The 57671-nt window shown below is 48.8% G+C and carries 56 protein-coding genes (1 of these 56 running past the window's edge); 38 read left to right on the top strand and 18 right to left on the bottom strand.

All coding sequences use genetic code 11. From position 1 onward, the window contains the following. Positions 1-745, top strand: partial view of a DUF885 domain-containing protein gene (locus tag B2Q61_RS13500; RefSeq protein ID WP_290618310.1) — the 3' portion only. Its footprint begins 1001 nt before the window's first position; the window shows 745 of its 1746 coding nt (coding positions 1002-1746); its start codon lies off the left edge, out of view; its stop codon occupies positions 743-745. Positions 746-904: 159 nt separating this feature from the next. On the opposite strand, the gene B2Q61_RS13495 is transcribed toward B2Q61_RS13500, so the two are convergent. Together B2Q61_RS13495 and B2Q61_RS13490 are read right to left on the bottom strand one after the other, a co-directional pair. Then, entirely contained in the window at positions 905-1135 is a 231-nt protein-coding gene (locus B2Q61_RS13495; RefSeq protein ID WP_290618312.1) for a hypothetical protein, read from the bottom strand. A 40-nt stretch (positions 1136-1175) separates the two neighbouring features. Next, entirely contained in the window at positions 1176-1643 is a 468-nt protein-coding gene (locus B2Q61_RS13490; protein ID WP_290618314.1) for an EVE domain-containing protein, read from the bottom strand. 64 nt (positions 1644-1707) lie between these two features. Between B2Q61_RS13490 and tesB the strand changes: the two genes are divergently transcribed. After that, the gene (tesB, locus tag B2Q61_RS13485; RefSeq protein WP_290618316.1) at positions 1708-2577 is read left to right on the top strand and encodes an acyl-CoA thioesterase II; all 870 of its coding nucleotides are present in this window, start codon (positions 1708-1710) and stop codon (positions 2575-2577) included. On the opposite strand, the gene plsB is transcribed toward tesB, so the two are convergent. Then, entirely contained in the window at positions 2574-5018 is a 2445-nt protein-coding gene (gene plsB, locus B2Q61_RS13480; RefSeq protein WP_290618318.1) for a glycerol-3-phosphate 1-O-acyltransferase PlsB, read from the bottom strand. The two genes, tesB and plsB, sit on opposite strands and share 4 nt — an antisense overlap. Before the next feature lie 139 nt (positions 5019-5157). Here plsB and lexA point away from each other — a divergent pair, with 139 nt between their 5' ends. The 5 genes from lexA (at position 5158) to B2Q61_RS13455 (ending at position 10300) form a co-directional block, all read left to right on the top strand. Continuing rightward, on the top strand, positions 5158-5778 hold the full coding sequence (gene lexA / locus B2Q61_RS13475; RefSeq protein ID WP_290618320.1) for a transcriptional repressor LexA: 621 nt from the start codon (positions 5158-5160) through the stop codon (positions 5776-5778). Positions 5779-6177: 399 nt separating this feature from the next. Continuing rightward, positions 6178-7248, top strand: coding sequence for a cytochrome c oxidase subunit II (gene coxB, locus B2Q61_RS13470; RefSeq protein WP_290621894.1), 1071 nt, complete (start codon positions 6178-6180; stop codon positions 7246-7248). A 2-nt stretch (positions 7249-7250) separates the two neighbouring features. After that, positions 7251-8849 carry a cytochrome c oxidase subunit I gene (ctaD, locus tag B2Q61_RS13465; protein ID WP_290618322.1) on the top strand — a complete coding sequence of 533 codons (1599 nt, stop codon included), beginning with the start codon at positions 7251-7253 and terminating at the stop codon, positions 8847-8849. 10 nt (positions 8850-8859) lie between these two features. Continuing rightward, positions 8860-9417, top strand: a complete 558-nt coding sequence (locus B2Q61_RS13460; RefSeq protein WP_290618324.1) for a cytochrome c oxidase assembly protein — start codon at positions 8860-8862, stop codon at positions 9415-9417. Between the two features lies 1 nt (position 9418). Then, entirely contained in the window at positions 9419-10300 is an 882-nt protein-coding gene (locus B2Q61_RS13455) for a cytochrome c oxidase subunit 3 (RefSeq protein WP_290618326.1), read from the top strand. A gap of 9 nt (positions 10301-10309) precedes the next feature. Here the strand turns inward: B2Q61_RS13455 and B2Q61_RS13450 are convergent, their stop codons facing one another. Next, positions 10310-10519 carry a DUF2909 domain-containing protein gene (locus tag B2Q61_RS13450; protein ID WP_290618328.1) on the bottom strand — a complete coding sequence of 70 codons (210 nt, stop codon included), beginning with the start codon at positions 10517-10519 and terminating at the stop codon, positions 10310-10312. A gap of 26 nt (positions 10520-10545) precedes the next feature. Between B2Q61_RS13450 and B2Q61_RS13445 the strand changes: the two genes are divergently transcribed. From B2Q61_RS13445 to B2Q61_RS13425, 5 genes are read left to right on the top strand one after another with little or no spacing between them, the layout of a single operon-like run. Further along, positions 10546-11277: an SURF1 family protein gene (locus B2Q61_RS13445; RefSeq protein WP_290618330.1), complete on the top strand. Its 732-nt coding sequence runs from the start codon at positions 10546-10548 to the stop codon at positions 11275-11277. Beyond that, positions 11264-11779, top strand: coding sequence for a hypothetical protein (locus tag B2Q61_RS13440; protein WP_290618332.1), 516 nt, complete (start codon positions 11264-11266; stop codon positions 11777-11779). Before B2Q61_RS13445 ends, B2Q61_RS13440 begins: the two co-directional genes overlap by 14 nt. Continuing rightward, positions 11776-12771 carry a COX15/CtaA family protein gene (locus B2Q61_RS13435; RefSeq protein ID WP_290618334.1) on the top strand — a complete coding sequence of 332 codons (996 nt, stop codon included), beginning with the start codon at positions 11776-11778 and terminating at the stop codon, positions 12769-12771. Before B2Q61_RS13440 ends, B2Q61_RS13435 begins: the two co-directional genes overlap by 4 nt. Next, positions 12772-13683 carry a heme o synthase gene (gene cyoE / locus B2Q61_RS13430; RefSeq protein ID WP_290618336.1) on the top strand — a complete coding sequence of 304 codons (912 nt, stop codon included), beginning with the start codon at positions 12772-12774 and terminating at the stop codon, positions 13681-13683. It begins immediately after the preceding gene. After that, complete coding sequence (locus B2Q61_RS13425; protein WP_290618338.1) at positions 13673-14314, top strand: SCO family protein; 642 nt, start codon at positions 13673-13675, stop codon at positions 14312-14314. Before cyoE ends, B2Q61_RS13425 begins: the two co-directional genes overlap by 11 nt. Here the strand turns inward: B2Q61_RS13425 and B2Q61_RS13420 are convergent. From B2Q61_RS13420 to nfuA, 3 genes are read right to left on the bottom strand one after another with little or no spacing between them, the layout of a single operon-like run. Next, positions 14311-16542, bottom strand: a complete 2232-nt coding sequence (locus B2Q61_RS13420) for a DUF3857 domain-containing transglutaminase family protein (RefSeq protein WP_290618340.1) — start codon at positions 16540-16542, stop codon at positions 14311-14313. The two genes, B2Q61_RS13425 and B2Q61_RS13420, sit on opposite strands and share 4 nt — an antisense overlap. A 57-nt stretch (positions 16543-16599) precedes the next feature. Then, on the bottom strand, positions 16600-17619 hold the full coding sequence (locus tag B2Q61_RS13415) for a polysaccharide deacetylase family protein (protein WP_290618342.1): 1020 nt from the start codon (positions 17617-17619) through the stop codon (positions 16600-16602). 57 nt (positions 17620-17676) lie between these two features. Continuing rightward, a complete protein-coding gene (nfuA, locus tag B2Q61_RS13410) occupies positions 17677-18255 on the bottom strand; it encodes a Fe-S biogenesis protein NfuA (RefSeq protein ID WP_290618344.1) in 579 nt (192 codons plus the stop codon). Between the two features lie 129 nt (positions 18256-18384). Between nfuA and B2Q61_RS13405 the strand changes: the two genes are divergently transcribed. Further along, positions 18385-20925: a M14 family zinc carboxypeptidase gene (locus B2Q61_RS13405; protein WP_290618346.1), complete on the top strand. Its 2541-nt coding sequence runs from the start codon at positions 18385-18387 to the stop codon at positions 20923-20925. Here the strand turns inward: B2Q61_RS13405 and B2Q61_RS13400 are convergent. Continuing rightward, positions 20913-21638 carry a ComF family protein gene (locus B2Q61_RS13400; RefSeq protein ID WP_290618348.1) on the bottom strand — a complete coding sequence of 242 codons (726 nt, stop codon included), beginning with the start codon at positions 21636-21638 and terminating at the stop codon, positions 20913-20915. The genes B2Q61_RS13405 and B2Q61_RS13400 overlap by 13 nt on opposite strands. A 31-nt stretch (positions 21639-21669) precedes the next feature. Here B2Q61_RS13400 and bioH point away from each other — a divergent pair, with 31 nt between their 5' ends. The 3 genes from bioH (at position 21670) to B2Q61_RS13385 (ending at position 23722) form a co-directional block, all read left to right on the top strand. Next, on the top strand, positions 21670-22434 hold the full coding sequence (gene bioH / locus B2Q61_RS13395) for a pimeloyl-ACP methyl ester esterase BioH (RefSeq protein WP_290618350.1): 765 nt from the start codon (positions 21670-21672) through the stop codon (positions 22432-22434). Between the two features lie 86 nt (positions 22435-22520). Then, positions 22521-22829, top strand: coding sequence for an excinuclease ATPase subunit (locus B2Q61_RS13390; RefSeq protein ID WP_290618352.1), 309 nt, complete (start codon positions 22521-22523; stop codon positions 22827-22829). A gap of 5 nt (positions 22830-22834) precedes the next feature. After that, positions 22835-23722: a putative metalloprotease CJM1_0395 family protein gene (locus B2Q61_RS13385; protein WP_290618354.1), complete on the top strand. Its 888-nt coding sequence runs from the start codon at positions 22835-22837 to the stop codon at positions 23720-23722. Positions 23723-23736: 14 nt separating this feature from the next. Here B2Q61_RS13385 and B2Q61_RS13380 read toward each other — a convergent pair whose 3' ends face one another. Then, entirely contained in the window at positions 23737-26058 is a 2322-nt protein-coding gene (locus B2Q61_RS13380) for a Tex family protein (protein ID WP_290618355.1), read from the bottom strand. Between the two features lie 74 nt (positions 26059-26132). Between B2Q61_RS13380 and greB the strand changes: the two genes are divergently transcribed. The 3 genes from greB (at position 26133) to envZ (ending at position 28874) form a co-directional block, all read left to right on the top strand. Further along, complete coding sequence (greB, locus tag B2Q61_RS13375; protein WP_349678750.1) at positions 26133-26639, top strand: transcription elongation factor GreB; 507 nt, start codon at positions 26133-26135, stop codon at positions 26637-26639. A gap of 202 nt (positions 26640-26841) precedes the next feature. After that, positions 26842-27567, top strand: a complete 726-nt coding sequence (gene ompR, locus B2Q61_RS13370; RefSeq protein WP_141397766.1) for a two-component system response regulator OmpR — start codon at positions 26842-26844, stop codon at positions 27565-27567. Then, entirely contained in the window at positions 27567-28874 is a 1308-nt protein-coding gene (gene envZ, locus B2Q61_RS13365; protein WP_290618356.1) for a two-component system sensor histidine kinase EnvZ, read from the top strand. Before ompR ends, envZ begins: the two co-directional genes overlap by 1 nt. Before the next feature lie 106 nt (positions 28875-28980). Here the strand turns inward: envZ and B2Q61_RS13360 are convergent, their stop codons facing one another. The 4 genes from B2Q61_RS13360 to hslR form a co-directional block, all read right to left on the bottom strand. Beyond that, positions 28981-29544 carry a hypothetical protein gene (locus B2Q61_RS13360; protein ID WP_290618357.1) on the bottom strand — a complete coding sequence of 188 codons (564 nt, stop codon included), beginning with the start codon at positions 29542-29544 and terminating at the stop codon, positions 28981-28983. A gap of 18 nt (positions 29545-29562) precedes the next feature. Beyond that, positions 29563-31812 carry a S8 family serine peptidase gene (locus B2Q61_RS13355; RefSeq protein ID WP_290618358.1) on the bottom strand — a complete coding sequence of 750 codons (2250 nt, stop codon included), beginning with the start codon at positions 31810-31812 and terminating at the stop codon, positions 29563-29565. 293 nt (positions 31813-32105) lie between these two features. Further along, on the bottom strand, positions 32106-32951 hold the full coding sequence (gene hslO, locus B2Q61_RS13350; RefSeq protein WP_290618359.1) for an Hsp33 family molecular chaperone HslO: 846 nt from the start codon (positions 32949-32951) through the stop codon (positions 32106-32108). A gap of 10 nt (positions 32952-32961) precedes the next feature. Continuing rightward, on the bottom strand, positions 32962-33372 hold the full coding sequence (gene hslR, locus B2Q61_RS13345) for a ribosome-associated heat shock protein Hsp15 (protein ID WP_290618360.1): 411 nt from the start codon (positions 33370-33372) through the stop codon (positions 32962-32964). A gap of 168 nt (positions 33373-33540) precedes the next feature. Between hslR and gspC the strand changes: the two genes are divergently transcribed. From gspC to B2Q61_RS13285, 12 genes are read left to right on the top strand one after another with little or no spacing between them, the layout of a single operon-like run. After that, complete coding sequence (gene gspC, locus B2Q61_RS13340) at positions 33541-34476, top strand: type II secretion system protein GspC (protein WP_290618362.1); 936 nt, start codon at positions 33541-33543, stop codon at positions 34474-34476. 30 nt (positions 34477-34506) lie between these two features. Next, on the top strand, positions 34507-36624 hold the full coding sequence (gene gspD / locus B2Q61_RS13335; RefSeq protein WP_290618364.1) for a type II secretion system secretin GspD: 2118 nt from the start codon (positions 34507-34509) through the stop codon (positions 36622-36624). Then, complete coding sequence (gspE, locus tag B2Q61_RS13330; RefSeq protein ID WP_290618366.1) at positions 36624-38135, top strand: type II secretion system ATPase GspE; 1512 nt, start codon at positions 36624-36626, stop codon at positions 38133-38135. Before gspD ends, gspE begins: the two co-directional genes overlap by 1 nt. Beyond that, on the top strand, positions 38135-39355 hold the full coding sequence (gene gspF / locus B2Q61_RS13325; RefSeq protein WP_290618368.1) for a type II secretion system inner membrane protein GspF: 1221 nt from the start codon (positions 38135-38137) through the stop codon (positions 39353-39355). The genes gspE and gspF overlap by 1 nt, the downstream gene beginning before the upstream one ends. Position 39356: 1 nt before the next feature. After that, the gene (gspG, locus tag B2Q61_RS13320; protein WP_290618370.1) at positions 39357-39800 is read left to right on the top strand and encodes a type II secretion system major pseudopilin GspG; all 444 of its coding nucleotides are present in this window, start codon (positions 39357-39359) and stop codon (positions 39798-39800) included. Further along, a complete protein-coding gene (gspH, locus tag B2Q61_RS13315) occupies positions 39800-40387 on the top strand; it encodes a type II secretion system minor pseudopilin GspH (protein ID WP_290618372.1) in 588 nt (195 codons plus the stop codon). The genes gspG and gspH overlap by 1 nt, the downstream gene beginning before the upstream one ends. Beyond that, entirely contained in the window at positions 40387-40755 is a 369-nt protein-coding gene (gspI, locus tag B2Q61_RS13310) for a type II secretion system minor pseudopilin GspI (RefSeq protein WP_290618374.1), read from the top strand. The genes gspH and gspI overlap by 1 nt, the downstream gene beginning before the upstream one ends. Further along, positions 40748-41470, top strand: coding sequence for a type II secretion system minor pseudopilin GspJ (gspJ, locus tag B2Q61_RS13305; RefSeq protein WP_290618376.1), 723 nt, complete (start codon positions 40748-40750; stop codon positions 41468-41470). The genes gspI and gspJ overlap by 8 nt, the downstream gene beginning before the upstream one ends. Then, positions 41470-42456 (top strand): type II secretion system minor pseudopilin GspK, encoded by a 987-nt coding sequence (gene gspK / locus B2Q61_RS13300; RefSeq protein WP_290618378.1) that lies wholly within the window; start codon positions 41470-41472, stop codon positions 42454-42456. Before gspJ ends, gspK begins: the two co-directional genes overlap by 1 nt. After that, entirely contained in the window at positions 42453-43643 is a 1191-nt protein-coding gene (gene gspL / locus B2Q61_RS13295; RefSeq protein ID WP_290618380.1) for a type II secretion system protein GspL, read from the top strand. The genes gspK and gspL overlap by 4 nt, the downstream gene beginning before the upstream one ends. After that, the gene (locus B2Q61_RS13290; protein ID WP_290618382.1) at positions 43640-44110 is read left to right on the top strand and encodes a type II secretion system protein M; all 471 of its coding nucleotides are present in this window, start codon (positions 43640-43642) and stop codon (positions 44108-44110) included. The genes gspL and B2Q61_RS13290 overlap by 4 nt, the downstream gene beginning before the upstream one ends. 1 nt (position 44111) lies before the next feature. Beyond that, the gene (locus tag B2Q61_RS13285; RefSeq protein WP_290618384.1) at positions 44112-44855 is read left to right on the top strand and encodes a type II secretion system protein N; all 744 of its coding nucleotides are present in this window, start codon (positions 44112-44114) and stop codon (positions 44853-44855) included. 23 nt (positions 44856-44878) lie between these two features. Here B2Q61_RS13285 and yrfG read toward each other — a convergent pair whose 3' ends face one another. Next, complete coding sequence (gene yrfG, locus B2Q61_RS13280; RefSeq protein WP_290618386.1) at positions 44879-45568, bottom strand: GMP/IMP nucleotidase; 690 nt, start codon at positions 45566-45568, stop codon at positions 44879-44881. Positions 45569-45627: 59 nt separating this feature from the next. Between yrfG and nudE the strand changes: the two genes are divergently transcribed. The 5 genes from nudE to B2Q61_RS13255 all read left to right on the top strand — a co-directional run bounded on the left by nudE (position 45628) and on the right by B2Q61_RS13255 (position 51949). Then, positions 45628-46215 (top strand): ADP compounds hydrolase NudE, encoded by a 588-nt coding sequence (gene nudE / locus B2Q61_RS13275; RefSeq protein ID WP_290618388.1) that lies wholly within the window; start codon positions 45628-45630, stop codon positions 46213-46215. After that, complete coding sequence (cysQ, locus tag B2Q61_RS13270; protein ID WP_290618390.1) at positions 46193-47023, top strand: 3'(2'),5'-bisphosphate nucleotidase CysQ; 831 nt, start codon at positions 46193-46195, stop codon at positions 47021-47023. Before nudE ends, cysQ begins: the two co-directional genes overlap by 23 nt. A gap of 214 nt (positions 47024-47237) precedes the next feature. Continuing rightward, positions 47238-48836, top strand: coding sequence for a phosphoenolpyruvate carboxykinase (ATP) (pckA, locus tag B2Q61_RS13265; RefSeq protein ID WP_290618392.1), 1599 nt, complete (start codon positions 47238-47240; stop codon positions 48834-48836). 231 nt (positions 48837-49067) lie between these two features. Further along, entirely contained in the window at positions 49068-50687 is a 1620-nt protein-coding gene (locus B2Q61_RS13260) for a methyl-accepting chemotaxis protein (protein WP_290618394.1), read from the top strand. A gap of 119 nt (positions 50688-50806) precedes the next feature. Further along, positions 50807-51949 carry a hypothetical protein gene (locus tag B2Q61_RS13255; protein ID WP_290618396.1) on the top strand — a complete coding sequence of 381 codons (1143 nt, stop codon included), beginning with the start codon at positions 50807-50809 and terminating at the stop codon, positions 51947-51949. Positions 51950-51959: 10 nt separating this feature from the next. On the opposite strand, the gene B2Q61_RS13250 is transcribed toward B2Q61_RS13255, so the two are convergent. The 4 genes from B2Q61_RS13250 to B2Q61_RS13235 form a co-directional block, all read right to left on the bottom strand. Further along, positions 51960-52982 carry a CNNM domain-containing protein gene (locus B2Q61_RS13250; RefSeq protein WP_290618398.1) on the bottom strand — a complete coding sequence of 341 codons (1023 nt, stop codon included), beginning with the start codon at positions 52980-52982 and terminating at the stop codon, positions 51960-51962. A gap of 140 nt (positions 52983-53122) precedes the next feature. Then, positions 53123-54973, bottom strand: a complete 1851-nt coding sequence (locus tag B2Q61_RS13245) for a choice-of-anchor I family protein (RefSeq protein ID WP_290618400.1) — start codon at positions 54971-54973, stop codon at positions 53123-53125. Between the two features lie 105 nt (positions 54974-55078). Then, positions 55079-55315, bottom strand: coding sequence for a YheU family protein (locus B2Q61_RS13240; protein ID WP_290618402.1), 237 nt, complete (start codon positions 55313-55315; stop codon positions 55079-55081). Further along, positions 55312-56325 (bottom strand): hydrolase, encoded by a 1014-nt coding sequence (locus tag B2Q61_RS13235; RefSeq protein ID WP_290618404.1) that lies wholly within the window; start codon positions 56323-56325, stop codon positions 55312-55314. The genes B2Q61_RS13240 and B2Q61_RS13235 overlap by 4 nt, the downstream gene beginning before the upstream one ends. Before the next feature lie 52 nt (positions 56326-56377). On the opposite strand from B2Q61_RS13235, the gene B2Q61_RS13230 reads away from it, so the two are divergent. Together B2Q61_RS13230 and B2Q61_RS13225 are read left to right on the top strand one after the other, a co-directional pair. Continuing rightward, entirely contained in the window at positions 56378-56881 is a 504-nt protein-coding gene (locus B2Q61_RS13230) for a hypothetical protein (protein ID WP_290618406.1), read from the top strand. After that, positions 56881-57671, top strand: a 791-nt coding sequence (locus B2Q61_RS13225) for a GMC family oxidoreductase N-terminal domain-containing protein (RefSeq protein ID WP_290622829.1), incomplete at its 3' end; no start/stop codon positions are given. The genes B2Q61_RS13230 and B2Q61_RS13225, both read left to right, overlap by 1 nt.

The following is a 57671-nucleotide window of genomic DNA, read 5'->3' as shown; positions in this document are numbered from 1 at the left end:
CAAGCAGGCCGATGCCGAGCTACCCCGGCTTTTTAAAACGCTGCCCCGCACGCCTTACGGTGTGGTACCCGTACCGGCTGAAATAGCGCCAAAATATACTACCGGGCGGTATTCAGGCGCTTCACGCGATGATCAGGCAGGATTTTACTGGGTAAATACCTATGCACTGAATCGTCGTCCCTTGTATGAGATGCCAGCACTGACTTTGCATGAAGCGGTACCGGGCCATCATCTGCAAATCTCACTAGCTCGGGAGCAAGCCAGCTTGCCGGACTACCGGCGTAGTTTTTATACCTCAGCATTTGGTGAGGGTTGGGGCTTATATGCGGAATATCTTGGGCTTGAAATGGGCTTTTACGACGACCCATACAGCAATTTTGGTCGCCTGACTTATGAAATGTGGCGGGCAGCAAGATTAGTGGTCGATACCGGTATGCATAGCATGGGCTGGAGTCGGCAGCAGGCTATCGACTTTCTGGCGGCAAACACGGCGTTATCGATGCACAACGTTACCACTGAGATTGACCGTTATATCAGCTGGCCAGCCCAGGCCTTGTCTTATAAATTAGGCGAAATTACGATCCGGCGCTTAAGAGCCGAAGCTGAACAGAAGCTGGCGGATAAATTTGATATCCGTCGTTTTCATGACGTGGTATTAAGTAATGGCAGTGTACCGCTGGCGGTTTTAGAACAGCAGGTTGCTGCTTATATCAGCACACAATTGGCTGAAGAACCGGCTGAATGACTCTGGCTTGGTTGCTGGCTTGGTTGCGATAATAAAAACAGCCGGCATTAGCCGGCTGTTTACTATTAGTGCTGTACAATTAGCGTTATACAATTTGAATAGCTTCTGAATAGCTGAAACGTTAGCTGTTAGTTGGACAATATCAGTAGCAACGTGACACTAATGCCTGAGGATAACAGTAGGCGCAGTATTGATCTGACCTTCGTTATCTATTGCTGCTATTTTATCGCCAGCAAACAACACCGCTATTTTGTGTTTGTCTTGCTTGCGTACAAATCGTAACTCATAGCCGAATCGCTGTAACTCTGCTACGGAAAATTTCTGTGCTAAATTCAGTTCTTCCCAGAAATAATGCATGTCCTTATCCGTCTGGCGCCGCTCTTGAATCATACCTGGCTCCAACTGCAGGGATTTAATTTTTTGGATTCAGTCAGGCCGGTTGGGATAGCGCCATTATGGTTAGCCATTGGGCACACGTAACAGGCATAACAGAAAGTCTGTTGCCTTTACGTACCAATGGCAACTCTATCAGAGTAGCTAAATTCTTTAACTTGTCCAGTCGGATGAGTTGAGACATTTTGCTGACAAACTGTAAATCGACCGCGACCCAACGCGGTTTCTGCCCGGTTGCCTTACTATCAAAATAGCGACTGTGGTTGTCAAACTGGCTGGGATCGGGGTAAGCCGCTTTTACTACCCTGGCGATACCAGCTATACCTATATCCTTGCAACTTGAGTGATATATAAAAACCTGGTCACCGATAGCGACGTTATCCCGTAAAAAGTTTCTGGCCTGATAATTACGGACGCCTTCCCAGACTATCGGCGTGGTGGGGGCTCGGGCAAAGTCATCAATACTGCATTCGTCCGGTTCGGTTTTAAATAACCAGTAGTTCATCTTTGCCAGGCCCCTTGCTTTGCGGCAGAATAGAGATTGCAGAGTGTAGCAAAAGGACCGCTGAATGAGTCAGGTATTAGAGAATTTGTTATCGTTATTAAAACTGGAAACGATTGAGTTAGGGCTTTACCGGGGGCAAAGTCAGGATTTGGGATTTAAAGCGGTTTTTGGCGGTCAGGTAATGGGGCAGGCCTTGTCAGCCGCAAAAGAAACCCTGGCAGAAGAGCGAAAGGTACACTCATTTCACTCATATTTTTTACGGCCCGGTGATGCCAGTAAACCCATCGTGTATGAAGTTGAAACGATTCGTGATGGAAAAAGTTTCAGTACCCGCCGGGTCAGTGCCATTCAGTACGGTAAGCCGATTTTTTACATGACCGCCTCATTTCAGACCGAAGAGCAGGGCTTCAACCATTACGATCCGATGCCCGAGGTCCCTGAGCCCGATGACTTGGTGTCTGATCTGGCATTTTATCAACAGCACGCCTCATTAATCCCAGAAAGCCTGCGCAGCAAATTTATTTGTGAGAAACCGATAGAGATGCGGCCGGTCGATTTTCAAAATCCGTTTCAGCCTCAAGTCAGCGCGCCCAAGCGCTACGTCTGGTTTAAAGCGAATGGCAATATGCCAGATGATATCCGGGTTCATAAATATTTGCTGGCCTATGCATCAGATTTTAATTTTCTGCCAACGGCGTTGCAGCCGCATGGGGCATCCTTTATGGCGGCCAATATGCAAGTGGCGACGATTGATCATGCCATGTGGTTTCACCAGGATTTCCGGTTCGATGACTGGCTGCTCTATGCGGTAGACAGCCCGCGGGCCAGTGGCGGCAGGGGGCTGGTGCGTGGTCAGTTCTTTAACCGCAATGGCGAGCTGGTGGCGTCAACGATGCAGGAAGGTGTTATTCGCCGTTATGCCAGCCCCCGTTAGGGGGCAGTGTGTTGTGGCATAATGCTTTGTAGCGTTTGCAAGATGTCGTTTCTTAGTAAGGTATTCACAGTTTGCGTCAGTTGTTGCAAACGCAAACTGCTGCATACCTGATTGTTACTATTGGTGTGGCTGATACCCGCCTCTTTCAGAGCATTGACCAACGTGGCAAACAACCCTTTGTCATAATATTCCGGTGCAATAATACCGTGCAGGTTAAGCAGTCGCTGTGCCAGTTGATGAGCACGATTTTCCAGGTCTGCACGGTGAATTGGCCCTTGGGCAACGATCAGATTTAACACAATAGCATAGCGTTGCAACGTATCTTCAGCGTTATGTGCCAGCAGGCTTAACATAAAATAGTGTCGGCTTTGCTGGGCGGGGGCGTAATAGTTAACGCCATCAGATTCAATTAAACCTTGCTCTGTCATAAATTGCAGTAATGCCTGGCAGTAGGTACGTAGCGAACTGACATATAAAAACAGCTCGGCTTTGAGCAACGGATACAATTGTTCAATATCACTGAGCAACTGCTCACTGCTGATACTTCGCTGATGCAGCACTGATGATGCCAACAGTGATGGCAGCATAAACAAGTGCAATATGTTATTTTTGTAATAGGTGGCTAACACACTATGTTCAGCGTTCAGGCCGATAAGCTCACCAAAACCGTCTGAGGTACTTTGCACCTTTTGCAAGGTTAGGGCGTGGGTGATCAGGCTGTCTGCATCACCCTGAGGTAAGCTGATATTGGGGTGATAAGGCACATGTCGCTGCAGATCCAGGTAAAAACTAAGTTGCTGCGCCAGCTCATCCCGGGTCAGGATGTGTTTGTCAGTAGCCAGAATGCTTAAGGCGATCAAATTAGTGGCGTTAAGCGCTGCAGCCTGATTAATGTGCTGCATTACCTGATTAGCCAGTTTAGCGACCAATGGGTTTAACCAGTTTGGTTTTTGCACTTCCAGCGGATGAATATGGCTTTTCCAGTCACTGACCTGCTGACTCAGGTACTGATTAAGCTGAATAGGTTCACCGAAGTTGACGTAGCCGTAACCATAATCCCGCAAATTGCGAATGGCTTTAAGCACGCCGCCAATGGACTCTTTTTTCTTACCCGACCCCTGCAGCTCATTTACATAAGTACTGACTTCCATCACATGCTCGTATCCCAGATAAACAGGGACCAGCGTGACAGGGCGTTCTATACCGCGCAGCATTGATTGCACGGTCATTGCCAACATGCCGGTTTTAGGTTGTAACAGCCGGCCTGTGCGGCTGCGGCCGCCTTCTGAGTAGTATTTTACGGCGTAGCCTTTGCTAAACAGCTGACTCAGATATTCCCGGAATACCGCAGAATATAATTTATTGCCACTAAAACTACGCCGGATAAAAAACGCGCCGCCGCGGCGGAAGATGGTGCCTGCCGGCCAGAAATTTAAGTTAATACCAGCCGCAATGTGCGGCGGCACCAAGCCCTGGTGATAAATAACATAACTTAACAGCAGGTAATCCATGTGACTGCGATGACATGGTACATAGACAATTTCATGACCTTTCTGCGCCAGATCACGCAGCATATCAGCATTATTTATTTTGATACCGCTATACAGTTTTTTCCAGAGCCAGCTTAGCACCCGGTCACCCACCCGCAAGGTAGATTCACGATAATCGGCAGCGATCTCCTGCAGCAGTTTGTGGGCCTGCTGGCGCGCGACTTTAAGTGACACTTTTTTTGAACGCGCTTCGTCTTCAATAGCCTGCTTTAAAGCAGGGGAAGCCAGCAACGCATTAAACAGCTGACTGCGATTAACCAGTTTAGGCCCGGTCGCCGCCAGTTTTTGCCGGTAAAAATGAAATCGTGACATGCGAAGCAGTTTGCGTGCCGTATCCGCTTTATCACCAAATTGCGCCGCCATCTGGGTCAGAGATACCGCCCGGCTTAACCGGACCAGAGTGTGGCGGCCGGACACCAGAACAATCACAAACTTAGCGAGCCAATGCGGCGCGTTTGCTTCTCCAAGCAGCCATTTTATACTATTTTCCTTGCCTGGTGCCCGGCCCCATAGTATCGAAACTGGCACCAGCTGTGCATTCAGTTCAGGGTTGACAAGATGAAGCTGAAGTAACTGCTGGCCCTGCTTCAGCGCCTGAGTTTTGCTTCTGCCGCCAACAACACTGTGAGGTTTTTCGAGAAATAACGTGCGGGCCAGTTGTGTCCCATCCAACGTAACCGGCTGCAGTGGGTCGGGCAGGCTAAGATGCTGGCATACCCGGCGCAGCGTAGCCAGATCGCTGGCCGACTCTGTATGGCACACATAAAAAATCGGCCGGGTTTTATCCAGTGCCAGCTCACTGACTGTATTGTCAGGAACAATTTTAAACTTAACCAGCAGTCGCAATGGCCATTTCAATAACGCGGTACACAATGACAACACAGAAAACATACAAATTCCGACCGTGAACACAGACTTACAAGAATATCATGGAAGCCACAACTGGCAAATTTGTCGTGCAGACAAAAACTTGGCAATTGCTAAAAGGCTGTATATACTCACAGTAACCACTGTATAGGTAGCCAGCATTATGAGACCACTTACGCCGCGTCAGGCAGAGATTTTGCAACTTATCAAAGATTATCAGTCCGAGACCGGTATGCCACCCACCCGGGCTGAAATTGCCAGCCAGCTTGGTTTTAAATCAGCCAATGCTGCAGAGGAGCATTTAAAGGCACTGGCCAAGAAAGGTGTATTAACGATGATGCCGGGAACCTCGCGCGGCATAAAGTTACTCGAAGATGACCACGAGCCAGAGCAGTTAGGTTTGCCTTTAATAGGCAAGGTCGCCGCCGGGCAGCCTATTCTGGCGGCAGAGCATGTGCAGAATCATTACAAAGTTGACGCCCATTTATTTAAACCCCATGCCGATTTTCTGTTGAGGGTTCAGGGGATGAGTATGCAAGATATCGGTATTCTGGATGGTGACTTACTGGCCGTTCATAAAACCTCAGATGCTCAGCCTGGTCAGGTTGTGGTCGCCAGGGTTGATGACGATGTTACCGTAAAGCGGTTTCAGCGGGACGGTCATCAGGTATTATTACAGCCCGAGAATAAAGACTTTAATGTGATTAAAGTAGATTTACGCCAGCAGCAATTTGCCATAGAAGGTCTGGCGGTTGGGGTAATTCGTAATGGTAGCTGGTTATAAAAAACTATTAGCTCAATAAGTTAATTGTTAATTAAAGCGCTGGTATGACCTGTTGGTTTTGCCGGCGCTTTTGCTATTTAGGGGTTTACACTGGCGCTGATTTGGATGATTCTTAGACGAAGGGTGCTGAAAAAAATATCAGTTGCCAAGATGGGTTACTGCGGCGGCAGTTAAAATTAAAAAAACTATAACAATAATAAACTAAAGAAACGTCATACATAGGTTCGGGGGCTAGCGGTATTCACCGTATATTCTATCGGTATTCGCCGTGTATTACTGTGTACAGGTTTCTGCGGTTTGCTTTGCAAATGACAGAGGAGAAGTACAGTGGCGAAGACGAGTAGTATACGTTGGACGCTGCCGACCTTGCTTTTAGCCGCATCGGCTAATGCAGCAGCTATGCCTTTAAATATGACCAGAGGCGTAACGGAGATCAGCCAGGAGGTTTACAGCCTGCACATGCTGATTTTCTGGATTTGCTGTGTTATCGGGGCAGTGGTTTTCGGGATAATGTTTGTGTCTATCCTGTTACACCGAAAAGCGCGGGGCGTGCAACCGGCTCAATTTCATGAAAGTACCAAAATAGAAATTCTGTGGACCGCTATTCCGGTCGTAATCTTAATTGGTATGGCTATCCCTGCTTCCAAAACGCTGATCGCCATGGACGACACTTCTGCAGCCGATGTCACGGTTCAGATAACCGGGTCGCAATGGAAGTGGCACTATAAATATCTGGGCAGTGACCTGGAGTATTTCTCCGTTCTTGCCACCCCTCGAGAGCAAATAACCAACCGGTTTGCCAAGGGTGAAAACTATCTGTTGGAAGTAGACAGACCTCTGATTATCCCTACCGGCAAGAAGATACGTTTCCTGATGACCTCAGATGATGTTATTCATTCCTGGTGGGTACCGGCATTTGCGATTAAAAAAGACGCTAACCCCGGGTTTATCAATGAAGCCTGGACCCGGGTAGAAGAGCCAGGAGTTTATCGCGGTCAATGCGCAGAGCTCTGTGGTAAAGATCACGCTTATATGCCGATAGTGGTTATAGCAAAAAGCCCTGACGACTATGCTGCGTGGAAATCGGGCGAAGAAACCCGGATTGCACAAGAAAAAGCGGCCGAGCAGGAGTTACTGGCCATGAATATGGATATGTCAGAGCTAATGGCCAACGGCGAGCGTACTTACATTGCCTACTGCGCAGCTTGTCATCAACCTAATGGTGCTGGCTTACCCGGTATTTTCCCTTCTCTGGCAGGTAGTGAGCTTATCTTAGCTGATAAAACTGCCCACATTGATATCGTATTAAACGGCAAAGCCGGCACTGCAATGCAGGCGTTTGGCCGTCAGTTAAGCTTAAAAGAATTAGCATCTGTCCTGACTTACACCCGCAATGCCTGGGGTAACGACACCGGAGACGCCGTTCAGGCCGCCGACGTTTATAAAGTGCAGCAGGGTGAGGGAGAATAATAATGTCTGTAGTAATTACTGAACCACATGACCATGAAGAGCAGCATGAGCATCATGATCATAAACCGGGCGGCATAAAACGCTGGCTTTACACCACTAACCATAAAGACATCGGTACCATGTACCTGATCTTTGCGCTCATCATGTTTTTTATTGGTGGCACCATGGCCATGATCATCCGTCTGGAGCTATTTCAGCCGGGGATGCAATTTGTCGAGCCTCACTTCTTCAACCAGATGACCACGGTACATGGCCTTATTATGGTATTTGGCGCAGTAATGCCTGCCTTTACCGGGCTGGCCAACTGGATGATTCCAATGATGATTGGCGCCCCGGATATGGCGCTGCCCCGGATGAATAACTGGAGTTTCTGGATCCTGCCATTTGCTTTCCTGATCTTGTTATTGTCGTTATTTATGCCTGGCGGTGGCCCAAGCTTCGGCTGGACATTCTATGCACCATTATCCACCACTTATAGTGGTGACAGCACAGCGTTGTTTGTGTTTTCTGTCCACATAATGGGTATATCGTCCATCATGGGTGCGATCAACGTTATTGTAACCATCTGGAATATGCGGGCACCTGGCATGACCTGGATGAAAATGCCGCTATTTGTCTGGACCTGGTTTATCACAGCATTCTTGTTGATTATGGTTATGCCGGTTCTGGCGGGCGTGGTCACCATGGTGCTGACCGACAAATACTTTGGTACCAGCTTTTTTGATGCCGCCGGCGGGGGCGACCCGGTGCTGTTTCAGCACATATTCTGGTTTTTCGGTCATCCTGAAGTGTACATCATGATTTTACCAGCCTTCGGTATTGTCTCCGCAATTATCCCTACCTTTGCCCGGAAAAAATTGTTTGGTTATGCCTCGATGGTATATGCAACGGCCAGTATCGCTATTCTGTCATTTCTGGTGTGGGCGCATCATATGTTTACAACGGGTATGCCGGTATTCGCTACGTTGTTCTTTATGTATGCCACCATGCTGATTGCTGTGCCAACCGGGGTGAAAGTATTTAACTGGGTGGCGACAATGTGGCGCGGTGCCATGACATTTGAAGTGCCAATGATGTTTGCCCTGGCCTTTATTGTATTGTTTACCATTGGTGGCTTCTCTGGCCTGATGCTGGCAATAACCCCGGCAGATTTCCAGTATCACGATACCTACTTTGTGGTCGCGCATTTCCACTATGTACTGGTGACGGGCGCCATTTTCTCCATCGTGGCAGCAGTTTATTACTGGTTGCCGAAGTGGACCGGCAATATGTATGACGAAAGCCTTGGCCGCTGGCATTTCTGGTGCTCGTTAATTTCGGTAAACCTGTTGTTCTTTCCGATGCATTTTGTTGGCTTAGCCGGTATGCCGCGTCGGATCCCGGACTACGCGCTGCAATTTGCGGACTTTAATGCCTTTATCAGTATTGGTGGTTTCCTGTTCGGTTTATCACAGCTGATTTTTGTCTGGGTATTGATTAAATGTGCCCGTGGCGGTGTGAAAGCAACCGATCAGGTTTGGGAAGGTGCAGAAGGTCTGGAATGGGAAGTACCATCGCCTGCGCCGTATCACACCTTTGAAACACCCCCGGTGATTAAGTAAGGAGTAGACCATGGCGCAAAACAAACCGTTAATTGGCAAGCTGATCCTGGTAGCTCTGGCAATGTTTGGCTTTGGCTTCGCTCTGGTCCCGCTTTACGACGTGTTTTGTGATTTAACCGGTATTAATGGTAAAACCGCGGCAGTTGCTGCAACAGGTGACAATGCTGTTATTGACACCAGCCGGGTTATTACCATTGAATTTCTGGCGCGGCCAAACAAAGACATGCCCTGGGTATTTAAACCTGAAGTTCAGACCATGACGGTACACCCCGGTGAAATTCATATTATGAATTATCTGGCAGAGAATCCGACTGGCCGGCTGATTGTTGGTCAAGCTGTTCCGTCGGTTTCACCAGGCCAGGCAGCGCTGTATTTTAATAAAATTGAATGTTTTTGCTTTAGCCAGCAACAACTGGCTGGCGGTAAAGATATGCTGATGCCACTACAGTTTTACGTCGACCCGGCCCTGCCGGCTCAATTTAATACCATAACCCTGAATTACACCCTGTACGATGTCACTCAGGCCTGGACGGCTCAGCAACCACAACAAGATATTATTGGGGAATAAGATGACAACAAAAACCTATGAAAAATATTATGTTCCCGCTCAGAGTCCGTGGCCAATTGTTGGTGCGGTCGCGCTGTTTTTTATTGCGTTTGGCGCAGGGCATCTGGTAATCGACATCAGTAATCAGCAAAGTGGCTTTGGTGGTTATTTACTGCTGTTAGGCTTCGCCGTGCTGGTATTTATGCTGGTGGGGTGGTTTAGAAATGTGATTGATGAGTCGATGAGTGGCTTATACAGCGCCCAGATGGATCGCTCGTTTCGCCAGGGCATGAGTTGGTTTATCGTCTCTGAAGTGATGTTCTTTATGGCGTTTTTTGGCGCGCTGTTTTATGGACGGATGATTGCGATGCAATGGCTTGGTGGTTCTAGCAACAATGCCATGACATTTGAACTGCTTTGGCCTGACTTCCAACCGGTATGGCCGTTAGTTAAAACGCCAGGTGGTATCGAAACCCAGGCGATGCCCTGGACCGGTTTGCCGTTAATTAACACTGCTATTCTGGTGGTGTCTTCCATTACCTTACATTTTGCCCATACCGGTCTGGAGCAGCAGAAACGTGGCCAGTTAAAGCTGATGTTATTACTGACTTTACTGTTAGGTGCGACTTTCTTAAGTCTGCAGGTTTATGAATATATTCATGCATATCAGGACTTAGGGTTAAGATTGGACTCAGGCTTTTACGGCAATACGTTTTTCTTACTGACCGGCTTTCACGGCCTGCACGTCACCCTAGGCGCTATCATTTTACTGTTCGTCTTTTTCAGGGTGTTAAAGGGGCATTTCACCCCTGAGAAGCACTTTGCCTTCCAGGCTGCTGCCTGGTACTGGCACTTCGTTGATGTGGTGTGGATTTGCCTGTTTGTTATTGTTTATATGCTGTAACCAGAGGTTTCAGTAAGGCCTGGGGTTGGGTGTTATCCAGCCCAGCGCCATCGCCAGTAATATAACTAACAGTACTAATACTGACAAAAATACCCGACGGCCGAGAAAACGCGACATTTGTTTTTGTTCCGGATCATTACGCAACATAACCAATCCGGCCCGGAATAAGTTGAAAACAATAAATAGTAGTAGTGCGATGATAACAAGTTTAAGCAACATCCTTTTCAATCTCCGGTTAGCCAATTATGCGGTTTAAAATATTTGGCCGTTATTTTGGCATTCATAAAGTATGGTTGCTAATTACTGTGACGGCTTTTGCAATATTAAGCAAGCTTGGCTACTGGCAGCTGCAACGGGCAGAAGAAAAAACAATTCAAATCAGTCAGCTCGAACAATTACAGCAACAAGGGCCGCTAAACTGGCAGCAGTTGACCGTGCTGACAGCACACGAAGCTGACGGTGTGCTGTTTGCCGATCAGGGGCGCTGGCTTAAACCCTATGTCTGGTTACTTGATAATCAGATTGTGCAGGGTAAAGTCGGCTATGATGTCATTGTTCCGATGCAAAACACCGATTCAAGCCAATTATTGCTGGTTAATCTCGGCTGGGTGGCTGCGGGTAATGATCGGTCTGTGCTACCTGATTTCACGATTCCACAGCAATTGTCGCTGCACGGCCTAATTCGTAGTGAAGTGGGCGGGTTCAGGCTGGGTGCTAATACTGAAAAAGAGGGCTGGCCGCAGCGTATTCAGCAACCAGAGTTAGAGCAAATGGCAGCACAGTTGCCAGTAAGCACACTGCCGTTTATGTTATTTCAACAAGATGACAGCCCTTTTCTACCCCACTATAAAGCGGTGGTTATGCCACCAGAAAAACATCATGGGTATGCCTTTCAATGGTTTATGCTGGCAATCGCCGTAGTGGCAGTGGCAATTGCTGCTGCGCGGCGCAGCGGGAGTGAAAATGAACAAAAATAAATTTATGCTGCTTTTCGTTTTATGTTGTGTGCTGCCGCTCGCAGGCGCCAAGCTGGTGCTTGAAATGGGGTGGTTTAATCCGGGTTCATCCAGTAAAGGGTCGTGGCTGGAGCAGGAAATATTTCTGCTACCTGATATTACTGGCGAGAAAAAGCATTGGCGAATCGTATTATTAACCGATTCACCTTGTCAGCAGCGCTGTCAAAATGCATTACACACAGTAAAACAGCTTTATATCGGTCTTGGCCGTAAGCAAGAACAGGTTCAGCCGGTGGTAATAGGGTCACTGCAACAACCAGAGCTATATCCTATGTTTGATATCCAACACGCCATGCCCGCGAATATTGAAGCACTTAGGCAACAAATTTTACTGGTTGACCAAAAAGGCCTGGTGCTACTGAGCTATCCGATGCCAGAGCAGGATGAGCAAATGGCACAAATTGCCCGCAATATCCGCTACGACTTATTAAAACTGTTAAATTATGACAGGACCAGTGTATGACCAGACATAAATGGTTGGTATCCGTTACCCTGCTACTGACGATGGTAGTAATTATATATGGTGCTTTTACCCGGTTAACCGATGCCGGACTGGGCTGTCCGGACTGGCCAGGGTGTTATGGATTTTTAAAGGTGCCCGAGAAACCTGAAAGCATCGCGCTGGCGGCGCAGGCATTTCCGGAACGGCCGTTAGAACCACATAAAGCCTGGAATGAGATGATCCACCGCTATCTGGCTGGTACGCTGGGCTTACTTATTGCGGCCATATTTATTTCCAGCTTTTTCAGTAAAGTTCGCCAGCCAAGAACGCTTCCCACCCTGCTGTTACTATTGGTGATCGGTCAGGCGGCTTTGGGTGCCTGGACGGTTACCATGAGCTTATTGCCAATCGTGGTACTGGCGCATTTATTAGGCGGATTTACCCTTTATTGTTTGCTCGCATTATACTGGATGCAGTTATCTCCCGGGTTTAGAAGGGCGGAGCCGGCATTAGCAGCCTTAAAGCCATTGGCAATAGGCGCAACCTTAGTCGTGATGATTCAAATAGGGCTTGGCGGCTGGACTGCGGCCAATTATGCCGCCTTAGCCTGTATTGAGTTACCGGTTTGCGAAGCGGGCTGGCTAAGCCGATTAGCGTTAGATGAAGCTTTTGATTTACACCTTGGCTATAGTGATTATGAATATGGCGTGATGTCTGCAGAAGCGCGGCAGACGGTACATGTGTTTCATCGAATTGGTGCGTTCATCACACTTGGTATTGTTAGCTGGTTTGCGGTACTTTTGTATCAACGGGCGCAGACTAAAGTTATGCAGAATTTCGCGCTAGCCGTTGGTGTAGTATTGCTGTTGCAATTTATACTAGGCTTGTTAAACGTCATGTTGCATCTGCCTCTGGTAAATGCCGTGGCACACAATTTTGTTGGCGCGAATTTACTAATGATTATGGTGGTAGTGCTTTATCAGCTCTACCGTCCTGTTGGCAAGGAGACATAAATGGCGACCATAACAGCAACGCGGCAAAGTATTTCACGCTGGCGCGACTATCTGGAACTCACTAAACCCAAAGTAGTTGCTTTGCTGGTGCTGACCGCCTGGGTAGGCATGATGCTTGCGTCGCCGGGATTGCCGGATATCGCGGTAGTGGTGTTTGCCACCATTGGCATTGGCCTGCTGTCTGGCGCCGCTGCGGCGCTTAATCATGTGGTCGATCAACGAATTGATGCACAGATGGCCCGCACTCATAGCCGGCCTGTAGCCAAAGGCCGGGTAAGCTCTCAACAAGCCATAGCATTTGCCTGTGCTCTGGCCGCAACCGGTTTTGTTTTACTTTATCTGGGGGTAAACCCTCTGACCGCCTGGCTGACGTTGCTTAGTTTGTTTGGTTATGCAGTGGTCTATACCATGTTTTTAAAACGGGCCACGCCACAAAATATTGTAATTGGCGGCCTGGCAGGCGCCATGCCTCCTTTATTGGGCTGGACGGCGGTTTCAGGTGAAATTCATGGCTATGCATTATTGTTAGTGATGATTATTTTTGCCTGGACACCACCGCATTTCTGGGCGCTGGCGATCCATCGCCGGGATGACTACGCCAAAGTAAATATGCCGATGCTACCGGTTACTCACGGTATCGAATACACCAAAAGCGCTATTTTGCTTTACACCGTGCTGTTGTGCCTGGTGTGTTTACTGCCTTATATCGTGGGGATGACCGGTGCAGTATATTTACTCGGCAGCACCTTACTTAATTTACGATTTTTACAGTATGCCTGGAAATTAAAATTTAATGCCGACAGTGCCACAGCTATGGCCACCTTTAAATTTTCCATTGTGCATCTAATGGTGTTGTTTTTAGTGTTGCTGTTGGACCATTATTTTAAGGTGTCTCCTTTTTATGTTTCGTAATCTAATCGTCTTAATGTTGTCTGCTGCTGCACTGGTTGCTGGTGTTATGCTGTATTTACTCTGGCAACATCAGCCATTACCACAGCAAGCCCTGATTTATCCGCAACCGCGTAATCTGTCAGAATTTAGCCTGATAAATCAGGAAAACCAACGTCGTGGCCGCGAAGATCTACTAGGAAAATGGACCCTGGCCTTTGTGGGGTATACCTATTGTCCGGATATTTGCCCGTTAACCTTGGCCAAGTTGGCCGGAGTGCATGCAGAGTTGGCAGCCGAGTTAGAGCAGCCGTTACAAATTTGGTTTATTTCGGTTGACCCGCAGCGCGACACCCCAGGGCAATTAAAACAGTACGTTGACTACTTTAAGCAACCCGCATTAAGCGGTCTAACGGCTGGGCATGATCAGTTATTTCCATTCGTGCGCGAACTGGGGTTAATGTATGCGATGAGCAGCACCACAGCACAGGATTATTTGGTAGACCACAGTGCCTCGGTTGTATTAATTAACCCGCAGGGCCAGGTTGCAGCGATGTTTAAACCCGATATGGCTCCGGGTGAAGTGCCCCTGGTTAATCGTGAGCAACTTCTCGCTGACTTCCCGTTAGTACTGAATCAGCTGCAACAGCGCTAGCGTGGCTCTGCTGGGCTTGCTTGCCGGTGGCGCCCAGAATGAATGCTATTGAGCAATGGCCCATTTTTAACGCACCAATATAAGCCGTAAATGCTGAAGCTTAGTATCCAGGTTAAATAAAACCTGATTTTAGGCTCAGCAAAGTGCTGATGTTTTTGTCCGTTAAATGGCAGCAGCCATAACGCAGCGCAAAGTACCCAAAGCATAAAATACACAGCCAACAGCAATAACATCAGTTTATTGTTGTCATTGACTTCCGAGGCCGCTACATCATTGACGTTATTATGCTGAAATATATTTAGATTTAAGTCATTACGGCTACGGTTTACTGCCGCCACATAAGCCAGTCGCTGCTCTGGTGTAATGTGGTCAGTAAGGCTTTTGTACTGGTAACGCAAAGTCAGTCGTTTAGTGTTCTGGTCAAACAGCAATTCACTCTGATATTGGAAAAACGGATTATTTTCTTCAAGTTGTTTTGGCTCAAATTGCCAGTCGAGATCATTGAGCGTTACCGATATCGTCTGAGTGATATCTACCGGGTGACTTAGTGCGAAGGGCTGGCTGCGACTGGCCGCTATCTCGGGTGACTGCAAATAGCTACTGATGCCATTGCTGTAAAAGCTGGCATTCAGGGTGTTGTCATCGTTATCAAGTTGCCAGAAGTCTGCAATCTGATAAAACTCGTTAACGGTAAAAATCCCCGTAGTCGGATCGTCTGTGTTGGCTATTGGCTGCACTTGGTTCACGGTAGGGTAATAACGGCTGTAAAACTGGACATAACCATCGGCATTCTGACTGACACTATTACTGGCAAACCGCGAGCGCAACCGTTCTGCATCCAGACCACTGTACTGCGTACTCACCTGGTACTCCGCTGCCTGGGTTAATGCGTCTTTAAGTTGAAATGTCTCGTCAATCATTATCTTGGTGTGTTGTGTCGCCGATTTCATTGCAGTTAGCCCAGTTACCCCGTCACTGAGCTCTAATGCATAGCCGTAATCCGGCTGATACAAGCTTTGCAGTGACCCGGCCTGAAAGCTACGGGTTGGGTCGAGCCAGTAAATGCTATTATTAAACTCCAGTTTGACCATAGCATGGTCAAACACCCCGACAGAGGGCAGGCGCTTAGCAATTTTATTATGCAGCTCGGTATTAACCAGAACGGGTACTGCATGTAAGCCAAGTTGTCGGAGTATGCTAACCAGCAATATACTTTTATCTTTGCAATCGCCATAACGCTGTTGCAGTACTTGGCCGGCGGTGGCAGGCTTATGAGAGCTTTCCCCAAGCTCGATCCCCAGATAGCGAATTTCGCGCTGCACAAACTGCAGCGCGGCGACAACTTGCTGCTCAGGTGTTTGAAAATCAGCTTGTAATCTTGCAACCACCGCTAGTACTGCCGGGCTTTTGTCTATAGCCGGTTCAAACAGACTTGAGCCCCAGCTGGCAATGTTCTGCCACTGCTGGCTATTGCTTAATGACAGTATGTTATAAGGCGAGAACCAATCTGGCGTGTCATCTTCGTGCTTAATTGCCGCAACATTATGCTGCATCAGAGAGTAGATGGTGCTGTCCGCTTCGCTGCTGATTTGCAGTGACAGAGCTTGTTTGCTGAACTGATATTGCAACGGGGTTGGTTTCTGCCACATTAAACGCCAATGTTGTTGTTGCAGCGGCACGGTCCAGTTCAGCTGCTGGCTGGTAGCAAAGTTGTCTGCAAAAACCGGATTATCACCGGTTATACTGTAACTGTATTGCACAATGTCGCCAACCCGCAGATCAGGTAACACAATGTTCAGTGCTGTTTCGCCGTGATACAGCAACTTTTCTAAGTCATGTTCAGTTTGAACCAGGTTAATTCGCGCCTGCGGATAACGGTTAACGCTGTTGCCATTACGTATGATATTGAGCTGATGAAGTTGGATGTTCTGATAGGTAGGATCAAAATAAATACTAATTTGACCGGCTTTCTCCAGGCCTTTGCTGCTGGTGACCAGGCTGGCATAATGTTCGAAAGATTGTCGTTCTCCGGTTGCCGGTACACGCAGTTGAGTATCGGCCAGTAAGTAATATATGCCATTACTTATATCCTGTTCCGGGATATCGCTGCTCAGCGCAGGCTGGATGGTGGTAATCCATTCCGGTACCGGGCTCAGAGCAACTTCGGCAACGCTTTGTAACGTAAAAAAAAGGGCTAAGACACTGATATATCGTATTAACTGCGTCACAGAATATCCAACTTCACTGTTATAAACTATTTTTATATCAGTAAGCTGCGCTAAAAACTAGTTATTTAGCCACGGTTGTGAATACCAGTAGAAGTAACCTTTCTTAGTCAGCGATGGGGCAGTGCAATTGTAGCGACTTCGCGCGAGCTTGACCGGCTTACTGGCCGTGACTTCAAAGGTATTTTCGCTTAACCATATTGGCTCAAGTACCTCGGTGCCAGCATAACAGCGTAACTGTTCTGGCAGAAAGTCCTCAACCTTAAGTTGCAATCGCAAGGTTGGCGGATTGTCACTTATTTGCTGATCAGCTGACAAATAGTAGGTAATATCAAAAGCCAAAGTACGTAATTTCTGGCCAAGATTTGCCAGATCGGCATATTGACCCGCTGCCGGATAGCGCGGGACCCGGCTTAGTTTAGTCGACGAGCCAATTGCACCGGATTGCTGACCAATACCAATAAAACCTAATGCCTTAACCAACGCTTCGAGTTCACTATTAAATTCGCCGTAGGGATATGCCAGCCATTTATGGCTCTGACCGGTTTCCGTCAGAATTCTACCTTCTGCATCGAGAATGTTCTGCTTGATGCGGCTATGCCAGTCAGCCATGCTTTCACCCGGTTCAAGCTGTGTCATATGTTCATGATTCATTGAATGATTAGCAACCAGTACGCCGTCGGCCGCCATTTTTCTAACCTGATCCCAGCTAAGGACCGGACCAACCCGATTATCGATACTGCCGGGACTAATAAAGATAGTGTAAGGAAAGCCAAACTCCATTAGGATAGGGTGGGCAGTGGTGTAGTTATTTTCAAAACTATCATCAAAAGTGATGACTACCGAATTATCAGCAATTGGCAGCTTGTTACGTAACTGATTGATGAGCACATCCAGCCCGATGACCTGAAAATTATTATCTTTGAAATACTGCAAATGTTGGCGCAGTTCATTGGCCGTGACGCTGCTTACGCGGGGCGTATCGTCGGCAACATGATGATAAATGAGCATGACCGCAGCTTTAGCCGGGAGTGCGAGAATAAGGCTAACCAGTACAGTAAATAAACAAATGATACGCATAAAAAACCCCGGAAAATAATCTTCACCAGGGTCGTTATATCATAAACCGCTTGCGGCTTAGTAGTAGGAATGCTCACCACGCTGGTGTTCGGTGATATCACGAACCCCGTTTAATTCACCACTAAAGCGGGCTAGCAATTCTTTTTCAATACCCTCTTTCAGGGTTAAATCAACTTGCGAGCAACCATTACATCCACCACCGAATTGCAATACGGCAACGCCATCGTTGGTTAATTCCATAACAGAAACCCGGCCACCGTGATTAGCCAGTTGTGGATTAATCTCAGCATCAATCACATACTGAACCCGTTCCATCAGTGGGGCGTTGTCATTCACCTTGCGAACTTTGGCGTTCGGCGCTTTTAATGTCAGTTGCGAACCCATCTGGTCGGTCACAAAATCAATTTCCGCATCAACTAAAAACGGTTTGCTCTCTGCGTCAACAACGGCATTGAAGCCGCTAAATTCGATTTGAATGTCGGTATCTTCAATGGCATCTGCCGGACAATAAGATACGCCACACTCAGCCTGAGCCGTGCCAGGGTTAACAACAAATACCCGGATGCTGGTACCGGCAGCTTGTTTTTCCAGCAGCTTTGCAAAATGGGCTTGCGCCTGTTCTGAAATAGAAATCATCTTAGTACCTGACTAAATTACTAGGTTAATGTCTATCATACTCTGAGTCTGCTGCTGATGCCAGCCCTGCTTGAGTTTTGCTGTACTTTCTGGCTAACTGGACGCGCAAAAAAATTAAAGGAAACAGGCATGAAACTGAGTGTAATATTTTTTTTAACACTCTGGGCCGCAACGGTGCAGGCGCAGTATTTTAACGAGCCGGTTAATACCAGGCTACCATCACCACAACAGACGTTAGGCCATGCGGTGGGTGACTGGCATGCCCGGCATGATCAGATCCAACGGTATTTTGAGCAGCTGGCCAGCCAGTCAGACAAAGCCATGTTAGAAGTGATTGGTTATAGCCACGAACAACGGCCTTTACTGCAACTGGTTATTTCATCATCAGAAAATTTAGGTCGGCTTGACGAGATCCGGCAGCAACATGTGCAGCAGGCAAAGCAAGATAAAAAGATTACCAGCGATGCACCCGTAATTATCTGGCTGGGTTACGGCGTGCATGGTAATGAACCGAGCGCGGCAAATGCGGCGTTGGTGCTGGCTCACTACCTGACCGCGGTTGAGACAGAAGAGGTTGAGGCCTGGCTAAGCCAGGCGGTTATTTTAATTCAGCCAAGTTTAAATCCAGATGGTAATGATCGGTTTGCCCAATGGGCCAATATGCATAAAGGCAGTAAGCCGGTTGCTGATCCGCAGCACAGAGAACATATTGAACCCTGGCCAAACGGTCGGCCAAACCACTATTGGTTTGATTTGAATCGCGACTGGTTGTTGTTGCAGCATCCGGAAAGTCGCGCCAGGATTGCTCAGTTCCAGCAATGGCTGCCTAATGTCGTTGGTGATTTTCACGAGATGGGCACTAACAGCAGCTATTTTTTCCAGCCTGGGATCCCCAGCCGTAATTACCCCTTAACACCGACACGTAATTTCGAGCTGACTGCAGCAATAGCAGAATTTCATGCAGCCGCTTTTGATGCGCAAGAGCAATTGTATTATAGCGAGGAGAGTTTTGATGATTTCTACATTGGCAAGGGCTCGACATATCCGGATGTAAATGGCAGCGTCGGGATTTTATTTGAGCAAGCCAGCAGCCGCGGTCATTTGCAGGAATCGATTAACGGCTTACTCAGCTTCAGTGACACCATCAAAAATCAGTTTACCGCATCGTTATCCACGATCCGCGGTGCAGTGGCGAAACGGCAGGAATTGTTAGCCTACCAGCAGCAGTTTTATCAGGACGCGATAACACAAGCGAAAGCAGATAAAACCAAGGGTTACATGCTAACCCATGATGGCGACACCAGCCGTCTGAACGGACTGCTCGATCTGCTGCAGCGGCATCATATTGCAGTATATCCTCTGGCCCGGGACTGGCAGGATGAGGACACTAAATATCGCGCAGGACAAAGTTATTTTGTGCCATTGCAGCAAGCTCAGTACCGGTTGCTCAAAGCGGCATTTGCAACTGATAAAGATTTTAAAGATAACACCTTTTATGATGTATCAAGCTGGACGTTGCCTTATGCCTTCAATATTGAATTTAAAGCGGTAACCCGTGAGCCAGGCAGGGCACTTGCCAGCAAACAGTGGCAAATCGGGCCCGTGCTGAGACAGCCTTTAGCTGCGGGAGCTTATGCCTATGCGTTTAGCTGGCAAGACCAGCAGGCCCCCCTGCTTTTGCAGGCTTTGTTGGCCGAGGGGGTAGTGGTAAGGTCAGCGCTTGGCAGTTTCAGCGCGCTGACCCGCGATAGCACGGTGCAGTTCCAACCCGGCAGCATGGTAGTGGCGGCCGGCTTACAGCAAAATAAAGAGTGGTTTAATCGGTTACAACAGTTACAACAGCAATATCCGGTTAAAGTACATGCAATTCGTAGCGGCCTGACAGCTGAAGGAAGCGATCTGGGCAGCCATAACTTTGCGGTGATCACAAAACCTGAAGTCTTGTTGATAGCCGGGCCTGGAGTGAATTCTACCGAAGCCGGTGAAGTATGGTACAACCTGGAACGGTTAGCCGGGATCTCACCCAGTATGGTGGAACCTGAGCGTCTGAGCAGGATTAACTTGAATCGGTATAGCCATATTATTCTGGTGGATGGTAATTACCGGCAGTGGCAGGAAAAGCAGATTAACCAGTTAAAGCAATGGACCGAACAGGGGGGGGTGCTGTGGGGCCACAAAGACGGCGCAGCCTGGCTGGCTAAAGCAGGCTTATTGCAGGCCGGCGTATGGCAAGGTAAAGAAATGCAGCAGCTGATCCCGCAACAAGACTTACGCTATGCTGATCAGGAGGCATTGGGTGCTAAACAACGGATTGCCGGCGCCATTTTCAGTGCGGAACTGGATTTGAGCCATCCGTTGACCTTTGGCGTGCCCCGTGCACGCTTACCCATTTTCAAAAATGATATTATGTTGTTGCAACCGAGCAGCTCAACTTTTGCCAACGTGGCACTCTACAGTCAGAATCCACATTTAGCTGGTTATAGCGCCAGTGAATACGTACCTAAAATCGCACAGGGCGCCGCGATTATTGCTCATAATCTGGGCCGGGGCCGGGTGATTGCGATGACTGACAACCCGGTGTTTCGCGGTTATTTCTATGGCTCCAGCCGTATTCTGGTTAATGCAATGTTTTTGGGGAACAGTTTCAACGCGCCAATTCAGTCTGAATAACCCGGTGCTGGCGTAACCGCCAGAGTCCAGACGCTGATCGTATGCACCCCGGCCCGGCGCAATAGCCGGGTTAGTGCATTCGCGGTGGCACCGGTAGTTATTACATCGTCAATCAGCGCAATATGCTGTGGCAACGCTTGTGGAATTGCTTTTAAAGTGAAGGTGCGCCGCAGGTTGCGCAGACGCTGCCGTCGGTTCAGGCCCCGCTGGCTTGTGCCGGCGCTTTTGCTGAACAGCGTTAGCACCGGCAACTGCAAATGCTCAGCTAATGCCTCAGCCAGGAGCTGCGCTTGATTAAACCCCCGCTGGTGCTGTTTACGCCAATGCAATGGTACATAAGTAAGTGCCTGTGGCATCAGCATGTTGCCGGCTTTAGCTCGGGCGAGCAACAGGCACATTTGCTGTTGTAATAGCTGGCCCGCCGCTAAATCTGTGTGATATTTCCAGCGTGGAATCCAGTGCTGAAACGGCTGTTGATAGTGGGCCAGACAAAGCAGGCGATCAAATTTAGCATCTTTCAGGCCACGTGCTACTGCCGGCAGCCAGAGCAAATTGAAGTGACATTGCTGGTGAGATAACGTTGGCAGCGCCTGCTGACAATAGCTGCATAGTTGGCTGGCAGGGCTTGCTACCGGTAAGCTACACCACATGCATTGACCTGGCAGAATATGATGCCAGCACCAGCGACATAGCTGGCCAATGATATTAATCATAAAATTAACATAAAGGATACCTGAAAACAGCATGGCAGAGATTAGCAATAGTGACAAACCCGTTCTGGTGCTGTTGCACGGTTGGGGTGTTAATCAGGGGGTATGGCACACTTTATTAAACGATATTAGCCCTAAGGTTAGCGTGCTATGTCTCGATATACCGGGATTTGGTTTGGCACAGCAGTTACCCTCGCCTTACGATTTTGATGCCGTGTTGGCAGTACTAGCAACCCAAATACCAGCAAACAGTTTGGTATGCGGCTGGTCACTGGGTGGCTTGCTGGCGATTGCTCTGGCCGAACGCTACCCGTTAAAAGTAAAAGAGCTGGGTCTGATTGCGGCTACACCATGTTTTTTACGTCAAGCAGGCTGGCCGGGAATGAAAGAAGTGGTCATGCAACAGTTTGCACTGTCACTACAGCGTGATTTATCCCTGACCGTCAGTCGTTTTTTAGCGATTCAGGCCATGGGTTCAGCTACTGCTAAAAGTGATGCTGCAGCCCTTAAGCAGGCAATAGCCGCTTATCCGCAAGCCAGTTCGGTGGCACTGAGCGCGGGCTTGGCATTTCTGACCAACCAGGACTTACGGCAGAGCTTTGCGGCGTTGAGCCAGCCGGTTGTCGGGTGCTTCGGAGCGTTGGACTCCCTGGTGCCGCTTGGTGCTATCGCCGAATTACAAAGACTGCAGCCGGGCGGCCAATTTAACGTCTTAACTAAAGCTTCACATGCACCCTTTATTTCCCACCGCGTTGAATTTCTAAACTGGCTGAATGGCTGGCTGACTGCAGCAGGCTGACTATAATAACGAGGTTCGCTAATTAATCATCTTTCTTTTTAGTTCATTTTGGTTAATAATTAAGCATTAATTTGGTGAGGAGTGTGATGATGGAGATTCAATCAGCATTTAATGCCGGTTTGCAGGGATTCCAGCGTGCTTCAGCCGGCGTAACAGAAGCAACGGTTAATATTAACCGGCAGACAACTGCCAACCGCGAGCAGGCAGCTGCTGCTGAAACTGACGTGCGTCAGGCTGAAGCACCGGAACGTAACCGTGCTGCCCAGTCACAGGCACCGTCAGTGGAACAAAGTTTGGTGCAATTGACCAACGAATCACGTAACGCTGAAGCAAATGTGCGTTCAATTCAGGCTGCAGATCAGGCCTTAGGCACCATTATTGACGTCCGGGTGTAGGATCTGTGCAGATTACCTCTTATTATCCTAACGTTAGTATTAACACGGCAAACCCACCTACTGAGTTGGCTCGTCGTGATATGCAACGCCGCGAACTGGTTGAACCCGTTCGGGAAATGGATAAAGGTAAGGCAGAGCGGGCCGTTGTTTCTGATGATAAAGTCCGTAACAACGCTGGCACAGTAAGTAATTATGATGCCAATGGTAAAACCACTGAAACACCCCAGGCAATAGAAGGCCGGCCGGACCAGACTGACGATAATAACCCGCAGCAACAAGGCGAAACCAGTCAGCAGCAAAAGCAGCAACAGCAAGCTGAGCAGCAGGAGATAACTGAATTAAAGACCCGCGATCAGGAAGTTCGTAACCACGAGCAGGCCCACGCCAGTATTGGAGGTCGGTACGCCGGTGCCCCCAGTTACAGTTATGAATTGGGTCCGGACGGGCGTAAATATGCGGTGGCTGGAGAGGTGCAAATTGATATTGCACCGGTGCCGGGTGATCCGCAGGCCACGATTCAGAAAATGCAGCAGGTTAAAGCCGCCGCGCTGGCGCCGGCAGAACCCTCCTCTGCAGATCGGCGTATTGCCGCTGAGGCGGGTCTGCGTTTACTACAGGCACAAACAGAGCTGGTGGCTGAAAAAACCAGTTTGGCACAATCAAGCAATTCCAGTGACGCTGAAACTACTGCAGCAGGCCAACCGAGCGCGGCAATTGATACGTCTCAGATCCGCTATGGTAGCGAGGCTAATGGTGATACCCGCCCGTTGACGGGGCTGGTGTTTCCGGAGTTAGATACCCTGGCGCAAATGCAACGCCGATCTCAGGTTATTAGCCAGTTTTATCAACTGGCTACTGAACCCGCTCAACGGCCGTTACGTCAGCAAGCCTGAGTGTAACCAACACCCTATTTTTTAAATTTTGCCAAGGCATCGGCAAACGCATTGCCCATTGCTGCATTTGCTGGCTCTGGTTTAGCTGTTTTAGCGGCAGGCCGGCTGGCTTTAACATGTTTTGTGCTAGCTGTTTTATTGCCCTGCGCTTCTGACATTTTTGGCTGAGCTTGTTCATCAAGACGCATGGTCAGCGCAATTCGTTTGCGGTTAATATCGACCTCCAACACCTTCACTTTGACAATATCGCCTGCCTTAACGATCTGATGCGGGTCGCTGACGAACTTATCGGTCAGCGATGAGATATGTACCAGACCGTCCTGATGAACGCCCACATCGACAAAAGCGCCGAAATTAGTAACATTGGTGATCACGCCTTCAAGTAACATGCCGGGTTTCAGGTCCTGCAAGGTCTCCACACCGTCTTTAAAGTTGGCGGTTTTAAACTCAGGCCGGGGATCCCGTCCTGGTTTGTCCAGTTCTTTTAAAATATCGTTGATAGTGGGTAAGCCAAAATGCTCATCTACAAAAACCGCCGGGTCAATACTACTCAAAAACTGGCTATTACCCATAATGGCACTAACCGGTTGATTGGCCGTTTTAAGAATTTTCTCTACCAACGGGTAGGCCTCGGGGTGGACCGCCGAGGCATCCAAAGGGTTGTTGCCATGGTTAATTCTCAAAAAGCCGGCAGCTTGCTCGTAAGCTTTGGGGCCGAGTCTTGGCACCTTAAGTAGTTGTTTGCGCTCATTAAATCGGCCATTTTCATCGCGATATTGCACAATGTTCTGCGCCAGAGTTTTATTTAACCCGGCTACCCGGGCCAGTAAAGCGGCTGAGGCGGTGTTGAGGTCAACGCCGACCGCGGTTACACAATCTTCAACCACAGCATCGAGTGAGCGGGTAAGCAGGCTTTGGTTTACATCATGCTGATATTGACCTACGCCAATCGCTTTGGGCTCTATTTTTACCAGTTCGGCTAACGGATCCTGCAGGCGCCGACCAATCGACACGGCTCCACGCAACGACACATCGAGATTTGGAAATTCCAGCGCGGCAAGTTCCGATGCGGAATAAATCGAAGCACCTGCTTCAGATACCATGACTTTGCTCAGCGTGTCATTATCGACGGCTTTGATCACATCGCCGGCCAGCTTGTCGGTTTCACGAGAGGCTGTGCCATTACCAATAGCAATCAGTTCTACTTTATGTTGCTGGCATAGCTGACTGAGGGTACGCACAGATTTATCCCATAGATTTTGTGGCGCATGTGGGAAAATAGTAGTGTGGGTTAGCAGCTTGCCGGTTTCATCAATAACGGTACATTTTACCCCGGTACGTAAGCCCGGGTCCAGGGCCAGAGTCCGGCGCATTCCTGCTGGCGCCGCCATCAGTAAATCCGCCATATTGCGGGCAAATACTTTAATTGCTTCCAGTTCAGCGCGCTCACGAAGCTCGCTCAACAGGTCGTTTTCCAGATGCAAATGCAGTTTAACTTTCCAGGTCCACTGCACTACGGTGCGTAAAAAGGTATCGGCAGGCCGTTGCTGTTGACGAATATTAAAATGATCGGCCACCAATTGCTCACACAGGGCGTGGGCGCTTGCTTCATCGCTGTCGGGCACAAGCTGTAGCTGCAACACACCTTCATTACGACCACGAAACATGGCCAGGGCGCGATGTGAAGGTATGTTTTTCCAGGCTTCAGTATGGGCAAAGTAGTCGCGGAATTTACTACCTTCCTGCTCTTTACCGGCCACTACAGTACTTTTTAGTACGGCATCGCGGCTAAGTCTGGTGCGCAGGCGTGCCAGCAAGGTGGCATCTTCAGCGAAGCGTTCCATTAAAATAAACTTAACGCCATCCAGCACCGCTTTGCTATCAGCGAAACCCGCCTCAGTATTAATATATGCATTGGCTTGCTGCTCAGGATCCTGTTCAGGGTGAGCAAGAATGGCATCGGCCAGCGGGGCCAGGCCAGCTTCAATCGCCATCTGGCCTTTAGTGCGCCGTTTGGCTTTATACGGCAGATACAAGTCTTCCAGTCGGGTTTTGTTATCTGCGGCCAGAATGTCATGTTCTAATTCGTTGCTTAGCTTACCTTGCTCTGCAATGGTTTTTAAAATAACCTGCCGACGCTCTTCCAACTCACGCAGATAATTCAGTCGTTGATCGAGTAAACGTAATTGGGTATCGTCCAGCGCGCCGGTAACTTCTTTGCGGTAACGGGCAATAAAAGGCACAGTCGCGCCTTCATCTAGTAATGCTATGGCGGCGGCAACCTGCTCTGGCCGGGCGGCAATTTCACTGGCTATTTGTTTTACAATCATTGACATAACTATAGAATCCTTCGACTTCGCGGCCCCGGTGGCAGGCGAAGTATGATACGAAATATGAAAAGCAGGGTGAATTGTCTACTTTCAGCATGAAAAAATCCAATCTGATTACACGGGAAGGTTACGATATTCTGGAGCGGGAGCTGCGTTACCTGTGGAAAGAAGAGCGGCCGCGGGTAACCCAACAAGTATCAGAGGCGGCAGCGCTGGGTGATCGCTCTGAAAATGCAGAGTATATATACGGTAAAAAACGCTTACGTGAAATTGACCGCAGGGTACGTTTTTTAACGAAACGCCTCGAGCTGCTGCAGGTAGTGTACCCGTCAGCCAAGCTGCAGGGAAAAGTGTTTTTTGGTGCCTGGGTGCAACTGGAAGATGAGGCTGGCGAACTGAGGTGCTACCGGTTAGTTGGTCCGGACGAGTTTGATTTACGGCTCAATAAGCTAAGCATTGATTCACCCCTGGCCAGAGCGCTGCTAGGCAAAGTGGTTGAGGATGAAATTAAGGTGACTACACCTACCGGTGATCATTGGTATACGATTATTGCGGTCAGCTATCAACCTTTTGCGCCGATTGACTAACTGCAGCTTATAGTTAACCTGTGCTGCCGGTTTGTGGTAAAGCCTTGCGGCAACATTTTCTGGATGTAGTCGCCGTTAAGTTTGTTACCGGAGCCCGAAAGTCAGCAAGACAGACAAATTTTGTAACACAGTTTAACCGCTTGGGTAGTCCCATTGGCGGTTTTTTGGTTTATAGTGAAAAAAAACCACGGAAGCTTGTGAGATGACCAGCCAGGAAACCCTGAAAATTATTGTAGTAGATGATGATTTGCGATTACGCGCGCTACTTGAGCGTTATCTGGTTGAGCAAGGTTATCAGGTGCGAAGTGTCGGTAACTATGAACAAATGCAACGGCTGATGGAACGCGAGCATTTCCATCTGGTGGTGCTGGATTTAATGTTACCTGGTGAAGATGGTCTGTCCATTTGTCGCAAATTACGCCAGCAGAATAATGATGTGCCAATTATTATGTTAACCGCAAAGGGTGATGAAGTTGACCGGATTATCGGCCTGGAAATGGGCGCGGATGATTACTTACCGAAACCCTTTAATCCGCGTGAGTTGCTGGCGCGGATCCGTGCCGTGCTGCGCCGGAAAAGTAAAGATTTACCCGGCGCACCATCGCAGGAAGAAACGGTGATAAGTTTTGGTCCTTTTACTTTTAACTTAGCAACCCGTGAGATGCGCAAAGGTGACCAGCCGCTGCCCCTGACCAGTGGCGAATATGCGGTACTCAAAGTGCTGGTAAGCCATCCTCGTGAGCCGTTATCACGGGATAAACTGATGAATCAGGCCCGGGGCCGTGACTATTCTGCAATGGAGCGCAGTATTGATGTTCAGGTATCGCGTTTAAGAAGGATGTTGGAAGACGACGCCACTAACCCACGCTATATTCAAACCGTCTGGGGGCTGGGCTATGTATTTGTGCCAGATGGCAGCATTGCCTGATGCGGTTGTTACCCCGCAGCGCGTTTGGACAAACCGTATTTTTAATCGGTTTTTTGTTGCTGATTAATCAGCTGGTATCCTATGTATCGGTTGCCCTATATTTTATAAAGCCTACCACACAGCAAATAAACCATCTGATTGCCAAGCAAATTAAGGTAGTGTTTCTTGATGCTGGCCAGAATTCCCCGGTGTTATCTGCAGAGCTGACCCGCCGTTTTAGTGAAGCTACCGGAATTGAGGTATACACCGAAACCGAGGCAATGCGGAACGGTCTGGCAAATGCACGATACTATGGTTATTTTTCAGAGCAAATGTCAGCTGAGCTCGATGGCGAGGCCGAAGTACGTATCGAGCAGGGTAGTGCGTTTGCCTTCTGGGTACGTCCGCCGCAAGCGCCTCAATATTGGGTAAAAGTGCCGTTATCCGGCCTGGACGAAACTAATTTTTCGCCGCTGACTTTCTATTTGTTGTTAATTGGGGTGTTAAGTGTGGGTGGTGCCTGGGTATTTGCCCGTCATTTAAACCGACCGCTTAAATCATTGCAACAAGCCGCACTGCAAGTGGGGCGTGGTGATATTCCGCCACCATTAAATGCTGAAAAAGGGTCTACCGAAATTATTTCAGTGATCCGGGCCTTTAATTATATGGCTGAAGGCATTAAGCGTCTCGAGCAGGACAGAGCATTGTTAATGGCTGGAGTATCGCATGATTTGCGTACACCTCTTACCCGGATCCGGCTGGCATCAGAAATGATGACGGAGCAGGATAGCTGGATCAGGGACGGCATCATAAATGACATTGACGACATGAACGCCATTATCGATCAGTTTATCGATTTTCTGCGCCACCATAAGCAGGAAAGTTTACAAAGCGTCAATTTAAATGAATTAATAGATGAGCTGGTATTGGCTGAGCAGGTGCAGCAACGTCATTTTATTACCGAGCTCGATCCAAAATTACCGGCTGTGATGTTACGTAAAATCGCCATAAAAAGAGTGTTGAATAACCTGTTGGAAAACGCCTTGCGTTACAGCGATGGCGACATTGAGATAAGCACCGGCTATGAGAAAAGCCGCAAACAGCTGTATCTGGAAGTACGGGACCATGGACCGGGCATTCCGGAACACAAAATGGAGGCTATGTTTGCGCCCTTTACCCAGGGAGATGAAGCGCGTGGCAGTGGCGGCTCCGGTTTAGGGCTGGCGATTATCAAGAAAATTGTCGATATGCATCAGGGCAGTGTCAACTTGTTTAATCATGCCCATGGGGGGTTGGTCGTGAGGGTGTATCTTCCAGCAAAAATATAAATGGGCGCAGGGAGCCGTTTCAATTGTTATGATTGTTCAATTTTTTGATTGTTGAAATTAAAAAAGCCCTGAAATACAGGGCTTGTTATTTTAGAGAGACCCATTTTTATTGGTTAGTATTTTTTCTTTCCAGAATATCTAACCGGGCAGTGCGTACCAGCCCTGAGGCATTAATTTGCGCCAACAAGGTTACCAGTTCAACGTCGTTGACAGGTTGTAGGATATACACCCCGGTACTGCTGGCCGCGCGAACAACCTTTAGATTAAATTGCTGCAACAGATCCCGGATATCACTACCAGATTTACCAAGCACGCTGATATTGCCAGTAATGACACCCATTTCCCCGGTCATATTGTTGCGAACTACGGCGTTACGGCGAAACTCGAGCATCTGTTCAACGTCAGTTTCCTGGCCACGGTTAACCAATGACATACTACCGACGAAGTGGCGGCTATCGCCATAGGCCAGAGCCTGAGGCACCGCAACTAATTCTGGTTGTAATTGATACATACCATATTTAGCAGACTGACCATTCTTTATTGTCATGCTTGGCTTTTCCGCAACTTGGGTTTGAATTTCACGTTGCAATTCTTGTTTAAGATCTTGCGCGTAAGCACTATTCATTGCAAGACAAAGGGTAGTGGCTAATAAAGATACTTTGTATTTCATAAATAATTCCCTTGACTATTAATGACCAAATACCCGGATGGCTACGCCTTCCAGTACTGAGCTCTGCACATTGTTTTTATATCCTTCAGGCCAGACAGAGTTCGTCACTGCATAGTCTGCCGCATTAGTATCAATCACGCGAATTGTCCATAAGCCCTTAGCAGGTTCGCCATAAAACGCATTGGACAAAAATACTGAATTTTTAAGAATATAACCTTCGTTGTATCCGGAAGCGAAATCTAAGGATGGATCAGCAATTGCCTGTTTAGACGACAACAACACGCTTGAAGTTCCATTTGGTGAGGTAACTTCGATCGCCAGGTCAATACCCGCAGTAGTTTGGCTTGGGAATGAATCCGAGCGCAGTTCAGCATTAGCAACATCAAATGCAAACTGAACACCTTCGATTGTAATATCTTCTAAAACCTCGATTGTCTGCACAGCACCGGTAGCGTCGTTATCTGCTACCGCCAATGTGAGTGCCGCTTCGCCTGCCTGACTGCCTACAGCAACCCAATCACTGAAAATCTGCGCGGGTAATTCAGAGTGATAAGTTTTTGCCAGCGCTACAGCAGCACCCGCGTTAACCCGGCCAAAGCCATACAAGTTGTTGTGGCTATAACCTGCGGCATTTTCTACCCAACCCGGGTGCGCAATAAATTCGCCTTCACCGACCGTTAGCACGACGGCCTCGTTGTCAGGATCAACCTGAGTACTGGTTTTAACCAGAATATCTTTAATCTCACGATAAGACAGGTTTGGGTTTGCACTGTGGATCAGCGCAATTACGCCAGCAGCATTCGGTGCGGCTGATGAGGTACCGTTAAAGGTACTTGTATAGTTGCAGCTGGCATTTTCTGGATGACCCGGTGAATTAAAAGGTGTAAACGCCGCATCAAATTCTGGCCAGCCACCCGCATCGACACTGGGGAAACTACTATAACCACGTAAACAGGTCATTTGGTCTGTTGTTACCATTGCGGGCGCAAAGTCGCCATACTCACCGGCAGGTGCAGACACGAGTACGTTGGCACCGGCTGTCGAGTAACTGGTGTGCTTGCCGTTAGAATTTACCGCGGCAACAGAAAAATAGAACGGGGTATTCTGAGATGGTTCGAAGTTGCCGTTTAAACACGTCAGTCCCAACTGATTTGCCGCGCTACAGATAGAGCCAGTCCAACTATTGTTACCAGGTCTGCGGAAACTGTTGCCACTGGATTTGGTATTGACCGCACCTAAACCAGATCGAAGCTGGGTAGCAGAAAATTCCTGAACGGCTTCTTCAAAGAAGTCGTAGGAAATTATTGCCGGATAGCTGATACCGTAGCTGCGGTTAAACACGGTGAGTGGTTCACTTTCAGTAATGCCACTGCCTGGAATACCATGGCTCAACGCGGCATTAAGATCAGTCTGAGCGTTCAGATAGTTCATGCCAATCAATTTAGCATCCGGAGCGACGCCACGCCCGCCCATGCCATTCCAACCTTCGGCTGCAATTAAACCGGCGACGCTGGTGCCGTGGTCACCTAACGCATTTGTTGAGGTCGGGTCGGTTACATTTAATGCGCCGGTAGCCATGTTTAGTGACCGGTTAGGCATGATGTTGGCGCTGAGATCCTCATGTGCTAATTCAAGACCAGAATCCACTACTACTGCAATACTGCCTGCACCGGTAACGTTTTGCTGAAACGCGCCAACGACATTCATATCTTCGCCCGGAGCGAGTATAGTTGGATCGACACGAGCATTAATCCAGCTATCAGCCTGTGCTTCACTAAAGTTGGCTTCTGCAATCAAAAACGCTTTAATAGTTTCAAGATTAAGCGAAAACGCTTTCTGACCTGTGTTGTTTAAATGCCATTGCTGATAAGCAAGAGGGTCGGATGTTGGCGCGGCGATTTTTAAATTAGCGCTTGCCGATAAACTGCCGTCAGTGACAGTGTAATGAATGTCCGTTGCTTGGTCTTGTAATGGCAAAAAGCTAAAAGTAGTCCCCTGAATTGTCAGTACGCCGTTGGCTAATGTATACACTCCCTGCCGGGGCGTTACAATCGAACCATTCTCGCGAATCGTGGAAATACGTAACGTATCTCCCGGATTTACATCACTGACAGTAAAACTACCTTCAACTTGTTTCCAGCTTTGAGCTGAGGAAACTACTACGTTAAAAGCCTCGGGTGCAATATTTTTGCTACCACCGCAGGCGGTGACAGATAATGCAACGGCTACTGCAAGGCCGCTTATTCTGTATTGGTTAGTTTTCAACATGTTCTTCCTAGTTGCACAAGCTATTATTATATTTTCCAATCACCTGAGTTACAGCTAATTACGTATGTAAAAATTGTGACGGACACGGAGCTTATAAGGAAAGGAATATCATTAAAAGTGTTTTTTATTGCGGAAAAAGCGCTGTACTTTTTTTTAAAAAAAACCAAAACAGGCTAATTTTAACGAATAACCACGTGTTGATTCGTCTGACCGTACCGGAAAATATAGGGTGGAGTGAGCATAATGGCTGAAGAATTTGGTAAAAATTGCCCCGCATTAGCGGGGCTGTTTTGTTACAACTGATTACATATTTGTTGTAACTCAGCTGCACTAAACAGATACAGCTGATTGCAGTACTCGCAGGTCATTTCCAGTTTACCTTCAGCAATGTGCTCAGCCAGGGCCTCTTTGCCAATACTAAACAACGCCGTTTCGCACTTCTGGCGTGAGCAGCCGCAAACAAATCTGACTTGCTGTGCTGGGAATAGCTCAACCTGGTCCTGATGAAACAGTCGGTATAGCATCTCTTCAGCGGGCAACGTCAGCAATTCGCTGCCGGTAACCGTGTCGGCAAGTACCACTATATCGGCAAAATCGGCCGCTGCCTTTTCTGCTTCAACCGGTAAAACTTGCAGCATTAAGCCTGCGGCACTATTTCTTGCGCCAATGTCAGCAAATATATACAGGCGGGTGGGTAGCTGTTCTGATTGGGCAAAATAGCCTTCTAAGGTACTGGTTAACGTGTCGCCTGTCAGCGGGATGATCCCCTGATAACGTTCGCCCTGGCGGGGAGTTATCGTAACAATCATATAACCCTCGCCAATTAACTCACGAAAACTATCGCCACTCAGTTCGGCTTGCAGTCTTACTACAGCCCGAAAATTCTGATTATTATCACCATTTACCGCGGCAAACTTAACCGGACCATCGCCCTGCAACTGCACCGCAATTTCGCCATCAAATTTTAAAGTTGCGGTTATTAAACTCGTTGCCACTACTAATTCAGCCAACAAGTGTTTCACCGGCAACGGATAGTGATGGTTTTGCAGCATCTTATCTAGGCTATCTGCAACCTGTACCAGCTCGCCTCTGACATGTTTTTGCTGAAACAAAAAGCGGTGTAATGTATCCTGGTTCATAAATTCTCTCTTACTGCTTTGATTTTAAAAGTAATAACTGGCGTCGCATTTTTTTATCTGGTTTCGTGTCCGGATGCGGTGCAAACAGACTGTTGGTCTTGCGCAGTTCTGCTCGGGCCAGACGTTGCTCAGTACTCGCTTCGGTTTCCTGATACAGTGCCTGCGCCAGAGGCGCCGCCAGCCGTCTTTCCGACAACCCCACTACCGTTACTGTTTTTTCATCAGTACCTTGCGCCAGCTTAATGGTGGCGCCAATCTCCACCTGGCGGCTTGCTTTGCAACGCTGGTCATTGTAGTGTACTTTCCCGCCTTCGATCATGCTCTTCGCCAGGGCGCGGGTTTTATAAAAGCGGCAGGCCCAGAGCCATTTGTCCAGCCTGATGCTGTCGTTTTGCTGTGTTTTGGCCTGTGGTGTTGTCATAATTAACCTGTATGCTGAACTGAATGTGCATTATAGTGCCAAACAACGGGTGAAGCGTACCCCCGGGTTTATTTTCACTGTTAGTATTTTGTAAAAATACTGACTTACCCTTGTTGGTATGCTGACAACTGAGTAAGATGAAACCGAATTTATTATAAGAAAGCTGAAATGAATCTGTCCTTGTCGATGCAAGATTTTAACCGCGTCAGCCAGCGTCTGCCGGTCAGTACCTTACGTAAGCTGCTGAACCTGACTCTGGTGCTGTTGCTTGCCTGGCTATTGGCGCGTTTGAGCTGGCAATTGTTGCCAGAGCCCGAGTTTAGCCGCCCCCTAACAGTACAGCAAACGGGGGTTGCAACAACAGGTACTGCTAACACCTCGCTTGAGCAACTGTTAAATTACTCCCTGTTTGGCGAGGTGACGGCCGAACCCGAGCGGGCGGCTCCGGTAGTGACAGAAGCACCAAAAACTCAGCTTAATGTCAAACTTACCGGCGTGGTTGCTCAGACTGATCCAAACAGTGGCAGTGCGATTATCGAAAGTCGGGGTAGCGAAGGTACCTACGCCATTGATGATACGATTGATGGTACTAACGCAGTTTTAAAACAAGTATTAATTGACCGGGTACTCATTCAGCAAGCAGGTCGTTTTGAAACCCTGATGCTCGATGGTATTGAATATACCAAAATGGCGCAGGCCAATGCCGGGCTTGGGCGGGAGGATAACCCCGAGCCCAGTTATGAAAATGAATTGATTGCCTCACCTCAGGCCGAAGCTCCGGCGCTGGAGGCTAGTGATTTAGGCGTGAGTCGGGATGAATTGCTGGCAGAGCCAATGAAGTTTTTTGATTATATCCGGGTGTCACCGCAGCAACGCGATGGTGCCCTGGTGGGTTACAAATTGATGCCAGGTAAAGACCCGGCTTTGTTTACCCAGCTAGGTCTGCAGCAAAATGATTTAGCAATAGAGATTAATGGTATTCCGCTTAATGATATGCAGCAGGCAATGCGGGTGATTAACGAGCTAAGAGATGCCAGTGAAGCAGCAATTAAAATAGAACGTGACGGCGAAATCAGAGATATTCTGGTTAGCCTTTCGCAATAAAATAATTAGATAACAATTGGTTAAATTCTCATGATATCAGGTGGTTTTTTCAGGGGTTCAGGGCGTGCGTTAGCTGGTTTACTGGCAGGTGCTCTGTTAAGTTTTGCGGCAGTAGCTGATACTGAACAAGTGCAGTATTCACCTAATTTTAAAGGCACGGATATCAACGAATTTATCAATATCGTTGGTATGAACCTGAAAAAAACCATTATCGTGGACCCCCAGGTACGGGGTCGGATTAATGTCCGCAGTTATGAAATGCTAAATGAAGAGCAGTACTATCAGTTTTTCTTAAACGTGTTGGAAGTATACAGTTTTGCCGTAGTGGAAATGGAAAGCGGTATATTAAAAGTGGTACGTAATAAAGATGCCAAAACCTCCAATATACCCGTGGTAGGAGACGACGACCCCGGCTACGGTGATGAAATGGTAACCCGGGTAGTGCAGGTTCGGAACGTCTCTGTCCGCGAGCTGGCACCGTTGCTGCGGCAGTTTAGTAACCAGGCCGGTGGTGGCCATGTGGTTAACTACGACCCGTCCAACGTTATTATGATGACCGGACCGGCTGCAGTAGTTAACCGAATTGTTGATATTATTCAACGGGTAGATAAAGCCGGTGATCAGGAGTTAGAGATTCTGAAACTGGAATTTGCTTCAGCCGGTGAAATTGTCCGGATTCTGGAAAGTATCTACAAAAGCCAGGGCCGGGCGGAACAGCCTGATTTTCTGATCCCGAAAATCGTTGCTGACGAGCGCACTAACAGTGTCATTGTCAGTGGTGAGCTACAAGCCCGGCAGCGGGTTATTGAATTGGCAAAGCGGCTGGATGCCGAGCTTAAAACCAGCGGTAACACCCGGGTTTATTATTTAAAATATGCCAAGGCCGAAGAGCTGGTGCCGGTTTTAAAAGGGGTAAGTGAGTCTATTGTTGCTGAAGTGCAGGGGGCTACCGGAGCAGCTGGCGCACAGGGCGCCCGGCGTACCCAGGGCTCTGGCCGGGAAATCAGTATTGAAGCGCATGCCGACAGTAATTCACTGGTGGTTACCGCTCAACCGGATATGATGCGCTCGTTAGAAGATGTTATTCGCCAACTGGATATTCGCCGCGCTCAGGTTTTGGTAGAAGCCATTATTGTAGAAGTATTTGAAGGTGATGGCACCGATTTTGGTGTGCAGTGGCTTAATGCTAACGGTGGCGGTACTAACTTTACCGGCGGTAATACGATTCCGATTATCGGCGTAGCGGCTGGGGCAGCTCAGGCATCGCAAGTTACTCGGGGGCAAACAGTTCAGACCCGTGATCCTGCGACGGGTGAACTAATCACTACCACCACTGCAGATTCTAACCGTGACTACTCAATGCTGGCGAATGTGCTACAAGGGTTAAACGGCGCTATGCTTGGGTTCTATAGTGGCGATTGGGCAGCCATTTTGCAAGCCGTTCGCACCAGCACGAATTCTAATGTGCTGGCCACACCGCACATTACTACGATGGATAACCAGGAAGCCTTCTTTTTAGTTGGCCAGGAAGTACCGGTTATTACCGGTTCAACAACCGGTGCCAACAATACTAACCCGTTCCAGCAGGTGCAGCGTCAGGAAGTGGGTATTAAGCTCAAAGTAACCCCGCAAATTAATGAAGGCAACGCGGTGCAGCTAACCATTGAACAGGAAGTCTCCAGTATTGGCGGCGCTACTGCGGTCGATATCACGATCAATAAACGCGAAATTAAGACCACGGTAATTACGGACGACGGTGCAACTGTCGTACTGGGCGGCTTAATTGACGAAGACGTGCAGGAAAGTGAATCAAAAGTTCCACTTCTGGGTGATATCCCCTTTCTGGGGCATTTGTTTAAATCGACCAGCGTGACCAAACAAAAGCGTAACCTGATGGTGTTTATTAAAGCGACTATTGTGCGCGAAGGCTCGGCTATTTCGGGAATCTCCAAAGCAAAATATAACCATATCCGGGCTGAGCAATTGTTGCGTGATGAAGAAGGTATTCGGCTGATGCCAAATACCAATCAGGTGGTATTACCTGAATGGGATGAGTCACTGGCAATACCGCCCACTTTTGAGCGTTATATGCAGGAGCAACAACAACAACCAGCAGAGCCGCAACCTGCAACCGGAATTCGTGACTGATGGAAGGCCTGGTAGCAGAAGAAGAAGTTAAACCAGTGAGCAGCCGTATCCGGCTGCCGTTTAGTTTTGCCAAGCGTCATGGCGTATTGCTCCAACAACAGCCGAACGGTTGGCTATTGTATGTGCAACCCACCACCCGGCCAGAATCGGTGCTGGAGGTACGGCGTTTACTGGCGGAAGGTTTTACCGTTAAGGCACTGTCGGCTACAGAGTTTGAAACATTACTCGAAGCCAGCTATCAGCGTGATTCCTCTGAAGCGCAACAGCTAATGGAAGATATTGGTAACGAGGTTAATCTGGCCTCGCTGGCCGATGATATCCCGGAAACCGAAGATCTGCTGGAGAATGAAGACGACGCACCCATCATTAAGTTGATCAATGCCATGCTGGGCGAGGCCATTAAGCTCGGTGCTTCGGATATTCATATTGAAACCTTTGAGAAAGCCCTGATTATCCGCTTCAGGGTGGATGGTTTGTTACGGGAGGTATTACGCCCTAATCGGCGATTATCCAGCTTGCTGGTGTCCCGGATTAAAGTCATGTCAAAAATGGATATTGCGGAGAAGCGGGTGCCGCAGGACGGTCGTATCAGTCTTAGGATTGCCGGGCGTGCTGTGGATGTGCGGGTGTCGACCATGCCATCGAGCCATGGTGAGCGAGTAGTATTGCGTTTGCTGGATAAAAACAATTCGCACTTAAACCTGGCCGATTTAGGCATGACGCTGGCTGTGCAACAGGCTTTTTCAAAACTTATTTTAAAACCTCATGGCATTATTCTGGTTACCGGACCGACAGGTTCTGGTAAAAGCACCACTTTGTATGCCGGTTTAACCGAAATAAATACCAAAGATCGTAATATCCTGACAGTTGAAGACCCAATAGAGTACGAACTTGAAGGGGTAGGGCAAACCCAGGTAAATACTAAAGTTAATATGACCTTTGCCCGTGGTTTGAGGGCGATCTTGCGGCAAGACCCCGATGTCGTAATGGTGGGTGAAATCCGCGATCTGGAAACGGCACAAATTGCTGTCCAGGCCAGCTTAACCGGCCATTTAGTATTGTCTACCCTCCATACTAATACGGCGGCCGGTGCCATAACCCGTTTAGAAGACATGGGCGTTGAAGCGTTTTTGTTGTCTTCCAGTTTACTCGGTGTGTTGGCGCAACGGCTGGTGCGTACCCTGTGCAGCCACTGTAAAGAATTGCACGAGCCGGATAAAGAAGAGCGCAATTTACTGGGGATCAGTAAAAAAGAAGACCAGCACATATACCGCGCTAAAGGGTGTGAGCATTGCAATTTCACCGGCTATCGTGGCCGTACCGGCATTCACGAATTGCTGCAGGTTGATGAGTCCATTCGCGAGATGATTCACAACGGCAAAGGTGAGCAGTCTATTGAAAAGTATGCACGGGCGCATAGCCCTAGCATCCGGGTTGATGGCTTTAGCAAAGTTCTGGCTGGCGAAACCACCCTCGAAGAGGTATTGCGGGTTACCCGCGAGGATGTGTAATGGCCGCATTTGAATACCAGGCGCTGGATTTACGCGGCAAGAAAAATAAAGGGGTGCTGGAGGCCGACAACGCCCGCCATGCCCGGCAGCTATTACGTGAGCAAAAACTGCAGCCTCTTAGTGTGGAACTGGCCTCACAACAGGAAAAGCTGGTGGCGTCGGGCCGCAAGTGGTTAAGCCGCAAGATCTCTGCGTCTGAATTGGCGCTGCTGACCCGCCAGTTAGCGACGCTGGTTGAGGCGGCCTTACCCATTGAAAGTGCTTTACTGGCCGTTGCCGAGCAATGTGAAAAACCGCGGTTGCAGAATATGATGATGGCCGTGCGCTCCAAAGTGGTAGAAGGGTATACCCTGGCAGAGGGCCTGGCAGAGTTTCCACACGTATTTGACCATTTGTTTCGCTCGATGGTGGCTGCCGGCGAAAAATCAGGCCACTTAGAACAGGTATTAAATAGGCTGGCCGATTATACCGAACAGCGTCAACACATGCGAAGCCAGGTGTTACAAGCGCTATTGTATCCGATAATTTTAACCTTTTTTGCAGTGCTGGTGATTAGCATTTTATTGGCGGCCGTAGTGCCGAAGATTGTTGGTCAATTTGAACATATGGGCCAATCTCTACCTGGTACTACTTTATTTTTGATTGCTGCCAGTGATTTTATCCGTAATTACGGCATCGTAGTGTTAATCGCGCTAATGCTGGCAGCAGTGTTCTGGCAGCGAGCGCTGCGTAAACCCGAGCTTAAATACCGGTGGGATCGCTTTACCCTCAGGCTTGGTATGTTTGGCAAGGTTAGCCGCGGTTTGAATACTGCCCGTTTCGCCCGTACGCTAAGTATTCTTAATGCCAGCTCAGTACCGCTATTAGAAGCAATGCGGATAAGTGCTGATGTACTGAGTAACAGCTATATGAAAGAAGCCGTAACGGAGGCAACCGGCCGGGTCAGGGAGGGTACCTCGCTGCGAAACGCGCTTGAACAAACCAAGATGTTTCCGCCAATGATGTTGCATATGATTGCCAGCGGAGAAAAAAGCGGCCAGTTGGATAGTATGCTGGAACGGGCAGCCAATGCTCAGGATAAGGAATTTGAGACATTGGTGACGGTGTCGTTAAAAGTTTTTGAACCTGTGCTGGTATCCGTGATGGCGGGTATGGTGCTTTTTATTGTTATGGCAATATTACAACCAATTTTAGCGTTAAATAATATGGTAGGTGGATAACATGTTTAAGCAAACACAAAAAGGTTTTACCTTGTTAGAAGTAATGGTGGTTATTGTTATTCTGGGTATTATAGCCAGTATGGTGGTGCCGAACCTTATGGATAATAAGGATCAGGCCGACCAACAAAAAACAGTAGTGGATATTCAGCAACTCGAAAATGCGCTGGATATGTATCGGCTGCGAAATGGCTTTTATCCAACAACTGAGCAAGGGATGCAGGCTTTGGTAACCGCCGCTACCACGCAGCCAGCACCACGCTCTTTTCCTGATGGAGGTTTTGTTAAGCGCTTACCAAAAGATCCCTGGGATGAAGATTATATTCTGGTAAGTCCGGGCCAGCTTGGCCGGATCGACGTTTATAGTAAAGGCCCGGATCGGGTAGCCGGTACTGATGATGATATTGGTAACTGGAACCTCGACGAAGCAGACCGTAGCAACAATTAATGGCCGCTAAGCCACTAATCCGCTTCCGGCAAGCTGGCTTTACCTTATTAGAGGTAATGCTGGTATTGCTGCTAATTGGTTTACTGGCAACCACGGTGGTGCTTAATTTTAGTGGAGATTCACCAGAGCAACGGCTACAAAAAGAGACGGAGCGTTTTCAGCAGGTCTTTCAGTTTGTAGCTGAAACCGCGATGTTAAAGCAGCAGGAATGGGGCCTGGTGTTGCAGGAAGGAAGCTACAGTTTTGTCTATTTTGACGGCGAAAAATGGCTGCAGGCCGATCAACCCAAAGCCGCTGAGCTTTATGAGCTGGCCGAGGATATTCGGTTGCAATTGGAGCTTGAAGGATTGCCAGGCGCAGAACTGAGCTTGTTAAGCCAGTTGAACTGGCAGGATGATGATGAGTTTACTGACAACGCTAGCGAGCAACCGCCTGTATTACCGCAAGTATTTATTTTATCCTCCGGCGAAATCAGCCCGTTTCGGTTAATGTTTCAGTTGGGTGAGCGACTGGAACAAGTCAGTCAGACTGTTGGCACCGATTTTACTATTCCGCTCACCCGCTCTGATGTCATCACGGTGCGCTGATGAATAGCCGCGGTTTTACCTTGTTGGAATTGCTGGTAGCGATGGCAATATTTGCCACCGCCGGTCTGGCGATTATGCAAGCCAGCTCAAGCCATATCCGGGCGTTAAGCCAGATAGAGGAATTAACCCTTGCCGGCTATGTGGCAAATAATCAGCTGCAACTTGCGATGATAGAGCCAAACTGGCCGCCAAAAGAGCTGGTGCAAGGTGAAGTGGAAATGGCAAACCGGCAGTGGCTGTGGCGCCTGCAGGCCACCAGCGTGCCAGATGCTGACTTACGCCAGCTGGTGGTAAGTGTTAGTTTGGCCGAGCAGCCAGATGATGTCTTATTGCAACTAACAACCTTTATAGGTAAACCCAGTGGTTAAACAAAAAGGGTTTACTTTTATCGAGATGCTGCTGGCAACCGCTATTTTTGCCATGGTGGGGTTGGCTTCTGTCGCGGTATTAACCAGTGTCACTAACAGTGATGAGCTGTCCCAGGAAGCAACCGGCCGTATCCAGCAACTGCAGCGTACGATGCTGATGCTGGAACGTGATTTTATGCAGATCAGTAGCCGTTATGTTCGGTTGGACGGCGAAGCACCGGTAGACTACCGGTTATATGGTGAACAGTACTTGCTTGAAAGTGAAGATCACGGCCTGAGCTTTACCCGTCAGGGCTGGCGTAACCCGGGGTATATTTTGCCACGTAGCGAAGTACAACTGGTCGCGTATCGGCTGGAGCAGGGGGAACTGCAAAGGTTGTTCAGCTTATACCCTGACGCTGTCGCCGGCAGTGAGCCTTTAGTGCAGGTGCTGCAGCAAAACCTGACTGCATTTTCCGTTAGTTACCTACAGGGCGAGGAATGGCTGGAAAAATGGCAGAGCAGTGTTATGCCAAAAGCGGTGAGAATTACCCTTACCCATGAGTACCTTGGCGAAATAGAACGCATTTTCATCCTGCCTGCAGGCATGGTAGAGCCGCGCAGTGTAACCAATCCAAATCCGTCCGGAACCACCCCACAGAACAATGATCGTGACAGGCCGGCAACCCCTAATAATCCGGGGCAACCAGACGAACAAAGACGGGGGCAGCGTTAATGCGTCGCTCAGAGGGCGGAGCCGCGCTTATTACCGTATTAATGATCGTGGCGATTGTCGTTGTTATTGCGGTAAACATGACTGGCCGTTTGCAGTTACAATTACAACGCCAGCACAATTTGCAGCAACAACAGCAGGCATTCTGGTATGCGATGGGCGCTGAACACTTCGCCCGGGTGTTATTAAGCCGCAGTTTAAGTGGTGAGGAAACGGTCAATCTGAAGCAGGACTGGGCACAAAGCGGTGCCAGCTTTGTGGTCACTGATGGCAATATCGGTGGCGAAATTACAGACTTGCAAGCCTGCTTTAATTTAAATGCTTTGCAACAAGCTGGCCAGCGTGGCCCCTCTGGTCGTATAGAGCAGACCGCTGCACAGCGTAGCTTTACCCGGTTAGTGGAATTGGTGGCGACCGACCTATCGATGCCGGCAGAATACTTGATGGCAAGAGTACATGACTGGCTGGATGAGGATAGTTTGCTCAGTACCGCTGGCAGCGCTGAGGAAGATGACTACGCTGCTTTGCAATTTCCCTATTATACCGCTAACTCATTAATGGTGTCGGTCAGTGAGCTACGCCAGATCCTGGACATTACCCCGGCCGATCTGCAAATGTTGTTACCTTTTGTATGTGTGATACCTGAAAATACTCAGTACCAGCTCAATATTAATACCCTGACCGAACAAACGGCAATATTACTGGCGGCGCTTATACCGGAACTTACGGAAGCTGACGCTATTGATCTGATAGCTGAACGGCCAGAGAATGGCTTTAATAGTATTGATGAGCTGCTGGCGTTACCGCAGCTGGCAGGTATTGAAATGGCGGATGACGTCAAAGCCTTATTAGCGGTAAAATCCAGTTACTTTCAGTTGCTCGCCACTACTTCTTATCTGGAAAGTGGTTTCGTGCTAACGTCGATATTCAGAGTAGATGATGAAAATACAGTCAGGGTATTGGCCCGGCGATTTGGAGGCCAGGGGTGAGTGAACAGTTAATTATCCGGTTAGGAAGCCGGGCAGACCAGACGATCAGCTGGCTGGTCTGGGCCAGTCACAATAACGACGTTATTGCTTCTGGTGAAGTCCCTAATGCTGATGGGCTCGGTGATCTTGCTCAACGTGTTGGTAACCGGCCAGTTATTGCTCTGGTGCCAGCATCAGATGTCGTGTTAAAGCAGGTTAATTTGCCCACCCGACCCACCCGGCAAATTTTGCAGGCTTTACCCTACATGCTCGAAGATGAGCAAGCGGAAGATATTGATCAACTTTGGCTGGCGCTGGGTGCGCTGGAGCAGCAGGAAGGGCAGTATCAGCAACATGTCGCTGTAGTGCAGCGCGAGCGAATGGATGGTTGGCTAAGTTGGTTAAAGGATGCGGGTTTTAATGTAGTAAGAATGCTGCCGGATGCCTTGTTGTTGCCGGACACCCCCCTGCCTGCCTGTATTGAACTAAATAACCAATGGCTGATAAAACAGGGACCATGGCAGGCCAGCGCCATCGATAACAGCTGGTGGCCTCAATATCTGGCATTAGCTGCGCTGCCCAATATTGCCAGTTATAGCCCGTGGCCCCGCGACATCATGCAATCTCAGCAAAGCATGGAGCCAGAACTACCATTGGTATTACTGGCCCGCCAGCTGCCACATGTCAGTTTTACCCTGCTGCAAGGGCCATATGCCCCAAAAAGACAAACAAATAAACACTGGCAACAATGGCAAAGCAGTGCCGTGCTTGGAGTAATTTGTCTGGCTACTTACCTAATAGTGCAGGGTTTTGCTATCTGGCAATTGGATAGGCAGTTAACCCAGGTACAGCAACAAAGCCTGAGTGATTACCAACAGGCATTTCCAGCTGAAACCATTGTTAATCTATCCCGGCAGATTGACCAAAAACTGCTCGCTGCTGGCATGGGTGGTGAAACGGTCAATTTTCTAAGTTTGCTGGATGCGTTACAACGGCAATTAGCAGAAGTGGGCGATATGAAAGTAGATAGTTTACGGTTTGATGCGACCCGCACAGAACTGCGATTTTCAGCGAATGCCGGTGGCTTTCAGAATTTTGAGCGCTTAAAAACTGCACTGGAAAGTGCTGGTTATGAAATTGAACAAGGCGCCCTAAGTAATGACGGCGCCCGGGTACAAGGCACTGTGGTAATGCGGAGCAGAACATGAAACAGCAGATACAATCCTGGTGGGCCGGCTTAGCGGCACGCGAGCAACAACTGCTAAGTATCGCAGCTGTAGTGCTGAGTATAGGCGCCCTGTACTGGTTCATCTGGCAACCTTTACAGCAAGGCTATAGCAGCAAACAAAACGCATTGCGCCAGGCTCAGGTGCAACTGGTGCAATTGCAGCAGGCGTTGCCGCAATTACAACAGGCGGGTGCCAGTCAGGAGCGGGTTGGTGGCAGTCTGGCCCAGATTGTCAGCAACAGTTCGCGTACCTACAACATCCGGGTAAGCCGGATGCAACCCCAGAATGATCAGTTACAGCTGGTATTAGAAGACGTGCCCTTTGAGCAATTACTACGTTGGTTGGCCCAATTACAAAATAATAATGGTGTAAAGCTGGTAAGTCTGGATGTAGCTAATACCGATAGCAGCGGCATCGTGCGGGTAAGACGGATGGTAATTGAATAATATGAAGTATTGGAAATTAACCTTAGCAGCATTACTCGCTTATCTGGTTTTCATGGTGTATTTACTCCCCGCGGCCTGGGTGCTGCATTGGGCCGGTTTACCGGCCAATGTTAAAATTGGCCCGGTACAAGGAACGATATGGCGGGGATCAGCAACCATAGCCCAGTACCAGAGTTTACAGTTTCAGCAGTTACGCTGGCACTTTGACGGTTGGTCACTATTTAAATTAGCTCCAAAAGTGACGGTGACCGCCGGCAGTATTGGCGAGCGGGATCAACCCTATGCACAAGCAAATGTGGCTTACAGTTTTAGTGGCCTGAAAATGCAACAAGCGTTGGTAAGAATACCGGTTAGTCAGCTGCTACCGTTGTTAGAACTGCCGTTGCCGGTGGCTGCGACGGGCGAGTTGATGGTTGAGGTACAGGATTTCCAGCAGGGTAAGCCCTGGTGCAGCAGTCTTGCTGGCAATGCCAGCTGGCTGGACGCACGACTGCAACCGCCAACCGGCACCTGGCTGGAATTAAACAGTATTGTTGCCGATTTGCGCTGCGAGCAAGGCAGCCCGGTGCTGATCACGGATGGTGAAAACAGCCTCGGCCTGGCAGTAACCGCGGCTGTTGAAAATAACAGACTAACGGTAAATGGTAGTTTAAAACCAGACCCCGGCCTGCCAACGGAAGTGCATCAGGCAATGCAATTTGTTGGCCGGCCAGATGCGCAAGGCCGCTATACCATAAAATTTTAGTTCTGGTTAGCGGGTTACACAGTTTATCCGGCTGTCTGGCGCAGTTTTGAATGCGCCAGAATATCCTGCAATAGCGGTGTGTAGTCTGTGATGGCTGGAAATTGATCAATAGATCTTGTTTGTTGCTGGCTATCAGGGTTGGCCACCGCCAGCAAATGTTTGATGCCAAAATTCTGGGCCGCAGTCAGAATGGGCAGGCTGTCATCGACAAATAATGTCTTCTCATTATCAAAACCAAGACGTTGTTGCAGCTTTTGCCACAGCGCCCAGCTTTCCTTTGTTACGCCAAATTCGTGAGTTGAAATAAGCGTATCGATATATTTAGCTAAATCGGTACGTTCCAGTTTTAGCGATAAGCTGCCAGGATGGGCATTGGTGACCAATACCACCTCGCGCCCGGATTGTTTCAGGGCGGTTAAAAATGGCGGCACATCGGGACGCATCTGAATTTTGTCCATCACTTCACGTTTCAGTTCAGTAATCGGCAGTTGTAACCGTTCACCCCAGTAATCCAGACAATACCATTGCAGCTTACCGTTAAGCTCAGCGTATTCACTTTGTAGCTGTGATTTGGCCTCTGCCAGGCTGATACCGCTAATTTCAGCCCAGCGTTTTGGCAGATGCTCCAGCCAAAAATAGTTATCAAAGTGCAGGTCGAGTAAGGTACCGTCCATATCCAGCAATACGGTATCAATTTGTGCCCAGTCCAGCATAGGTTTTTCCTGTCATTCGTTTTATAGTAGTCACAGTAGATTGTAACAGAGGCCAGATAATGACGCAGCGCCACACGAACAAACAGGTGCCGGAAATTCTTGCGCAGGAAATCGTCGCCCAAAGTAAATTATTTAAAATTGAGCAGTTGCAGCTACGATTCAGTAATGGTGCCGAACGCACTTATGAGCGGATGCGCGGTGCTGGCCGCGGTGCTGTTATGATCGTAGCGTGCCCGGATCCCGAGCATTTCTATCTTATCCGCGAATACAGCGCTGGCACCCACGATTATCAGCTGGGGTTCCCCAAAGGGTTAATCGATCCAGGTGAAGATGTGCTGGCCGCTGCCAACCGGGAATTGAAAGAAGAAATTGGTTTTGGCGCTGGCCGTTTTATCGCATTAAAGTCGCTGGCGCTCGCTCCAGGATATTTTAATGCTACAATGCATATAGTTCTGGCGTTCGATTTATATCCTGAGCAACAAGAGGGTGATGAACCTGAACCGCTGGAATTAATCAGTTGGGCGCGCGGCAACAGTGACCTGTTATTGCAGCAAGTCGATTTTACCGAAGCACGGAGCGTCGCCGCCCTGTTACTGGCACAGCAATACCTGGAAGCAAACCCGGATGTTTTTAAGCAAACTGCTTGAGAGTGTAAAACAGACCGCCCGTGAAGCCGGCCAGCATTTATGGCAGCTGTATCAAAGCGGTGACTTTGTTGCCGAACTTAAAGCAGACACCAGCCCGGTAACCACTGCCGACCTTGCTGCCAATGCCTTAATTATTTCCCGCTTGTCAGATTTAACCCCAGATATTCCGATAATTTCTGAAGAAACCACCATAATTCCCTTGGCGCAGCGCCAGCACTGGCCGCGATATTGGTTAATTGATCCGATGGATGGCACTCAGGAATTTGTCGCCCGCAGCGGCGATTTTGCGGTGAGTATTGCGTTAGTTGAACATGGCTGGCCCGCCCTTGGGGTGATTTACTGGCCAAAGGAAGATATTTTATATTACGCTACCCGCGGCCATGGCTCATTTAAACAGCAACGCAATTTAATCAACCGGATGCAGGTGCATCAGCACCAAGAGGGCGAAGTGCTGCGCATCGCGGTCAGCCGGCGTCAACCACTACAACCAATTGTATCCTTACTGAGCGAGCGCCAGACGGTAGAATATATTCCGCTCGGCAGCTGCTCGTTAAAAAGTTGTCTGGTGGCGGAAGGCAAGGCTGACTGTTATCTGCGGCTGGGCCCAACAGGTGAATGGGATACCGGGGCGGTACATATTATCGTCGAAGAAGCGGGTGGTAAAATTCTTGATAGTCAGTTTGCACCATTAAGTTACAACCAGCGGGAAACCCTTGCCAACCCCGATTTTATGGTGATAGGCAAGGCACAGCTGCCCTGGCGGGAACTCATTCAGGCCAAGCCAACCACCAGGGCACTGTTATCATAAACAGCCATTTATTTTGCATAACTTTGCTATAGGCCAAGCCCAGCGTGGTTTTCTGCGATTATTGCCATATTGACAACTATCTTTTTTGCCGTTGAAACGCTAAGATACCGAGGTATTTTTTGCGCAAAAACCAGGCTTTTGCGCAAAAAATAACATAATTAATAAGTCCGCTAGAGACTGCACCCTTACCTACAGTACCCTTAGGAGTTACATCATGTCCGATCTGGATCTGGGCCAATACGGCATAACAGATGTCACGGAAATCGTTTATAACCCATCGTACGATTTACTGTTTGCGGAAGAAACCCGCAGCGACCTGCAAGGTTATGAACAAGGCAAACTGACCAAACTGGGCGCGGTTTCGGTTGATACCGGTATCTTCACCGGCCGCTCGCCAAAAGACAAATATATCGTTCGTGACGATACCACCCGCAATACGGTGTGGTGGTCAGATCAAGGCAAAAACGACAATAAGCCAATTAGTACTGAAGTATGGGCTGATTTAAAGTCGCTGGTAACCCGTCAGCTATCAGGCAAGCGTTTATTCGTGGTTGATACCTATTGCGGTGCTAATGCTGATACCCGTTTAGCGGTGCGTTTTATTACCGAGGTAGCGTGGCAGGCACATTTCGTCAAAAACATGTTTATCCGGCCAACAGACGAAGAGCTGAAAAGCTACAAGCCAGACTTTATTGTCATGAATGGTGCTAAATGTACCAATCCGAACTGGCAGCAACAGGGCTTAAATTCCGAAAATTTTGTGGCGTTTAATCTGACAGAGCGTATCCAATTGATTGGTGGCACCTGGTACGGTGGCGAAATGAAAAAAGGCATGTTCTCGATGATGAACTACTTTTTACCGCTGCAAGGGATTGCCTCAATGCATTGCTCTGCTAACGTGGGTAAAGATGGTGATGTTGCAGTATTCTTCGGCCTATCGGGCACCGGCAAAACGACGTTATCCACCGATCCTAAGCGGCAACTGATTGGCGATGATGAGCACGGTTGGGACGATGACGGCGTGTTTAACTTCGAAGGTGGCTGCTATGCTAAAACCATCAATTTGTCTCAGGAAAACGAGCCGGATATTTATCACGCCATTCGCCGCGACGCGTTGCTGGAAAATGTTAGCGTAGCCGACGATGGCACTATCGATTTTGACGATGGTTCAAAAACCGAGAATACCCGGGTGTCATACCCCATTTATCATATCGATAACATCGTAACCCCGGTGTCGAAAGCCGGCCATGCCAAAAAAGTCATTTTCTTAACCGCAGATGCCTTTGGGGTATTACCTCCGGTATCAAAGCTGACTAAAGAGCAGGCCAAGTATCACTTCTTGTCGGGCTTTACTGCTAAATTGGCCGGTACCGAGCGGGGTATTACTGAACCAACACCGACTTTCTCCAGTTGTTTTGGCGCGGCTTTTTTAAGCCTGCACCCCACTCAATATGCGGAAGTGTTGGGTAAGCGGATGGCAGATTCAGGTGCCGAAGCGTATCTGGTCAATACCGGCTGGAATGGTACAGGTAAGCGTATTTCCATTAAGGCTACCCGGGCTATTATCGATGCTATTTTGGATGGCAGCATTGAGAATGCCGAATTTGTGCAGTTGCCCTACTTTAATCTGGCAATGCCAACGCATTTGCCCGGTGTGGAAGACGGTATTCTTGATCCGCGCGCAACCTACAGTAACCCGGCAGACTGGGATGTTAAGGCGAAAAACCTGGCGCAGCGTTTTGTCGATAACTTTGCCAAGTTTACCGACAACGCCGAAGGCAAGGCATTAGTGGCCGCGGGCCCGCAACTGTAATTTTATTAATTTTATAGCACTAAACAGGCCGCTTTTGCGGCCTGTTTATTTTATAGAGGTTACCGACAAGCTTCGATTTTCCAGAATATTCCGTTGTGCAAGGTGCAAAAGAATATATTGCCTAAAGGGTAAGGCAAAAGTATTGTAAAATGGCGTCGAAAGTTTAGTGTTCCGCTCTGCCTGCGATATGCAGGTGTTAATTATGTATTTTAGTACACACCGGGGTGTCAGATGTTGCGGTCTATAACAATTCAAAAACGATTACTGGCAGCCTTTGGTGCGTTAGCACTGTTACTGGCCCTGACCGGTATATTTAGTTTGCAAAGTATGTCGTCGGTAAGATCTCAGGCCGATTTCGTTGAAACCACAGTGGTTGCGGGGCTTTCCGGCATCGGCTCGCTGGGAACAAACATCAATCGGAACCGGGCGCTTACCTTAAGGTTACTGCTTGCTATCGATATTACCCAGGAAGAAGAAACCTTTAATACCATCAAAACATTACGACAAGACATCCTGACTACCGAAAAACCCTATGAAGCAACTATCTTTGACTCGCAGGAGCGGATTATTTTCGATAAATATATTGCTGCAAGACAGCAGTATTTTGATTTACAGGATCAAGCATTAGCGCTGTTGCTGAAAGAGGAACTTGGGGCAGCGCAGGATTTATTAGACCAGATGAACCCGGTAGCCAGTGAGATAGCACTGTCGCTTGCTCAGCTGGAAGATATTAATCAACAAGCCGCGCGCGATGCCCGTGCTTCATCTATTGCCACCTATAACGCCGCTAAGCTTGCCGTGATTATATTAATAGTGGTCGCTGTTGCTATTGCTGTGATGGTATCAATTTTAATATCCCGCAGTATCAGCCAGCCGCTGGCACGCTCGGTTGTTTCAGCACGCTTTATCGCTGACGGCGATCTTACCCAGCAGGTTGAAGTTGAGGGCAGTGATGAGCTAACCGAGTTATCACAGGCGTTGCAACAAATGCAGCAAAAGCTGCGTGATGCGATTGGTCATATTGCCAGCTCGTCAAACCAGCTGGCGTCTGCTGCTGAAGAACTTAATGTGGTGACTGATGAGTCGGCCAAAGCACTTTTGCTCCAGAATGATGAAGTGCAGCAAGCGGCAACGGCCATCACAGAAATGAGTTCGGCGGTCGATGAAGTAGCGGGCACGGCGTTAAAAACCTCTGAAGCGTCATCACAGTCTGCCGGACTGGCCAGAGATGGCACGCAAAAAGTCGTGCAAACCAGCAAAGTGATTGAAAAAATGAATGCTGAAGTGCGCCAGAGTACACAGGTGATTAATACCCTGGCAGAAAAAGTCTCATCAATTAATCAGGTACTGGAAGTGATACGCAGCGTAGCCGATCAAACCAACTTACTGGCGCTGAACGCAGCCATTGAAGCTGCCCGGGCTGGTGAGGCCGGTCGCGGATTTGCTGTGGTAGCGGACGAAGTACGTAGTCTGGCGTACCGTACCCAAACGTCGACCGGTGAAATTGAGCAAATGATTCAGCAGGTACAATCTTCTGCGAAAGAAGCCGTTGACGCCATGCAGTTAATAAGCGGCAACGCCGACAATGCACAGAGTGTAGCAAAGTCAGCAGCAGACGCGCTGGAGCTGATTGCCGAGAACATTTCAGCCATCAGCGATCAAAACCATGTTATTGCCGGTGCGGCGGAAGAGCAATCGAAAGTCGCTCGGGAAATAGATCGTAATATTGTGTCTATCAGCGATTTAGCTGCGCAAACTGCGGATGGCTCCCGCCAGACTACTGCCAGTGCCAGTGAATTAACCCGGTTGGCAATAGAACTGAATGAGCTGGTTAGTAAGTTTAAAGTGTAATTATCAAAATTAAATAGATCAGGCCGCAGTTGCGGCCTGTTCCTGTTCAGGTTTTAGTTATCCTGCTGTGCTATGGTTAATGCCAGTAATTTACTGGCTAAACCGCGCAGGAGGTGCTGATGAAATTATTTACCCTGGTTGCTACTGCAAGTGCTGGCCTGATGGTACTAAGCCTGTCACTGATCCTATCTCAGCCTGAAGCTGATGGTTTAACCCGCAGTAACCCAGACATTGCGCAACAATACTCTTCTGGCTGGCAGCCCGTTGCCGGCACCGTGCTTACTGATCATTGCCCGGCCAACGATTTATATGATTATCCGTTTGCTGATTACTGTCACAATGTGGTGTTTGCCTGGGGTGGCGGCGCGCTGGATCAGAACAGCGGCCGGCTGTATCTGTGGGGCGGTGGCCATAATGATTATTATGGCAATGAAGTTTATCAGCTTGATGCTATCAGTGGTCAGTTACAACGGCTGACCGAGCCGGCGCAGCCGGCGGATCCGGAAACAATACCCAGGCTGACAGAACTGGCCCCCTTTGACGGCAGCCAGCCTAATTCCCGCCATACTTACGACGGCCTGGCATTTCTTAGTAACCAGGGGTTGTTGTGGGCATTTTCCGGTGCGTTGGCAGGCAGGCATTCTGGTGGTGCAGATCCGAATACCTGGCTATTTGACCCTGAAACAAAACGTTGGCAGAAAGATGCCGCAAGTGGTGATATTCCGCGCGGCGCCTTTGGGGTAGTGGCTGCTTATGACAGTAAAACCGGCCTGGTTTTTGTCCATGACAGATCAGCATTATACAGTTATCAGTATCAGCCGGAGGGCGGCATTTATAAAAAGCTGAATGATAAAGGTGGCCTGGGGTTAGGGGTGAATGCGGCGATTGACCCTGAAAATCGCAAGATGCTGATAATAGGGCAGAAAAAGCAGATAATTTATGATTTAAACCCGACGTCAGGTTATAAAAGGACGATTTTGCCGTTAAAAGGCGATGCAGAATTTATTAACCAGTTTCCGGCACCGGGTTTAAGCTACAACAGTAAGGATGGGCATTTTTATGCCTGGCCGGGCGATGGCAAGCTGTATCAGTTTAACCTGGCCAGCCAGAGCTGGCGCGGTATTGAAATAAAGGGCGACCCGGGACCCCAGATACGCCACGGTACCTTTGGTCGGTTTGCTTATGTTAAAGCTCTGGATGGCTTTGTGCTGCTGAATAACCCGCGCCAGCCGGCTTACTTTCTGAAGCTGCCGACACAGTAAAAACGGTCAGTTATTCATCCGACAAATTTTTAAGCCGGTGCTCCCAGCGCCTTTTGGCAAAGCGGCGCATATTGGGAATATCATCGGTTTCATCCATGATTGGCTGACCGATAATGGTTTCAATCACATCTTCCATCGTCACCAGGCCAAGCCAGCTGCCATACTCATCGTATACCAGGCACATATGCTGGCGCTCATGCATTAGCTGGGTCATTAAATGTTCGGCATTCATTTTATCCGAAATAACTTTAACCGGCTTCATGATGTCTGCCACCACCTGCTGCTCAGTAATATTCAGCAGATCGTAGCGAAACACGATGCCCAGCGGTGATTCATCCTTATCCAGCACCGGGTAGCGCGAGAACTGTCCCACTTTTACCCGCTCAGTAAATTGCGTTAACGGCTCGTCCGGGCTGGCACTCTCACAGACAGTACGCGGGGTCATAATATCGCGCACTTTAAAATCATGCAGGTCGAGAATATTTGCAATAACCCGTTGCTCATCTTCGTCCAGTTTATTCATTTCCCGGCCGAGTACAGTCAGCGCTTTTATTTCCTGCCGTAAGTCGGGCTCATGGCCGACGCCGCCGAATAATTTCATTAGTTGGTCTGACAGCCAGATAAAAGGCCGCAGTATAGTGATCATAATTTTCAATGTGACCGGCAGTATTGGTGCCAGTGCCGGCCAGTAACGGGCACCAATGGTTTTCGGAATAATCTCTGACAGCACTAAAATAAGCAGGGTCATTACCGCAGAAGCAATACCCAGATAGCCATCGCCAAATACCAGAGTTACCTGAGCACCGACACCTGTTGCGCCAACAGTGTGAGCAACCGTGTTCAGGGTTAAAATTGCCGCCAGCGGCTGATCAATTTTATCTTTTAATACTTTAAGTTTCTGATAAAGATTAGGGTTTTGAATCTTCTGCTGGGCAATATAACTCGGGGTGACCGAGAGCAGGGCCGCTTCCAGAATAGAACAGATAAAAGACACGCTGATAGATAAAACTGCAAACGCAATTAACAGGCTCATACAGGTTGGTTACAACACTCCGTTTTGCTAAGGAAGCGGCAGTATAAAATGGCCTAAATAAAAAAGCGAGCCGCTGGTAAGCCGGCTCGCTGTTCAGGCTGTCGGTTAAGCAAACTTAACCTGCATACAATGGAATGAGTTTATAACTCTGTAACCTGATATATCGTTACCGAGCCGCTCACTTCGTTACCGATAATCAGCAATGGGTTGCCATTCGGGCTATCTGCTGAGGGCACAAATTTAATACTTTCTGGACCAAGATCGCCGGCCAGCGGTACGTCAGTGCAATCCAGTCCTTCAGCAGGGTCACAAGGATCGGCCAAATCATCGTCCAGTTCAAAGTCTGCACTGAAATCGCGGTTAATATAATGGCTGACAAACTGGGCCTGGAACGGATTGGTGACATCATAAACGAATAAATCACCGCTGCGCTCCTGCGCAATAAAGACGTAGGTCCGGTCTTCGATTATGCCAACGTCAATAGCTTCCGGCTCGCCCCCTTTATCATCAGAGCGGTTATCACCTTTGTTTTCGGTATGGGCGCTGTTAAAGTTGTTGCCAAGAATAGCGGCTGAGATGCGGCCAAAATCGTCACCGGAATCATGTACCATGTTGATATTTTGATCCCAGATAGAGAATGAACGCCCGCCATAAGCATACAGTTTGTCGACAATACCATCGTTATCCGGGTCAACCAGCGCTGCGGTGACTTTTAAACGGCCTAAACCATCATCACCGCCAGTGGCGTCATACAGGGCCTGCAACTCAGTGCTGAATGTTTTATTCAGTTCATCCGGGTCGATAATATCAGCGGCGCGGATATCTTCAGAATACGCATCCCAGTCTCTTGAATCCCCCTCGTTGGCTGAAACAATAAAGGTGGCACCATTCCACTGATACGAGGCGATGCTGTCGGGCTGATACATGCCATAAACGTTGGGTAGTTTGGCAAAAGACGCCACTTCATCTTCGTTAGTGTAGTCAATCAGGTACTGGCCCCAGTCTTTTAAGCCCAATGCTTTAACTTCAATAGTCATATCAGTCAGGTCGATAATGCCAATGGCGTTACTTTCCTGCAGTGACACCCAGGCTTTTTTGCTGTCAGCGGCAACCGTAATATATTCGGGTTCAAGTTCCTGAGCCACTGTGGTGCCTGCCGGGCTGGCAAATTTAACCCCGGCCTTTTGTAATAAGTTTTTGCGTTTAGCATCCGTGTCGTAATCACTGGCTGCAAGCAAGTCGGAGCTGAACACCATATCACTGCTGAAATTGATCGTCTGAGCCAGATCGGCTGCAACGCCATCGGTCATATTAATTACTGAGATACTGCCTTGCGGGTCAACCAGATAGTCAGTATCAGGTTCCCCTTCGTTGGCTACCAGTACCTTATTGCCATCCGGAGTAAAGGTCAGCATATCTGGCAGGGCGCCCACTGCTACGGCCTTAACAAAACTGCCGTTGCCGGTTGCATCCAGGTTGTAAAACAGCACTACCCCATTGCTGGTTTTTACCGGCGCCGCCACTGCAATTGCCAGCATATCGCCAAAAATGGCAATTGAATTGGCTTCACCCAGCGCCACACTTACATCGGCACCGGCTTCGTTTTTCACGGTGGCAGTATCGGCAAAGGTAAAGGGTACTGACGTTAAACTGTCATCGGTAATGCCATTGCCGACTGCGGCAACAGGCAGGTTGGTTAAGTTAATCACTTCAATCTGATTAGCGGCGGCGTTTATGGCAAAAGCGGAGTTTGATGTTTTGTGAAACTGGACGATCTCAGCAGCAGATTTACCGTAAATACCGGTGCTAAAGCGGCCGACAACCTCAATGTTCAAATCGCGTGGCAGGTTTTTGCCTGGCTGACCGCTGGGCCCGGTGCCTCCGGTTGGGCCGGCTGGCCCGGCAGCGCCCGCTGCACCATCGTCGCCATCAAGCGAGCAGCCAGCCAAAATAGTAATAATACTTAAGGTAAGCAGTGAACGTTTTAACATGCCGATATCCCTGATTTTATTATTAAAAATAACAACTATTAATAAATCAGTGTCAGCGGTGGCTATGACAGTTACATGAAAAAAGAATGATCTTTTTATGACGCGCTATGGCTGCTCTGCCTGCTGTTGCAAAAAATGCTGCTTCGGCATCAGGTTTACTGTTTCATGCAGCTCTGAATAAACGATAACGACCTCGCCTGTTTTCAACTGGCGTTTTACTGCAGTTACTTTTTCAGCGAGTGAGATTTCCTGCTCGCCATAATCGGTGCCTTCGCGCAGCACATAATATTCAATCAGGTTATTCAGAGTATCCTGGTCCAGTTCGTGGTATGGAATGATCATAAGTTAAATTGCTGCTTTATAAAGGCCGGAATACGCTGGCTCAGCCAGAACTTTGGTTTTAACGGACTGCCATAAACAAAGCCAACATGGCCGCCACCACGGGTCAGCTCATAATGAATGTGACTATTCAGCTCCGCTGGTTGCGGGATCACTTCATCACTTAAAAAAGGGTCGTCGTTGGCGTGAATAATCAGGGTGGGGATTGCAATATGCTTTAAATAGGCCTTAGCGCTGGCTTTTTGATAGTAATCCTGCGCGTTTAAAAAACCATGAATCGGCGCAGTATAATGCTCGTCAAACTGCTCAATGCTGGCAAACCCCTGAACTTTTTCCGGCGTTAACGGCAGCGGGAACTCAGTAAATTGCTGCAGTTTTAATAAGGTGCTGCGTTTTAACCTGCCCAGTAAATAGCGCTGGTATAACTTGCTGCTGCCGGTGTTAATCCGTTTGGCGCAAGCTGATAACGACAGTGGCGGGCAAACTGCGATGGCAGCTGCCAGCGGGTTGTCAGCAGCCTGCTCACCACAGTATTTTAACAGCACATTGCCGCCAAGCGAATAACCTATGGCCACCAGCGGCCGGCCAGGGTAGCGCCGGGTTATTTCTTTTATTACCAGCGCCACATCTGCGGTATCACCACTATGATAGGCCCGGGGCAATTTATTCGGTTTACCATTGCAGCCACGAAAATGCAGCATTACTGCGCTCCACTCTAGTGCCTGACACTGTGCCAGCATCGCCTGAATGTAATGACTGTTAATATCGCCAGCCAGACCATGCAACAACAGCAGCAGCGGGGTGGTGTCTGGCGCATTTTCGGCAGGCAACCAGTTAAGTTGCAGCTCATCACCATCGGGCAGACTGAATATTTCAGCTTCGGTGTTGATAAGGTGTTTCGGGCTTAAATATTTGGCAAACACTGTTTGCAGGTGGGCATGGCGTAACCACCATGCCGGCTGAAATGGCAGCTGGGCGTGCTGCTTCGGTACTGGTCTGAGCTGAGCTTGCAAATGCGCGTATCCTGATAAACAATGGCTTAAATTCTACTTCTGGTACAGCACTATGGATCGGCGGCAATTTATTTTATCCGGTATCGCGCTTGCTGCTGCAGCCAGTTTAGGTACCACCTTCAGTTGGTATGGCTGGCAGCAGAGCCTGAGCCCTGATACAAGTAACCAGGACTTAGTGCTGTCGGCTGTGTTACCTGCGCTATTGTACGGGGCTTTACCTGAAGATGCGACCCTCGCAGCGATGGAGCTTGAGCGCACTAAAGCGGCTGTTAATGATTTTCTGCCGTTTTTACCGTTGCGCCAACAGCAGCAGATGTTCCAGCTGTTTAATCTGTTAGCCAACCGGATCAGCCGGCTGGGCATGACCGGCCATGTTAGTCAGCTGGCAGAATTAACGCTGCAACAGCGGCTGGCACTGCTGGATAGCTGGCGCGACAGCTATCTTGCCTTATTGCAGCAGGCTTATCATGGCCTGCGCGAGTTGCTTTATGGTGCGTACTATGGCCAGCCTGAGCACTGGCAGGCGCTGGCTTATAAAGCACCGAGGTTTCGTTGATGACTCAGCATATAGATGCCAGCCAGTTTACTGAGGATCAGCACCTTGAAGCGGATATTGTGATTATCGGCTCGGGTGCCGGCGGCGGTATTGCGGCTGAGCAACTGGCGCAGGCAGGGCTGAAGGTGCTGTTGTTAGAAGAAGGCGCCTATTACACCCACGATGATTTTGTGATGGAAGAGCGCTGGGCATACCCTAATTTATACCAGGAAGGCGCTGGCAGGAAAACCCGGGATCAGGCTATCAGCATTTTACAGGGCCGCACTGTTGGTGGCTCCACCACTGTCAACTGGACGACCTCTATCCGTACTCCGCAGCCAACCTTGGATTACTGGCAAAGCGAGTTTGGTCTGAATTTTAGCGCTAGCAATGACTTAACGCCGTATTTTGTCAAAGCCGAGCAACGGCTGAATATCCGGCCCTGGCCAGTGCCGCCTAATGGCAATAACAGCGTCATTAAGCGAGGCTGCGAGGCCCTGGGCTGGCAGCACACGATAATCAGCCGCAATGTCAATGGCTGCGCCAACCTGGGCTACTGTGGCATGGGCTGTCCGATAAATGGCAAGCAGTCGATGCTGGTCAGTACCATTCCCGCTGCGCTGGCCCTGGGTGCGATGTTAATTTCGCGCTTGTCGGTGCGTAAATTTACCTGGCAGGGTGATAGCATAAGCGGTATTGACGCAGTGCCGGTTAATCAGTACTTTCAGCCACGTAACGATATTCGTATTGGGATCAAGGCTAAGCACTACATTCTTGCGGCGGGTGCTATCGGCTCGCCCGCCATATTACT

Origin of the sequence: Arsukibacterium sp. UBA5043 (assembly GCA_002415085.1) — a bacterium.
Lineage (GTDB): Bacteria > Pseudomonadota > Gammaproteobacteria > Enterobacterales > Alteromonadaceae > Alishewanella.
The sequence above is the reverse complement of the archived record's forward strand: the minus strand, read 5'-3'. Positions and strand labels throughout refer to the sequence as shown.

Coding starts and splice junctions, on each gene's coding strand:
- cyoE (WP_290618336.1), top strand. CDS start 12,772: ATGGCGACCATAACAGCAACGCGGCAAAGTATTTCACGCTGGCGCGAC.
- nudE (WP_290618388.1), top strand. CDS start 45,628: ATGACGCAGCGCCACACGAACAAACAGGTGCCGGAAATTCTTGCGCAG.
- gspH (WP_290618372.1), top strand. CDS start 39,800: ATGGCCGCTAAGCCACTAATCCGCTTCCGGCAAGCTGGCTTTACCTTA.
- B2Q61_RS13450 (WP_290618328.1), bottom strand. CDS start 10,519: ATGTTGCTTAAACTTGTTATCATCGCACTACTACTATTTATTGTTTTC.
- tesB (WP_290618316.1), top strand. CDS start 1,708: ATGAGTCAGGTATTAGAGAATTTGTTATCGTTATTAAAACTGGAAACG.
- B2Q61_RS13440 (WP_290618332.1), top strand. CDS start 11,264: ATGAACAAAAATAAATTTATGCTGCTTTTCGTTTTATGTTGTGTGCTG.
- B2Q61_RS13390 (WP_290618352.1), top strand. CDS start 22,521: ATGATGGAGATTCAATCAGCATTTAATGCCGGTTTGCAGGGATTCCAG.
- B2Q61_RS13460 (WP_290618324.1), top strand. CDS start 8,860: ATGGCGCAAAACAAACCGTTAATTGGCAAGCTGATCCTGGTAGCTCTG.
- bioH (WP_290618350.1), top strand. CDS start 21,670: ATGGCAGAGATTAGCAATAGTGACAAACCCGTTCTGGTGCTGTTGCAC.
- gspI (WP_290618374.1), top strand. CDS start 40,387: ATGAATAGCCGCGGTTTTACCTTGTTGGAATTGCTGGTAGCGATGGCA.
- coxB (WP_290621894.1), top strand. CDS start 6,178: ATGCCTTTAAATATGACCAGAGGCGTAACGGAGATCAGCCAGGAGGTT.
- envZ (WP_290618356.1), top strand. CDS start 27,567: ATGCGGTTGTTACCCCGCAGCGCGTTTGGACAAACCGTATTTTTAATC.
- B2Q61_RS13250 (WP_290618398.1), bottom strand. CDS start 52,982: ATGAGCCTGTTAATTGCGTTTGCAGTTTTATCTATCAGCGTGTCTTTT.
- B2Q61_RS13240 (WP_290618402.1), bottom strand. CDS start 55,315: ATGATCATTCCATACCACGAACTGGACCAGGATACTCTGAATAACCTG.
- B2Q61_RS13355 (WP_290618358.1), bottom strand. CDS start 31,812: ATGTTGAAAACTAACCAATACAGAATAAGCGGCCTTGCAGTAGCCGTT.
- B2Q61_RS13405 (WP_290618346.1), top strand. CDS start 18,385: ATGAAACTGAGTGTAATATTTTTTTTAACACTCTGGGCCGCAACGGTG.
- yrfG (WP_290618386.1), bottom strand. CDS start 45,568: ATGCTGGACTGGGCACAAATTGATACCGTATTGCTGGATATGGACGGT.
- B2Q61_RS13455 (WP_290618326.1), top strand. CDS start 9,419: ATGACAACAAAAACCTATGAAAAATATTATGTTCCCGCTCAGAGTCCG.
- B2Q61_RS13245 (WP_290618400.1), bottom strand. CDS start 54,973: ATGTTAAAACGTTCACTGCTTACCTTAAGTATTATTACTATTTTGGCT.
- plsB (WP_290618318.1), bottom strand. CDS start 5,018: ATGTTTTCTGTGTTGTCATTGTGTACCGCGTTATTGAAATGGCCATTG.
- B2Q61_RS13445 (WP_290618330.1), top strand. CDS start 10,546: ATGCGGTTTAAAATATTTGGCCGTTATTTTGGCATTCATAAAGTATGG.
- B2Q61_RS13490 (WP_290618314.1), bottom strand. CDS start 1,643: ATGAACTACTGGTTATTTAAAACCGAACCGGACGAATGCAGTATTGAT.
- B2Q61_RS13360 (WP_290618357.1), bottom strand. CDS start 29,544: ATGAAATACAAAGTATCTTTATTAGCCACTACCCTTTGTCTTGCAATG.
- lexA (WP_290618320.1), top strand. CDS start 5,158: ATGAGACCACTTACGCCGCGTCAGGCAGAGATTTTGCAACTTATCAAA.
- cysQ (WP_290618390.1), top strand. CDS start 46,193: ATGTTTTTAAGCAAACTGCTTGAGAGTGTAAAACAGACCGCCCGTGAA.
- B2Q61_RS13400 (WP_290618348.1), bottom strand. CDS start 21,638: ATGATTAATATCATTGGCCAGCTATGTCGCTGGTGCTGGCATCATATT.
- ctaD (WP_290618322.1), top strand. CDS start 7,251: ATGTCTGTAGTAATTACTGAACCACATGACCATGAAGAGCAGCATGAG.
- B2Q61_RS13285 (WP_290618384.1), top strand. CDS start 44,112: ATGAAGTATTGGAAATTAACCTTAGCAGCATTACTCGCTTATCTGGTT.
- hslR (WP_290618360.1), bottom strand. CDS start 33,372: ATGACAACACCACAGGCCAAAACACAGCAAAACGACAGCATCAGGCTG.
- hslO (WP_290618359.1), bottom strand. CDS start 32,951: ATGAACCAGGATACATTACACCGCTTTTTGTTTCAGCAAAAACATGTC.
- gspG (WP_290618370.1), top strand. CDS start 39,357: ATGTTTAAGCAAACACAAAAAGGTTTTACCTTGTTAGAAGTAATGGTG.
- gspK (WP_290618378.1), top strand. CDS start 41,470: ATGCGTCGCTCAGAGGGCGGAGCCGCGCTTATTACCGTATTAATGATC.
- B2Q61_RS13380 (WP_290618355.1), bottom strand. CDS start 26,058: ATGTCAATGATTGTAAAACAAATAGCCAGTGAAATTGCCGCCCGGCCA.
- B2Q61_RS13260 (WP_290618394.1), top strand. CDS start 49,068: ATGTTGCGGTCTATAACAATTCAAAAACGATTACTGGCAGCCTTTGGT.
- B2Q61_RS13495 (WP_290618312.1), bottom strand. CDS start 1,135: ATGATTCAAGAGCGGCGCCAGACGGATAAGGACATGCATTATTTCTGG.
- ompR (WP_141397766.1), top strand. CDS start 26,842: ATGACCAGCCAGGAAACCCTGAAAATTATTGTAGTAGATGATGATTTG.
- gspC (WP_290618362.1), top strand. CDS start 33,541: ATGAATCTGTCCTTGTCGATGCAAGATTTTAACCGCGTCAGCCAGCGT.
- gspF (WP_290618368.1), top strand. CDS start 38,135: ATGGCCGCATTTGAATACCAGGCGCTGGATTTACGCGGCAAGAAAAAT.
- pckA (WP_290618392.1), top strand. CDS start 47,238: ATGTCCGATCTGGATCTGGGCCAATACGGCATAACAGATGTCACGGAA.
- gspE (WP_290618366.1), top strand. CDS start 36,624: ATGGAAGGCCTGGTAGCAGAAGAAGAAGTTAAACCAGTGAGCAGCCGT.
- B2Q61_RS13290 (WP_290618382.1), top strand. CDS start 43,640: ATGAAACAGCAGATACAATCCTGGTGGGCCGGCTTAGCGGCACGCGAG.
- B2Q61_RS13230 (WP_290618406.1), top strand. CDS start 56,378: ATGGATCGGCGGCAATTTATTTTATCCGGTATCGCGCTTGCTGCTGCA.
- nfuA (WP_290618344.1), bottom strand. CDS start 18,255: ATGATTTCTATTTCAGAACAGGCGCAAGCCCATTTTGCAAAGCTGCTG.
- B2Q61_RS13415 (WP_290618342.1), bottom strand. CDS start 17,619: ATGCGTATCATTTGTTTATTTACTGTACTGGTTAGCCTTATTCTCGCA.
- B2Q61_RS13435 (WP_290618334.1), top strand. CDS start 11,776: ATGACCAGACATAAATGGTTGGTATCCGTTACCCTGCTACTGACGATG.
- gspD (WP_290618364.1), top strand. CDS start 34,507: ATGATATCAGGTGGTTTTTTCAGGGGTTCAGGGCGTGCGTTAGCTGGT.
- B2Q61_RS13425 (WP_290618338.1), top strand. CDS start 13,673: ATGTTTCGTAATCTAATCGTCTTAATGTTGTCTGCTGCTGCACTGGTT.
- B2Q61_RS13255 (WP_290618396.1), top strand. CDS start 50,807: ATGAAATTATTTACCCTGGTTGCTACTGCAAGTGCTGGCCTGATGGTA.